The 47,561-nt window shown below is 38.7% G+C and carries 45 protein-coding genes (1 of these 45 only partly in view); 25 read left to right on the forward strand and 20 right to left on the reverse strand.

Features of this window, described 5'->3' with window-relative positions; genetic code table 11:
- Together BUF13_RS10160 and BUF13_RS10165 are read left to right on the forward strand one after the other, a co-directional pair.
- Window positions 1-1,676, forward strand: partial view of a SusC/RagA family TonB-linked outer membrane protein gene (locus tag BUF13_RS10160; protein ID WP_073571649.1) — the 3' portion only. The gene continues 1,462 nt to the left of window position 1, outside the view; only the last 1,676 of its 3,138 coding nucleotides appear in the window; its start codon lies off the left edge, out of view; it ends in the stop codon at window positions 1,674-1,676.
- Between the two features lie 12 nt (window positions 1,677-1,688).
- Complete coding sequence (locus tag BUF13_RS10165; protein WP_073571650.1) at window positions 1,689-3,182, forward strand: RagB/SusD family nutrient uptake outer membrane protein; 1,494 nt, start codon at window positions 1,689-1,691, stop codon at window positions 3,180-3,182.
- A 61-nt stretch (window positions 3,183-3,243) separates the two neighbouring features.
- Here BUF13_RS10165 and BUF13_RS10170 read toward each other — a convergent pair whose 3' ends face one another.
- Window positions 3,244-3,735 (reverse strand): DUF6702 family protein, encoded by a 492-nt coding sequence (locus tag BUF13_RS10170; RefSeq protein ID WP_073571651.1) that lies wholly within the window; start codon window positions 3,733-3,735, stop codon window positions 3,244-3,246.
- Window positions 3,736-3,818: 83 nt separating this feature from the next.
- Here BUF13_RS10170 and BUF13_RS10175 point away from each other — a divergent pair, with 83 nt between their 5' ends.
- From BUF13_RS10175 to BUF13_RS10185, 3 genes are all read left to right on the forward strand, one after another.
- Window positions 3,819-4,400 carry a HupE/UreJ family protein gene (locus BUF13_RS10175; RefSeq protein ID WP_073571652.1) on the forward strand — a complete coding sequence of 194 codons (582 nt, stop codon included), beginning with the start codon at window positions 3,819-3,821 and terminating at the stop codon, window positions 4,398-4,400.
- Between the two features lie 14 nt (window positions 4,401-4,414).
- Window positions 4,415-6,748: a M1 family metallopeptidase gene (locus BUF13_RS10180; RefSeq protein ID WP_073571653.1), complete on the forward strand. Its 2,334-nt coding sequence runs from the start codon at window positions 4,415-4,417 to the stop codon at window positions 6,746-6,748.
- Between the two features lie 165 nt (window positions 6,749-6,913).
- Window positions 6,914-7,693, forward strand: a complete 780-nt coding sequence (locus BUF13_RS10185; protein WP_073571654.1) for an NIPSNAP family protein — start codon at window positions 6,914-6,916, stop codon at window positions 7,691-7,693.
- Window positions 7,694-7,793: 100 nt separating this feature from the next.
- On the opposite strand, the gene BUF13_RS10190 is transcribed toward BUF13_RS10185, so the two are convergent.
- Window positions 7,794-8,921 carry an amidohydrolase gene (locus tag BUF13_RS10190; RefSeq protein ID WP_073571655.1) on the reverse strand — a complete coding sequence of 376 codons (1,128 nt, stop codon included), beginning with the start codon at window positions 8,919-8,921 and terminating at the stop codon, window positions 7,794-7,796.
- A gap of 174 nt (window positions 8,922-9,095) precedes the next feature.
- Here BUF13_RS10190 and BUF13_RS20615 point away from each other — a divergent pair, with 174 nt between their 5' ends.
- The 7 genes from BUF13_RS20615 to BUF13_RS10220 all read left to right on the forward strand — a co-directional run bounded on the left by BUF13_RS20615 (window position 9,096) and on the right by BUF13_RS10220 (window position 17,466).
- Complete coding sequence (locus tag BUF13_RS20615) at window positions 9,096-9,272, forward strand: hypothetical protein (RefSeq protein ID WP_166669819.1); 177 nt, start codon at window positions 9,096-9,098, stop codon at window positions 9,270-9,272.
- Between the two features lie 9 nt (window positions 9,273-9,281).
- Window positions 9,282-9,884 carry a pseudouridine synthase gene (locus tag BUF13_RS10195; protein WP_073571656.1) on the forward strand — a complete coding sequence of 201 codons (603 nt, stop codon included), beginning with the start codon at window positions 9,282-9,284 and terminating at the stop codon, window positions 9,882-9,884.
- 78 nt (window positions 9,885-9,962) lie between these two features.
- Entirely contained in the window at window positions 9,963-10,340 is a 378-nt protein-coding gene (locus tag BUF13_RS10200) for a GxxExxY protein (RefSeq protein WP_073571657.1), read from the forward strand.
- A gap of 166 nt (window positions 10,341-10,506) precedes the next feature.
- Entirely contained in the window at window positions 10,507-11,478 is a 972-nt protein-coding gene (locus tag BUF13_RS10205; RefSeq protein WP_073571658.1) for an AAA family ATPase, read from the forward strand.
- A 185-nt stretch (window positions 11,479-11,663) separates the two neighbouring features.
- On the forward strand, window positions 11,664-12,896 hold the full coding sequence (locus BUF13_RS10210; RefSeq protein WP_073571743.1) for a hypothetical protein: 1,233 nt from the start codon (window positions 11,664-11,666) through the stop codon (window positions 12,894-12,896).
- Window positions 12,897-12,976: 80 nt separating this feature from the next.
- Window positions 12,977-15,880: a TonB-dependent receptor gene (locus tag BUF13_RS10215; protein WP_073571659.1), complete on the forward strand. Its 2,904-nt coding sequence runs from the start codon at window positions 12,977-12,979 to the stop codon at window positions 15,878-15,880.
- Between the two features lie 152 nt (window positions 15,881-16,032).
- Complete coding sequence (locus BUF13_RS10220) at window positions 16,033-17,466, forward strand: ATP-binding response regulator (protein WP_073571660.1); 1,434 nt, start codon at window positions 16,033-16,035, stop codon at window positions 17,464-17,466.
- A 6-nt stretch (window positions 17,467-17,472) separates the two neighbouring features.
- Here the strand turns inward: BUF13_RS10220 and BUF13_RS10225 are convergent, their stop codons facing one another.
- From BUF13_RS10225 to wecB, 5 genes are all read right to left on the reverse strand, one after another.
- A complete protein-coding gene (locus BUF13_RS10225) occupies window positions 17,473-18,297 on the reverse strand; it encodes a mechanosensitive ion channel domain-containing protein (protein WP_073571661.1) in 825 nt (274 codons plus the stop codon).
- On the reverse strand, window positions 18,290-18,529 hold the full coding sequence (locus BUF13_RS10230; protein ID WP_243839712.1) for a hypothetical protein: 240 nt from the start codon (window positions 18,527-18,529) through the stop codon (window positions 18,290-18,292). Before BUF13_RS10230 ends, BUF13_RS10225 begins: the two co-directional genes overlap by 8 nt.
- A complete protein-coding gene (locus tag BUF13_RS10235) occupies window positions 18,519-19,106 on the reverse strand; it encodes an RNA polymerase sigma factor (protein WP_073571662.1) in 588 nt (195 codons plus the stop codon). The genes BUF13_RS10230 and BUF13_RS10235 overlap by 11 nt, the downstream gene beginning before the upstream one ends.
- Before the next feature lie 181 nt (window positions 19,107-19,287).
- Entirely contained in the window at window positions 19,288-19,773 is a 486-nt protein-coding gene (locus BUF13_RS10240) for a cupin domain-containing protein (protein WP_073571663.1), read from the reverse strand.
- Complete coding sequence (gene wecB, locus BUF13_RS10245; RefSeq protein ID WP_073571664.1) at window positions 19,770-20,867, reverse strand: non-hydrolyzing UDP-N-acetylglucosamine 2-epimerase; 1,098 nt, start codon at window positions 20,865-20,867, stop codon at window positions 19,770-19,772. The genes BUF13_RS10240 and wecB overlap by 4 nt, the downstream gene beginning before the upstream one ends.
- 128 nt (window positions 20,868-20,995) lie before the next feature.
- Here wecB and BUF13_RS10250 point away from each other — a divergent pair, with 128 nt between their 5' ends.
- A complete protein-coding gene (locus tag BUF13_RS10250; protein ID WP_073571665.1) occupies window positions 20,996-21,661 on the forward strand; it encodes a hypothetical protein in 666 nt (221 codons plus the stop codon).
- Between the two features lie 2 nt (window positions 21,662-21,663).
- Complete coding sequence (locus tag BUF13_RS10255) at window positions 21,664-23,364, forward strand: capsule assembly Wzi family protein (RefSeq protein ID WP_073571745.1); 1,701 nt, start codon at window positions 21,664-21,666, stop codon at window positions 23,362-23,364.
- On the opposite strand, the gene BUF13_RS10260 is transcribed toward BUF13_RS10255, so the two are convergent.
- The gene (locus BUF13_RS10260; protein ID WP_166669818.1) at window positions 23,358-24,194 is read right to left on the reverse strand and encodes a glycosyltransferase family 2 protein; all 837 of its coding nucleotides are present in this window, start codon (window positions 24,192-24,194) and stop codon (window positions 23,358-23,360) included. The two genes, BUF13_RS10255 and BUF13_RS10260, sit on opposite strands and share 7 nt — an antisense overlap.
- A gap of 172 nt (window positions 24,195-24,366) precedes the next feature.
- Between BUF13_RS10260 and BUF13_RS10265 the strand changes: the two genes are divergently transcribed.
- Window positions 24,367-24,879 (forward strand): FKBP-type peptidyl-prolyl cis-trans isomerase, encoded by a 513-nt coding sequence (locus BUF13_RS10265; RefSeq protein ID WP_073571667.1) that lies wholly within the window; start codon window positions 24,367-24,369, stop codon window positions 24,877-24,879.
- 254 nt (window positions 24,880-25,133) lie between these two features.
- On the opposite strand, the gene BUF13_RS10270 is transcribed toward BUF13_RS10265, so the two are convergent.
- Complete coding sequence (locus tag BUF13_RS10270) at window positions 25,134-25,970, reverse strand: hypothetical protein (RefSeq protein WP_073571668.1); 837 nt, start codon at window positions 25,968-25,970, stop codon at window positions 25,134-25,136.
- Window positions 25,971-26,072: 102 nt separating this feature from the next.
- Entirely contained in the window at window positions 26,073-26,546 is a 474-nt protein-coding gene (gene rlmH / locus BUF13_RS10275; RefSeq protein ID WP_073571669.1) for a 23S rRNA (pseudouridine(1915)-N(3))-methyltransferase RlmH, read from the reverse strand.
- 93 nt (window positions 26,547-26,639) lie between these two features.
- Here rlmH and BUF13_RS10280 point away from each other — a divergent pair, with 93 nt between their 5' ends.
- Entirely contained in the window at window positions 26,640-29,765 is a 3,126-nt protein-coding gene (locus tag BUF13_RS10280; protein WP_073571670.1) for a S41 family peptidase, read from the forward strand.
- A 73-nt stretch (window positions 29,766-29,838) separates the two neighbouring features.
- Here the strand turns inward: BUF13_RS10280 and BUF13_RS10285 are convergent, their stop codons facing one another.
- Window positions 29,839-30,312 carry a YcxB family protein gene (locus tag BUF13_RS10285; protein WP_073571671.1) on the reverse strand — a complete coding sequence of 158 codons (474 nt, stop codon included), beginning with the start codon at window positions 30,310-30,312 and terminating at the stop codon, window positions 29,839-29,841.
- Window positions 30,313-30,462: 150 nt separating this feature from the next.
- Between BUF13_RS10285 and BUF13_RS10290 the strand changes: the two genes are divergently transcribed.
- The gene (locus tag BUF13_RS10290; RefSeq protein WP_073571672.1) at window positions 30,463-30,690 is read left to right on the forward strand and encodes a hypothetical protein; all 228 of its coding nucleotides are present in this window, start codon (window positions 30,463-30,465) and stop codon (window positions 30,688-30,690) included.
- On the opposite strand, the gene BUF13_RS10295 is transcribed toward BUF13_RS10290, so the two are convergent.
- Both BUF13_RS10295 and BUF13_RS10300 read right to left on the reverse strand, forming a co-directional pair.
- The gene (locus tag BUF13_RS10295; protein WP_073571673.1) at window positions 30,687-31,097 is read right to left on the reverse strand and encodes a Fur family transcriptional regulator; all 411 of its coding nucleotides are present in this window, start codon (window positions 31,095-31,097) and stop codon (window positions 30,687-30,689) included. The two genes, BUF13_RS10290 and BUF13_RS10295, sit on opposite strands and share 4 nt — an antisense overlap.
- 92 nt (window positions 31,098-31,189) lie before the next feature.
- Window positions 31,190-33,718 carry a zinc-dependent metalloprotease gene (locus BUF13_RS10300; RefSeq protein WP_073571674.1) on the reverse strand — a complete coding sequence of 843 codons (2,529 nt, stop codon included), beginning with the start codon at window positions 33,716-33,718 and terminating at the stop codon, window positions 31,190-31,192.
- Window positions 33,719-34,189: 471 nt separating this feature from the next.
- Here BUF13_RS10300 and BUF13_RS10305 point away from each other — a divergent pair, with 471 nt between their 5' ends.
- The gene (locus BUF13_RS10305; protein ID WP_243839711.1) at window positions 34,190-35,005 is read left to right on the forward strand and encodes a mechanosensitive ion channel family protein; all 816 of its coding nucleotides are present in this window, start codon (window positions 34,190-34,192) and stop codon (window positions 35,003-35,005) included.
- Window positions 35,006-35,043: 38 nt separating this feature from the next.
- On the opposite strand, the gene BUF13_RS10310 is transcribed toward BUF13_RS10305, so the two are convergent.
- The 3 genes from BUF13_RS10310 to BUF13_RS20620 are packed head-to-tail and all read right to left on the reverse strand — an operon-like array spanning window position 35,044 to window position 36,796.
- Window positions 35,044-35,724 carry a nitroreductase family protein gene (locus tag BUF13_RS10310; protein ID WP_073571676.1) on the reverse strand — a complete coding sequence of 227 codons (681 nt, stop codon included), beginning with the start codon at window positions 35,722-35,724 and terminating at the stop codon, window positions 35,044-35,046.
- A gap of 51 nt (window positions 35,725-35,775) precedes the next feature.
- The gene (locus tag BUF13_RS10315; RefSeq protein ID WP_073571677.1) at window positions 35,776-36,597 is read right to left on the reverse strand and encodes a hypothetical protein; all 822 of its coding nucleotides are present in this window, start codon (window positions 36,595-36,597) and stop codon (window positions 35,776-35,778) included.
- 25 nt (window positions 36,598-36,622) lie between these two features.
- On the reverse strand, window positions 36,623-36,796 hold the full coding sequence (locus BUF13_RS20620) for a hypothetical protein (RefSeq protein WP_166669817.1): 174 nt from the start codon (window positions 36,794-36,796) through the stop codon (window positions 36,623-36,625).
- A gap of 89 nt (window positions 36,797-36,885) precedes the next feature.
- Between BUF13_RS20620 and BUF13_RS10320 the strand changes: the two genes are divergently transcribed.
- The 4 genes from BUF13_RS10320 (at window position 36,886) to BUF13_RS20625 (ending at window position 40,579) form a co-directional block, all read left to right on the forward strand.
- A complete protein-coding gene (locus tag BUF13_RS10320; protein ID WP_073571678.1) occupies window positions 36,886-38,655 on the forward strand; it encodes a MutS-related protein in 1,770 nt (589 codons plus the stop codon).
- 80 nt (window positions 38,656-38,735) lie between these two features.
- Window positions 38,736-39,878, forward strand: a complete 1,143-nt coding sequence (locus BUF13_RS10325) for a 5-(carboxyamino)imidazole ribonucleotide synthase (RefSeq protein WP_073571679.1) — start codon at window positions 38,736-38,738, stop codon at window positions 39,876-39,878.
- Window positions 39,875-40,390, forward strand: coding sequence for a 5-(carboxyamino)imidazole ribonucleotide mutase (purE, locus tag BUF13_RS10330; RefSeq protein ID WP_073571680.1), 516 nt, complete (start codon window positions 39,875-39,877; stop codon window positions 40,388-40,390). Before BUF13_RS10325 ends, purE begins: the two co-directional genes overlap by 4 nt.
- A gap of 33 nt (window positions 40,391-40,423) precedes the next feature.
- The gene (locus tag BUF13_RS20625; RefSeq protein WP_166669816.1) at window positions 40,424-40,579 is read left to right on the forward strand and encodes a hypothetical protein; all 156 of its coding nucleotides are present in this window, start codon (window positions 40,424-40,426) and stop codon (window positions 40,577-40,579) included.
- Here BUF13_RS20625 and BUF13_RS10335 read toward each other — a convergent pair.
- On the reverse strand, window positions 40,569-41,030 hold the full coding sequence (locus tag BUF13_RS10335) for a hypothetical protein (RefSeq protein ID WP_073571681.1): 462 nt from the start codon (window positions 41,028-41,030) through the stop codon (window positions 40,569-40,571). The genes BUF13_RS20625 and BUF13_RS10335 overlap by 11 nt on opposite strands.
- A gap of 24 nt (window positions 41,031-41,054) precedes the next feature.
- Entirely contained in the window at window positions 41,055-41,402 is a 348-nt protein-coding gene (locus tag BUF13_RS10340) for a DUF3127 domain-containing protein (protein ID WP_073571682.1), read from the reverse strand.
- A gap of 339 nt (window positions 41,403-41,741) precedes the next feature.
- Between BUF13_RS10340 and BUF13_RS10345 the strand changes: the two genes are divergently transcribed.
- Both BUF13_RS10345 and BUF13_RS10350 read left to right on the forward strand, forming a co-directional pair.
- Window positions 41,742-42,344, forward strand: a complete 603-nt coding sequence (locus tag BUF13_RS10345; protein ID WP_073571683.1) for an RNA polymerase sigma factor — start codon at window positions 41,742-41,744, stop codon at window positions 42,342-42,344.
- On the forward strand, window positions 42,319-42,552 hold the full coding sequence (locus BUF13_RS10350) for a hypothetical protein (protein WP_073571684.1): 234 nt from the start codon (window positions 42,319-42,321) through the stop codon (window positions 42,550-42,552). The genes BUF13_RS10345 and BUF13_RS10350 overlap by 26 nt, the downstream gene beginning before the upstream one ends.
- A gap of 33 nt (window positions 42,553-42,585) precedes the next feature.
- Here the strand turns inward: BUF13_RS10350 and BUF13_RS10355 are convergent, their stop codons facing one another.
- Together BUF13_RS10355 and BUF13_RS10360 are read right to left on the reverse strand one after the other, a co-directional pair.
- On the reverse strand, window positions 42,586-43,437 hold the full coding sequence (locus tag BUF13_RS10355; protein WP_073571685.1) for an alpha/beta hydrolase: 852 nt from the start codon (window positions 43,435-43,437) through the stop codon (window positions 42,586-42,588).
- A gap of 26 nt (window positions 43,438-43,463) precedes the next feature.
- The gene (locus tag BUF13_RS10360; protein ID WP_243839710.1) at window positions 43,464-44,894 is read right to left on the reverse strand and encodes an aldehyde dehydrogenase family protein; all 1,431 of its coding nucleotides are present in this window, start codon (window positions 44,892-44,894) and stop codon (window positions 43,464-43,466) included.
- 515 nt (window positions 44,895-45,409) lie between these two features.
- Here BUF13_RS10360 and BUF13_RS10365 point away from each other — a divergent pair.
- The coding region (locus BUF13_RS10365; RefSeq protein ID WP_170865143.1) for a DUF7507 domain-containing protein at window positions 45,410-47,561 on the forward strand (2,152 nt) is incomplete at its 3' end.

Below are 47,561 nucleotides of genomic sequence, written 5' to 3' on the forward strand. Positions count from 1 at the left end.
TTTCAGCAAGAGCTTATGCAGAGGTTACTTTCTTGCAGCATTTTGCATTAAGAACAAATATCTCAACTGACGTTACTTCTCTTTTGGATATCGGATATGATAACCCAATCGTAGGTGATGGTGCTCCAGCAGGACGTACGAATCGTACCAACGCTAGAACAAACTCCATGACCTTCAACCAATTGTTGACTTATACCAACACTTTCAAGGACAAGCATTTCTTAGAAGTATTGGTAGGTCATGAGAACTATGACTACAAATACAACTATCAGTACTTGGCAAAACAAGATCAGATTTTGGATGGAAACATCGAGCCTGACAACTTTGTGACTATTAGCTCCGCAAATGGTCGAGTTGACAGACATAGAATCGAATCTTACTTGAGCCGTGTAAACTATGTATTTGATGACAAATACTCAGTTTCTGGTTCATTCAGAACTGATGGTTCTTCTAAATTTTATGAAGATGTAAGATGGGGTTATTTCTACTCTATCGGTGGTGCTTGGAATATTGACAAAGAAAACTTCTTTGATTCTCAGTTCTTCGATATGTTGAAATTAAGAGCATCTTATGGTGAAGTTGGTAATGACGCAATCGGTGGATATTATCCTTGGCAGGCATTATATGACTTAGGTTATAACAACGCCTCTGAACCAGGTATCCTTCAGGCTTCACTTGCTGCTCCAGATCTTCTTTGGGAATCAAATAATACGTTTGACCTAGGATTGGATTTTGCTTTTGCTAGAAGATTCACAGGTAGTGTTGAGTATTTCCAGAGACAATCTGAAAACTTGTTGTTCGAAGTTCCATTGTCATTGACTACTGGTCTTTCTAACAAACTTCAGAACATTGGTACTCTTGCAAACTCTGGTATTGAATTCACAATTCAAGGTGATTTGATCAGATCTGAAGACTTCAAATGGTCTGCAAGTTTCAACGTTTCTACATTCAAAAATGAATTCAAATCTCTTCCATTTGATGAGCAAATCGATGGAACCAAAAAATTGGTAGTAGGTAGATCTATCTATGATTACTGGTTGAGAGATTGGTATGGTGTAGATCCTGAAACTGGTGAAGGTCTTTATAGAGCAGAGTCTTATGATGAAGATGATGCTAACACAAGAATTATCGGACAAGACACTGTGACTACTCAGCAGAACAATGCGAAGTATCATTTCGCAGGTAGCGCAATCCCTGATTTCTTTGGTGGTTTGTCTAACACTTTCTCTTACAAAGGATTGACTTTGAATGTTTTGCTTTCTTACTCAGTAGGTGGTAAAGTATATGATGGAGTATATGCTAGCTTGATGTCTGCAGATCCTGACGGAAATGCACTTCACGTAGATGCGATGAACAGATGGACTACTCCTGGTCAAATCACTGACGTTCCTAAAATGGATGTGACTGGATCAGCTCAAACCAATGCTGCTTCTGACAGATGGTTGATCGATGGTTCTTATCTAAACTTTAGATCTGTGAACTTGAGCTATACCTTGCCTAAGACTCTTCTTGAAAGAATTAATGTGGCAGGTGCTACAGTATATGTAGCTGGTGAAAACCTAGGCTGGATTTCAGCTAGAAAAGGAATGTATGTTTCTGGAACCTTCAATGGTACCACTTCAAACACTTACACTCCAGCTAGAACCTTTACGGTTGGTCTAAATGTCAACCTTTAATCTTTGACTAACATGAAGAAAATATTTAAACCAATAGCTGCTCTAGCACTTGCCCTTGTGACATTTGGCTGTGCAGATGATTATTTGGACACTGTTCCAACGGATGCGGTTTCTTCTGAATCTGTATTTACAACTACCAAAAATGCGATGACCGCATTGAATGGTATTCACAGATCCCTTTTGCTTCGTTACGATAGCCAAGGCCAAGCTGGTGAAGGCGCAGTAATGATCATGCGTGAAGTCCTTGCTGATGATGTGGTAATGACCACAACTGGTAACGGATGGTATGTATCTATGTGTCGTTGGATCAACCATACTGTAGAAACAGGTAGTGACTCTAGATTCGTTTGGAGATTCTACTATAAAGTTATCGGTAATGCCAACCTGATCATTGCGAACATTGATAATGCTGATGGCCCTCAGGCTGAAAAGGATGAAATCAAAGGACAAGCTTTAGCTTATAGAGCTTGGGCTCATTTCAACTTGGTTCAATTGTTTGCTGACAGATATGACTTTGCAGGTGGAAATACTCAATTGGGTGTTCCTATCGTGACTGAGCCTATCACAGAAGGTGGTCCAAGAAATACTGTTGAAGAGGTATACACTCAAATCAATTCAGATTTGAATCAAGCAATCTCTCTTTTAGGTGAAAGCAGAAATGCTAAATCTCACTTGAACATTAATGTAGTGAATGGTATCAAAGCGAGAGTTTTGGCTACTCAAGGTAACTACTCTGAAGCTGCCACTTATGCAAATGCTGCAAGAACCGGATACGATTTGATGTCTGAGACTGATTTATATGGTGGATTCAACAACATTGATAATGCTGAGTGGATATGGGGTTCTCACCAGGTAGATGATCAGCAGACATACTTTGCATCTTTCTTTGCATACATGTCTCTGAACTTCTCTTCAACTAACATCAGAAACAATCCTAAAGCGATCAATAGCTTGCTATTTGATATGATTCCTGATTCTGATTACAGAAAAGGTCTTTGGGATCCAAATGCATCTGATGCAGACTTAAGAGATCCGTACATCGATGAAATGACGCTTTCCACTTTTGCGAAAATCGATTACATGAACCGTAAATTTATTGCTCAAGGTAATGCATCATCAGTAGGTGACGTACCTTATATGAGAGCTGCGGAAATGTATTTGTTGGAAGCTGAATCTTTGGCTAGATCTGGTAATGATGATGCTGCTGCCACTCTTTTGACTTCATTCATGGAAGCTAGAGATCCTGAGTATACTCCATCTGGAAACACCGGAGATGCTTTGATCGAAGAAATCATGATCCAAAGAAGAATCGAATTGTGGGGTGAAGGTTTCAGATTCTATGATTTGAAGCGTTTGAACTTGCCTTTGGACAGAACTGGTGCTAATCACGTAGAGTCTGTTATCAACGGTAAATTCACTGAGCCTGCAGGTACTAACAACTGGACTTGGCAGATTCCTATCGATGAATTGAACGCTAACGAAAATATGGTTCAAAATCCTTCTTAAGGTTTTGAATTGATCATAAATGAAAAGTCCGGCTCATTTGAGTCGGACTTTTTTATGTTTTTTAGAATTCTAGAGAATCTGTTTCCTTTCCTTTTCCTAATAATAAGCTTCGAGGACTTTTACTGTTTTTGTAGATATGGATGATGTTTTGCTGAGTTGCGAACTGATCTACCAAGATGCTATTTCGAACCTTTATTTTACTTTTCCATTCGACTGGCTCTGATTCTATATAAAACCAGGCAGCGTCATCTTCTATCTCAAATCCCAATAATTTCAAAGTAGTTGGCTTTCCATCCAAATCAACCTTGAAGTGGCTTAGAATATATTCTCCGACTTGTTTGTTGAGTTTTTCCGGATCTTCAGGGTTCATGAAATCCACCTTTTGTTGATGGTATTCCCGAAGCCCTTCCTCCAGATCATCCCAAAATATCTTCTGGGCGATCTCTAATCTTTGATTATCAGGATTCTGTCTGATTTCTGTCAGGGATATGAAAAAGGGGTGATATAAAACCATCCATCCCAAGGAAATCAAGGAGATGTAAAACTGTTGCATTTGGTGGGTATTGCTTGTCTTTTGTGGGAATAAACCAGTATTATTGCCGCTAATTTACTTCAATAGAAGTATTTTCTCAGTATATGAACCCTTTTGAACTTTATTTTAAACTTGGCCTCCAGCATATCCTAGATATTCAAGGCTATGACCATATCCTTTTTGTACTGGCACTTTGTGCTGTGTATATCCCACGGGATTGGAGAAAAATAGTTATCCTCATCACTGCATTCACGATTGGTCATTCTTTGACTTTGGCATTAGCCACTTTCAAAGTGATAGAAATACGATCTGATATTATTGAGTTTTTGATTCCAGTGACGATTGCAATTACAGCATTGGTGACTATTCTAAAGCCTAAACCTTCATCCGGTCGAAATATCCAATTGAATTACATATTGGCTCTTTTCTTCGGGTTGATCCATGGCCTGGGTTTTTCCAATTATTTAAGAGAATTATTGGGAAAAGAAGCGATCATTTGGAAACCTTTATTAGCTTTCAATTTGGGATTGGAAGCAGGTCAGCTCGTAATTGTTGCAGCTTATCTCTTAATCACCTCAGTTTTGGTAGGAATTGCTGGAGTCAATAGAAAAGAATGGACCTTGGTGGTTGCTTCCATGGTACTGGGAGTTTCCCTGATGTTAATGTTAGAAACGAAATTTTGGTAAAAATAAATCACCCTATGAAAAAGACAGGATTAGCCTTTTTGCTTTTGGCTTTGGTGTCTACCCAATCATTTGGGCAGGCCAAACGCTCTGAGCAAAACCATGCTGAGCGATTCGAGCAACTTGGAACGATGCTTCGCACTCCAAACGTCTATCGAACCGCTTCTGGTGCTCCGGGACATATGTACTGGCAGCAGCAAGCAAACTATAAAATTGAAGTTGAGCTGAATGATGACAACCAATCCATCAAAGGAAAGGAAACGGTCACCTATATCAACAATTCCCCTGATCAATTGACCTATCTATGGGTTCAGCTGGAGGAAAACCAAAGAGGAGCAGAGTCCATGTCTCCGAAAGTGGCAGCAAGCTCTGTAGATTCTAAAATGAGCCTGAGATCTTTGGAAGGTATTCTTTGGGAGAATGAGGAGTTCGGATACAAAGTTTTGAATGTAAAGGATGCTCAAGGCAATGCGCTTGCAGTTGCAGTGAATAATACCATGATGAGAATTGATTTGCCTCAGCCTCTAAAAGCGGGTGAGACTTTTTCTTTCTCAGTAGACTGGTCTTTCAACATCACCAACCGCGTAGGATACATTGCTGGTAGACCTGGATATGAGTTTTTCCCTGAAGATGGAAACTATCTATATACGATGGCTGAGTGGTTCCCAAGAATGGCTGTTTATTCCGATTTCGAAGGATGGCAAAACAAGCAGTTTTTGGGAAGAGGAGAGTTTGCCTTGACTTTCGGAAACTATGAAGTTCACATCACAGTACCTGCTGACCACATGGTAGGAGCGACTGGTGTATTGCAAAACCCAGAAGAGGTTCTTTCTTCGACTGAAATGGATCGATGGAATCAAGCAAAGCAAACCTATGACAATCCAGTTGTAATCCGTACTCAGGATGAAGCTGAGAAATTGGAAAAAGGAAAGTCGAAAGACAAAAAAACTTGGGTTTACAAAGCTGAAAACGTAAGAGACTTTGCTTGGACATCTTCTAGAAAATTCATCTGGGATGCCATGGCTGTCAAGCAAGCTGGTAAAGATGTAATGGCTATGTCTTATTATGGCAAAGAAGCCAATCCACTTTGGGGTCAGTATTCTACAAGAGTCGTTGCTCATACCATTAAGTCTTACTCTGGGCATACATTTGATTACCCGTATCCAACAGCAATCTCTGTAGAGGCTAGCAATGGAATGGAATACCCGATGATCTGTTTCAACTATGGTCGTCCTGACAAGGATGGAACCTATTCTGAAGCGATCAAAAACGGAATGATTTCCGTGATCATTCATGAGGTGGGTCACAACTTCTTTCCGATGATTGTCAACTCGGATGAAAGACAGTGGACTTGGATGGATGAAGGCTTGAATACTTTCATGCAGTTTATGGCAGAGCAAGAATGGGATAAAAATTATCCTTCACGTCGTGGGCCTGCTCATAAGATTGTTCCTTACATGAAGAGTGATATCAGCACCTTGGAGCCTATCATGACCAATTCTGAAAACATTATTCAGTTTGGGCCAAATGCCTATGCGAAGCCAGCGACGGCTTTGAATATCCTTCGTGAGACAGTGATGGGACGTGAATTGTTTGATTTCGCTTTCAAAGAATACGCAAGAAGATGGATGTTTAAACACCCAACTCCGGATGATTTGTTCAGAACTTTGGAAGATGCTTCTGCGGTTGATTTGGATTGGTTCTGGAGAGGATGGTTCTATGGAGTTGAGCCTGTTGATATCGCTATCCAGGATGTGAAATGGTTCAAGTTGGATAATAGAACTCCTGCGGATAAAAAAGCTGCTGCGAAGGCAGAGCATGATTTAGAAGAAGATTATATCAGCCGAAAATTCAACGCAGATCAAGTTACCGTATTAGAGACTGATCCTGCTACGCGTGATTTCTATACTTCTTACAATCCATTTACAGTGACTCCTGAGGATGAAGAAGAATACAAGAAATACATGGCTAGCCTTTCAGACAAGGAGAAATCTTTGTTGAATTCTAATATGAATTTCTATGAAATCACCTTCGAAAATGTAGGAGGTCTGGTTATGCCTTTGATCATTGAGTTCCAGTATGCAGATGGTACTTCTGAAATTGATAGAATTCCTGCTGAGATTTGGAGACACAATGAAACTCAGGTGACCAAGATTTTCCCTAAGAAGAAAGAGGTGGTTAGCTTTGTTTTGGATCCATTGAGAGAAACTGCAGATATTGATGAGTCTAGCAACTACTGGCCTAGACAATATCAGCCAACTCGATTTGAGCTTTATAAGAGTAATATGGGTGCGAGGGGAGCTTCGTCCGGAACAAACCCAATGAAAAAAGCTCAGAACAAAAAGAAATAATCATTTCAAAGAATTGATTTTAAAAGCCGGCGAAAGTCGGTTTTTTTTGTTTTTGACTTTTTCTAACCTTAAAATCTCCTTAGGATTCTATAGATCAGGATACTTAGTAAATAAGATTCTATTAGATTAGGAATAAATACCCTATCGTAACCTAATACCAATCTTATGAAACTGATTAAAACCTTACCTATTGGTTTATTTTCTCTCTGCCTGCTTCTGAGTATTTCTGTTTTTGCTCAAAAGCGGGATATCTACGAACTGAAAACCTATCATATTTCTTCCCCTGAACAGGAAGCTATGTTGGATAGCTATTTGGAAAAAGCATTTATCCCGGCTGCCCATCGAAATGGTGTCGAAAAAGTAGGAGTTTTCAAGCCCATCAGTAGTCAGGAAGATGCTGGCACCAAAGTTTATGTTTTTTTACCTTTCAAATCTATAGGAGACTGGGAGGGTTTTGAAGACAAGCTATTGAAAGACAAAACCTATTTATCAGATGGAGATGCCTATATCAATGCAGCTTTTGACCATCCACCTTTTGATAGAATTGAAACAGCTGTTATGCGCGGGATGAGTGAACATCCTCATTTTGCTGAGTCTAAATTGACCAATGCCAAGAAGGATCGAGTTTATGAATTGAGAAGTTATGAAGGTCCTACAGAAAGACTTTATAGACAAAAAGTAAAGATGTTCAACTCCGGCGAAATGGACATTTTTGAAAATCTGAATTGCAGTCCTGTATTTTATGCAGAGACCATCGCGGGGCCACGTATGCCGAATCTGATGTATATGACTACCCATGAAAATATGGATATCAGAAATGAGCATTGGGACCAATTTAGAGTCGATCCAGCATGGTTGGGGATGCGGGATTTGGAGGAGTATAAAAATACAGTGTCTAGAAATGATACTCGATTGCTTTATCCTGCTGAATATTCTGATTTTTAACGTCATTGCAAGAAGGCCAGAAATCGACGAAGCAATCTCTTAAAAACTGCCTCGTCCATACAACCTCGAAGTAAATCATTTTTAAGACCCTCCAAGGACCTCAAAGCCCTTGGAGGGTTTTTATTTGTGTTATTTTTTCAAAAACCTGGACCCCAGTTTCAATCAATTCATCGGGAAAGTCATAGGTGGGCTCATGAAGTTGGGGACAATTTTCACCCGATCCCAAACCAAATAAATAGGAAGGGCAGGATTGACTGAAAAGCCCAAAGTCTTCTGACCATCGAAAAGGTTCTGGATTTTCTACAGAATCGAGATTCAAGCTTTCAAATGCTTCCTCTGCTATCGCTGATGCTTTGAGATCGTTAGTAGATACTGCAAAGCTTTCTTGGTAGGAAATGGAAAGTCGAAGCTTATTGTCCTTTGCTAGAGATTTTGCTTTGTCCTCCATCTTATCAATTAGCTGCTCGAGTATTTTCTGATCAAAGGCTCGGAGTGTAAGACTAAGCCTTCCGGATCCTGCGCTGGTTCCGTATGCTAGACTACCAACAGAAACCTGAATAACTGTTGCCAAGGCAAATCTATCTAGTTCTTTTAGGATAGAAGGAATGTCTAATATCATTTGAGAAATAGCAGGAGCAGGATTAATCCCATCACTGGGATGAGCTGCATGTGAAGTTTTTCCTTCAAAAAGATAGGTCACTCCAGTGCTTCCAGCCGCGAAAGTCCCTTTGCGCGTAATGATTTGATGTAAAGGGAATCCTGGAAGATTATGTAGTGCAAAAGCATAATCGGGTCTGATTGATTCAAACCTAGGGTCTCCTAACACTCTTTTGGCTCCTTCACCTGTTTCTTCAGCAGGTTGAAAAAGCAGAACTACTTCTCCTGAATCAGGTCTTTTTTGAGACAATTTTTGAGCTAAGCCACAAAGGATAGCCATATGTCCATCATGTCCACAAAGATGGGCTTTCCTCTTTATCAGGCTTTTATATAAAGGTGTCCCATGTTCTTCGATAGGCAAGGCATCCAATTCACATCGGAATAGAAGTCTTTTTCCAGATCTTTTTCCTTTAAAAACAAATGCCAACCCAGTACCTCCCAAGCCTTCCAAAATAATGTCAGGACTTAAGGGTTTGATGAATTCCAGAATTTTATGTGAGGTTTCTCTTTCCTCTCCCGCGATTTCTGGGTTTTGATGAAGTTTGTGCCTCAGCTGAATCAAATCATTCATACTTTGATATTAGGAATTATTCGGAAAAGGAAGAAAATCTAGGTTGTTGAAATTTTTATTGTCCCTGATTTTCAATTGGAACCATTTTTGTCAAAAAAAATTGAAGGGCATTGGGAACTTCCCGTCCCTTCTTGTTATTTTCATCCAATCACACATCCTTAACCCATTACTTTTATGAGCGAAGTACAACTTAAAGAACTAGAAGCACAGATTGCTGAATTGAAAGGTCAATTGACTGGTGACATGTTTGCTGACATGGAGGTGCGCGATCAAATTCACAACTTGGAGATGAAGTTGAAAGGCGTTAAGCCAATGGATTCAAGTATTGATTGCGTAGGTTGCGGTAGTTAATTAGACGATTTGGCACGTTACTTTATCATTTACAAACCCTTTGGGGTTTTAAGTCAATTTAGTGGAGAGGGGCAAACATTGGCCTCTCTTTTTCATTTCCCCAAAACTGTCTATCCTGTAGGTCGGCTGGATAAGGACAGTGAGGGATTGTTGCTAATCACCGACGATAAGCAACTCAATCACCATTTATTAAATCCAAGGTTCGGTCACCAGCGGACCTATTTGGCCCAAGTCGAAGGCGAACCCGATCAAGAAGCATTGAAGAAACTCGGTAATGGAGTCACGATCAATGTGGAGGGAAAAATGTACCAAACAAAGCCTGCCATTGCCAAGATTCCTGAAAGTGTCCCAGAATTGCCGGATAGAGATCCCCCAATCCGCTATCGAAAAAATGTACCTGATACCTGGATTTCATTGACATTGATAGAAGGGAAAAACCGTCAAGTAAGAAAGATGACAGCGGCAGTTGGCTTTCCCACTTTACGATTGGTGAGATGGTCTATGGAGAAAATTACAATTGAAGGGTTTCAGGTAGGGGAGGTCAGAGAATTGGAACAACAAGAAGTTTATAGAGCCTTAGGGCTAACTGGCTTCGGAAAAACAAGGAAGTAATTTTTACCGCAAAGTCGCTGAGATCGCTAAGGATTTGGCGGATTTTTTTAACTTGAATCAACTAAATAATTATTTTTTATGACTGAAAATGAGATTTCTTCTAAAATTATTGGAGCTGCAATAGAAGTTCATAAACAACTTGGGCCAGGATTGCTAGAAAGCACCTATGAAACTTGTTTGACCCATGAGTTAACTGAGGAAGGTTTAAATGTAAGACGACAAGTCCTTTTACCTATAGAATATAAGAGTTTAAGATTGGATGCAGGATATAGAATTGACCTAATTGTAGAGGAAAAGGTAATAATTGAGCTGAAGGTTGTAGATGAATTTAACTCTATTCACATAGCTCAATTGCTTACTTATCTGAAGTTATCAAAAAATAAATTGGGTATTCTTCTAAACTTCAATGTTTCCAGATTGAAGGATGGAGTTAGGCGAGTAGTTAATAATCTCTGAACCTTTTTCTTTGCGAGCATTGCGCCTTAGCGGTAAGATTTAAGTATTCTTAAAAAATCCTAAAAATCCGTTTGACCCAATGCAATACCGCTTCTAAGAATTAAGATTGTGTTGGGTTTAAAATGTTCTATTTTAGTGTCCCTTTGAATTAAACCAATTTAATTCCATGCATCAGGAAAAAATCGCAGCAGTAATACAGGAAGTAGGTAAGGTAGTAGTGGGTCAAGATAAAATGGTCAATAGGTTATTGATTGGTCTATTTACTAATGGTCACATTTTATTGGAAGGTGTTCCAGGTCTTGCCAAAACCTTAACTGTAAATACACTTGCCAAAGTACTTCATTTAGACTTCAACAGAATTCAGTTTACACCGGATTTGTTACCAGCTGATTTGATTGGTACGATGATTTACAATCAGCAGACGGCGAATTTTGAGGTGAAGAAAGGACCGATTTTCTCCAATTTAATCTTAGCGGATGAGGTAAACCGATCTCCTGCAAAAGTACAATCAGCACTTTTGGAAGCGATGCAAGAAAAGCAAGTGACTATCGGTGAGACTACTTTTCAGTTGGATCGCCCATTCTTAGTACTAGCTACCCAAAACCCAGTTGATCAAGAAGGGACCTATCCACTTCCTGAAGCACAAGTCGATCGTTTCATGATGAAGGTTCATATTGACTATCCAAGTAAGTCAGATGAAATGGAAGTAATGAGACGTATGGCCAACATGTCTTTTGTATCAGAAGTCAATGCTGTGCTCTCTAAGCAGGATATTTTTGATATCAGAAATGGAATTAATGCAGTAAATATTGCAGAGCCTTTGGAGCAATATATTATTGAATTGGTATTCGCTACTAGATTCCCTGAGCAATATGGATTAAAGAATGAATCAAAGTATATCCAGTTTGGAGTATCGCCTCGAGCAAGTATCAATTTGAACCTAGCGGCGAAGGCAGTAGCCTACATGGACGGTAGAGATTATGTACTTCCTGAGGATATTAAGGAGATCGCAGAGGATGTACTAAATCATCGAATAATCCTAAACTATGAGGCCGAAGCAGACAATATCAATACAAGAGACCTTGTGAAAATACTATTGGAGAAAGTACCGATAAATAAGTCGGTAACATTAAAGTAACATTGAAATACGGCTATCTGGGCTTTCTGAGAGGAAAGCCTTTTTTTTTGTCAAATCTGTTAATCCAATATTAAATTCTGAAATCATTTTTAAAAAAACCATAATTCAAAAAATTCTCTTGGCCTGATTAATTGAACCAGTTTTGCATCATCGAAAGAGACAAAACCACAATTCAATTAATACAAATGAAAAAGTTTAACTCCCTGTTGTTGATTTTCGCAGCAACTCTAATCGGGTTCACAAGCTGTATCGAAGGCAATGATAAGCCTGTTGTAGATCCAGATCCAGAACCAGACAGTGAAGTGTTGATTACTTCAAACATCACTTCTAATACTACTTGGGAAACTGGTAACACATATGTTCTAGGAGGAAGAATTTCTGTGACTTCTGGAAACACTCTAACCATCGAGCCAGGTGTAGTGGTAAAAGGTGAAGTTGGTACAGGTTCCAATGCTACTGCTTTGATCATCGCAAGAGGAGCAAAGATTATGGCTGAAGGTACTGCTACTTCTCCAATCATCTTCACAACAGTAGCTGATGAAATTACTCCGGGAGAAATCGTTTCTCCTAACCTTGAGCCAAATCTTTCTGGTCTTTGGGGAGGTTTGATCATCCTTGGAAATGCAAAAGGGTCTTTTGCTGGTGATGTTAATGAAATCCAAATCGAAGGTATTCCACCATCAGATACTAATGGTCTTTACGGTGGCGACAATGACGCTGACAACTCTGGTGTCTTGAAATATATTTCTATCCGTCACGGTGGAGCTAACATCGGTGAAGGTAACGAAATCAACGGTTTGACACTTGGAGCAGTAGGTTCTGGAACAGTGATCGAAAACGTTGAAGTAATCGGTAACCAAGATGATGGTATCGAATGGTTCGGTGGAACTGTAAACGTTACAAACGCTCTAGTATGGAATCCAGGTGATGATGGAATGGATACTGACCAAGCTTGGGCTGGTACTTTGGATAACTTCATCGTAATCGCTGGTAGCGAAACTGATCATTGTCTTGAAATTGACGGTCCAGAAGGATCTTACAACGCTGGTCATACTTTGAAAAACGGATCTATCAAAGGAAATGATGTTGCCGAGCTTGGTGACTTCAGAGATGGTGCAAGAGGTACATTTGAAAGCATTTACTTCTTCGGATTTGCTAACCCTGCAGATACTGACGGAAGAGGAGATCTTTCTCTAAGCGGTGATGCTTCTGTAGCAAACTTCGCTGACGGAGTATTGAACTTCGCAAGCCTTGAAATTACTCTAGCTGATGGTGTTGAACTATCTACAGTATTCAAAGCAGGAACTGACGCTTACGCAAGTTCAGTAGCTGCTGGTGCTAACACTGTAGGTGCTACTAAATCAGCATTCACTGGTTGGACTTGGGCTGATGCTGCAGGTCAACTAGCTGACTTCTAATCATAAAAATTGAAAGGGAGGAAGTACTTGCAAGGTAGCTTCCTCCCTTTTACCCATAAGATTTCAATATCAATTGCTGTATGAAAAATAAATCTACCAAGTTGTTCACAAAAGGAACGCTTATCTTATTGATTGTGGTGATCTCTCAAATCATCGCAGGTTTTGCGTTTGCGCAAAAAGGTACTATTCGTGGTGCCATCTTCGAGGAATCGACTGGAGAGCCATTATTCGGTGTCTCTGTCCTTGTAAAAGAAACTGCTACTGGAGCAGTAACTGATTTCGATGGAAAATTCGAGATTCAAGTAGATCCAGGAACTTACACTCTCCAAATTTCTTACATCTCTTATGCGACAGTTGAATTGACTGAAGTAGAAGTGACTTCTGGAGAAGTAAAAGTTATCAACGACATTCTTATGGCTGATGAAGCCTCAGATTTGGAAACTGTTACAGTTTCTGCATCTGCAATCAGAACCACTGAATCAGCTTTGATGTCAGTGAAAAGAAATGCCGCCAACCTAATGGATGGTATTTCTGCAAGTACTTTCCGTCAAATTGGTGATGGTGACGCTGCTGCTGCAGTAAAAAGAGTAACCGGTGTATCTATCGAAGGAGGTAAATACATCTACGTTCGTGGTTTGGGTGACAGATACACCAAAACTGTATTGAATGGTGTGGATATCCCTGGTTTGGATCCAGATAGAAACTCTATCCAAATGGATATCTTCCCAACAAACGTGATTGACAACATCATCGTTTCTAAATCATTTACTGCGGATCTTCCTGCAGACTTTACTGGTGGTGTAGTTGATATCGAGACCAAAGATTTTCCTGAAGAAAAGACAATGCGTCTTAGCCTAAGTGGTGGATTGAATCCATCTATGCACTTCAACTCCAACTATTTGAAATATGATGGTGGAAAGACTGATTGGTTAGGTTTTGATGATGGAACAAGAGCAATCCCTACAGATGGAAGAACTGATATTCCTCAATATGGTGATGCAGTAGGAAATCCAAATGGACCAAAAGGACTTGAATACCAAGAGATCCTAAGAAGCTTCAACAAAAACTTGGGAGGTTACAGAACCAACAGTTTGATGGATATGGGATTGAGTTTCTCTTTGGGAAATCAAATCGCAAGAACAAAAGCAACTTGGGGATATAACTTCGCCTTGACTTACAAAAACGAGACTGAATTCTATCAAGATGCAGAATTCAACTTGTACGCTAAACCAAGAGAATCTACTGACATCGAATTGGAAGCCTTGGAAAGACAAAAAGGGGATTACGGTGTAAACAACGTATTGCTAGGTGGATTGGCAGGGATCGCTTTGAAGACTGACAATTCAAAATATAAATTGAACATCATGCACTTGCAAAATGGCGAGTCCAAAGCGGGTGAGTTTGATTTCGTGAACACTAACTTGGGTGCAAACTTTGAAGCAAAGCAGTACAACTTGGAATACAGCCAAAGAGCATTGACTAGTGTATTGTTGGGTGGTACTCATTACTTCAACGCCAGAGACTGGGAAGTAAACTGGAAATTGGCTCCTACGAGATCTACAATCGATGATCCAGATGTAAGATTTACAAGATTCAGAGTTCCTAACAACACTGTTTCTACAGAAGTTGGTTTGCCAGCAAGAATCTGGAGAAGTCTAGAAGAATACAGTGTGGCTGGTAAAGTAGATGTAGCAAAGCAACTTTCTTTGTTCCAAAGAGAATCTAAATTGAAAGTAGGTACTAACTACGTATTCAAATACAGAGATTTCAACATCCAAAGCTTCCAGTTTGCTACTGGTGATTCTGAATTCACTGGTGATCCAAATGAGATCATGCTTGAAGAGAACTTGTTCTCAGCTGACAATAGAAATGGTGTTAGATACAATGCTGACTTTATTCCAATCAACCCGAATGAGTATCAGTCTATCGCTACTAACGTAGGTGGATATGCATCTTTGGAAGCTAAGCCTTCCGACAAATTGAAAGCTATCGTTGGTTTAAGAGTTGAAAAATTCAACCAGTACTACACTGGTACCAACCAGACGGGTACAATCAACTTTGATTTGGTTACCATGTTGGATGATATCGATTTCTTCCCAACTGTTAACTTCATCTACAATTTGAAAGAAAACCAAAACTTGAGAGTTTCTGCTTCTAGAACTATTGCGAGACCTTCTTTCAAGGAACTTTCTTACGCAGAGATTTTGGACCCAATCACTGGTAGAACTTTCATCGGTGGTTTGTATCCAGAAACTACTAACGGTGGTTCAGAAGTTCTTTGGGACGGTAACTTGGTTTCTACTCGAATCAACAACTTTGATGTAAGATGGGAAGCGTTCCAGGATAGAGGTCAAATGTTCTCTGTTAGTGCATTCTATAAGACTTTTGATAAGCCTATCGAAATGGTTCAGTTCCTTTCTGATCCAGGTGCTTTCCAGCCAAGAAACGTAGGTAATGGTTCGGTTGCTGGTTTGGAGTTTGAATTCAGAAAATCTTTGAAATTCATCGCTCCATCATTGGAGAACTTCAACTGGAATACTAACGTGACGATCACTCAGTCTCAAATCAAAATGTCTGAATCTGAATACAGATCAAGAACTTTGACTGCTCGTGAAGGTCAAGAAATCAAGGATACCAGAGACATGGCTGGGCAGGCTCCATTCATTATCAATACTGGATTCGGTTATCAGGATTATAACACTGGTTGGGAAGCTGGTTTGTTCTACAACGTTCAAGGACCAACTTTGAACTATGTAGGTTTTGGTAACAGAACGGATACTTATACTGTACCTTTCCATAGCTTAAACTTGAATGTAAATAAATCATTCGGTGCTGACGAAAGAATCCAAGCTGGATTTGGTGTTCAAAATATCTTGAATGACAAAAAAGAATTAGTGTTTAGTTCATACCAGGCTCAAGATCAAATCTTTACAAGGCTTGCTCCAGGTACAAAAATGACATTTAGAGTGGCTTTCTCATTCTAACTTAGTTGATATTTATCTTAAAAAGCTCCAATTTATTGGGGCTTTTTTTATGCCTAAAATCCTGTAGCTCAGGAATTTTTTCAAAAAAAATCTTGGATAATAAGTGACTTTTATCAGATTTTCTAATCTAATAGTTGTATACCCTAGGATTTATGAAGAGGTTAACCAACTATCTGTTTTTTTTAGACTCTGATTTTAAGTTAGATAAGATTATTCCAATTAAGAATATTGCTGGTATTTATCAGGAAGAGGAATTTGTTGAAAAACTATTTAAAGATCTTTTAGAGTCAAACCAAATAATAAAATCTACTTTCAAAAAGAGCTTAGGTAGGAAATCCCAAACGATCGAATTAGGATCTACGATGGCGGATTTGACTTTAGAAATCTATCCTTTGGAATTTGTTACAGAAAGTGATTCCGATTGGCTAATTACTTTTTATGAAGGAATAGGTTCTAAGAATTCAGAATTTTTAGATACTCTTTCGAAGAGCAAAAGTTCTATGGAATACGTGGATGAATTCAGTCATGAGATCAAAAATTCTGTAAACATTATTCATGGGATTTCCGATTTGATGAATTCAAGTGATAAAGATGAATTACCAGAATTGATTCCGACTTTAAGTGCTTCCGTACAGCATTTAAAAGGATTAGTTACCAATTATTTGCTCAATCGAAAGCATGAAAACATGAAGTGGGAGAGATCTGAGTTTGAACTTCAGGCTGAGATGGATTCTATTATCAAGCAGTTTAAATTCCTGACCAAATCAGAGTCAAAAGAGATCAGACTACAAGTGGATCCTCTAGTTCCTTTCAAATTGATTGGATTCCCAGCGGCCTTAAGACAAGTTCTAATCAATTTGGTATCAAACGCCATTGAGCATACAGAAAAGGGAGAAATAAACCTAGAAGTGAAGTTGGTTAGAGAAGAATTTGATGAGATCGTCTTGAAGTTTGTAGTGTCTGACTCAGGAGAAGGTATTCAAGAGGAGGTTCTAAAAAAGCTTTTTAAGAAGCTTCAATATTCAAGTGTAGAAAAGAATGGTTTTGGCCTTGGGTTGAATATATGTAAGGGAATTCTTAGCTCACTTCAAAGTGATTTGATGGTCTCTACTGAGATTGGTAAGGGAAGTAGCTTTTATTTTGAATTGCCTTTTCATAAGCCTGTATTAGGCTCAGATTTGGCGGTAAATTCAAACGATTGCACTTCCAATGGAATTCAAACCTATGAGAAAAGGGCCTTAATTGTTGATGATGATCATCTCAATAGATTAGTAGCAACCAAAAAGCTAACCAAGTTTGGCCTACATTGTGAATCGGCTTCCAATGGTGTATTGGCAATTCAGAAGTTGTATGACTCTTATTATGATCTCCTTATTTTGGATATCCATCTTCCCTTGGTAGATGGGTATACACTTTATAGTTTGATACAAAATCGGTTTCCTGAATTGAAAATAGTTTTTTCCACAGGGAGCTCGAATTCCACAGTTTTGGATACTTTGAAAGAAGAGCATTCCCAATCAATCCTTAGGAAGCCGTATTCTCAAGAAGATTTATCCCAAGTTTTAAAAAAAGAATTCGGGTCTTAAAAACTATTAGTCCTCCAGAATAGAAACACGATTATCTACAAGCTCTTTGATAGGGATTATAAAGGTTTCTTTTGTTCCTTTTACCACTACCGAAATCCCATCAATGGCGACAATTCTTCCCTTGATATCGTCCATTTGGATAACTTGACCGATTTTGTAATTCTTTTTGAAGTAGAATCCGAATAAGATTCTTCTTACAATCTCCACTGATCCTAGGCCCAAAGCTATAGCCACTGAAATCATCATCGCTCCAAGTATTATCGAAATGTTGGTAGTGATAATACTTGTGTCAATTCCTACCAATTCAATAGCAATGATCACAATTACAAAAAGGAGTATTGAGCTAATAATCCTGGCAATCAGCTTAGCACCAGAAATATTGAGAGATTGGAATAGATTAACCAAAAACTTAGAAACTGAAGCGGATAGGCCTAAAGCTACAATGATCAATGCAATGGAAACTAAGCCTCTTGGAAGATATCCAATTAGGATACTTATTTGAGTTGAGATGATTTCTAGACCAAACAACTCTGAACCAAAAACAACGAGTAATAGCAGAATTGTAATTTTTAAAAATGCGAGGATGATCGAGGAAAAATTTATTTTGAGGTCATCAAGTTCAAGAGAAGGCAGCCATTTTTTAAGAGCATCTTCAGGTTTTATTTTATCAAGAAGCTTTGAAAAAAGCATGATAATCAGCTTGAATACCAAATAGGCTACAATGACGTAAACTATTAATCCTATAAGATAGGGAGTCCAAGAAACTAGCTTAGAAATCAATTCCTCAAACAAACTATAATCTGTGCTAAAACTTAATTCAGGACTATTCATCGTCTTGGGGGTTTGGGTCGTCGGTTGGGTGAGAATCTGAATCAGGGTTTTCCAATGGAAAATCCATTATGGTGAAAATGGCTTCAGGTGCCTTGACCATAAATAGGTCAGCCATGTCCAATGAGAGATTGATCAAGTCAATGTCATCAATGACTTTCTTCCTGATGATTTCAGGCAATTGCTCGTTTTCCAATATGTCGGTAAATGGATTGTTCACGGCATTATAAGTCATTATAAACGTCTAAAATCCGACGTTTGGCTCGGTTAATTCTCATTTTCACGGCAGATTCGCTCAGCTGTAAAACTGTAGCGATATCTTTAATCGAGCTATCATCCAAATACTTCATCAAGAGAATCATTCGATCCTTAGAGTCTACCCTTTCCATCGCGATTTTTAACTTTTCGGCTTTTAGGGCAAAAATTTCAGAATCTTCAATTTCCTCAATTGAACTATCTGGAGTGCTATCTAATAGTCTCTCTTCATTTTCAAGAGGGAGTTTGTTCTTTTTATTAAGATAATCTAAACAATGATTATAGGTTACAGCATAAAGCCAGGTCGAGAAGGAAGATTTGTTTTGGAATTTACTCAGGTTGTAAAACACCTTAATGAAGAGATCATGCGTTAAATCCTGAGCCTCCTCCACTTGGGAAACAAACTTTAAACACCTTGAGTAAACCTTTTGAGAATACCGATCATACAGTATCCCGTAGATTTTGGTGTTTCTGCTTTCAATTATCAATTTAACTAACTCTTCATCTGAAAGAGATATGGCAGAATCATGTTTACCTGAATTTCCGTTATCTGCCATTTACGTTCAAAGTCACTATTAGTCTTTTGCTTCCTTCTTCCTTCTCTAATTACCTGGCTGTCTTATTTAGACTGAGGTTTGTAGAAAAGGTCACTTTATTTTTTAAAGTTTTTTTCAAAAAGGAATAAAAAAGAGGATAAGACCTTATCCTCTCTATAATTTAAAGAAAATTGTGTCAGAACTAAGTGAGTTGTTCTATAATTCTTTGAGATGATGGAAAGTTTTTCAGGAGTTCTTCTGAAGAAAAAAGTTTAAAGTCTTCAAAATCAAATCCTGGAGCAACTACACAGGAGACTAATGCATAGGAGTTCTTCTCATCGACTGTACTTCCAAAAATGGTATGGGCAGGGACAACATGTTGAGGAAAAGTATTTTCATTTCCTATAGCTCCTAATTTGAGAACTCGGTGTTCATTTTTCTCTAACAAATGGATAGATAAAGTACTTCCTTCATGCCAAAACCAATGCTCATCACTTTTGATTTGGTGGAATTTGGATACATTTTCAGAGGTCAGGAGAAAGTATATGACTGTGCAGAGGCTTCTTTCTCCAGCAGGAGTGTTTGCCTTTTCTACACTTCGGTAGGTTTCTTTGTAAAAACCTCCTTCCGGGTGTGGATTCAATTCTAAAGATTTGACCAGATATTCTATTCTATCCTCTCTTGTCATTTTGAATAGGTGGAGATTAATATATCAATGATTCTTTCCGAAGTTTTTCCATCCCAAAGTGGTATTCCTTGATATTGCTTCCAATCATTTTTCATGATCTTATCTAGGTATGGTTTCAATTTTTCTGGATTGGTTCCTACCAATTCATTAGTCCCCAAATCGATGGTTTCTGGCCTTTCGGTATTGTCTCGTAGAGTAATGCAGGGAATATTCATCACAGATGCTTCTTCGGTAATCCCTCCAGAATCTGTGATCACACCTTTGGCATTTTTCACGAGGTAGTTAAACTCCAAATATCCCAATGGCTCACACATCAAAAGATTGTCAGCAGCTATACCTATTGCCTGTAGATTTTTTGCTGTCCTAGGATGAACAGGGAAAATAATAGGAAGACCTTGAGTTCCTTCAAGAATAGCATCGATCATCGCTTTCAGTTTTTGTTCCTGATCCACGTTGGCAGGACGATGCATTGTCATTACGAAGTATTTTTTTGGCTCTAGACTATCAAAAATTTCTCCTTCTGGCTTTTGGAATCGAGGCATCTGAGCCATCAACGTGTCGATCATGGTATTTCCGACGAAGTGAATTTTGTCTTCCGAAAAACCACTTTTTCTTAGGTTCTCATTTGCAATTTCTGATGTCGTAAAAAAATGATCAGTTATCGAGTCTGTTACCATTCGATTGATTTCTTCAGGCATGGTCAAATCTCCAGACCGGATGCCTCCCTCTACGTGTGCTACATCAATACAAAGTTTTTTAGCTGTAATAGAGCAAGCCAAAGTACTAGTTACGTCGCCCACTACTAAAACTAAATCGGTGGGGTTTTCCATCAATTCTTTTTCAAAAGAAACCATAATGGAAGCAGTTTGCTCGGCTTGTGTACCTCCGCCTCCTCCTAAATTAGCATGGGGCTCTGGAATATCCAATTGCTCAAAAAAGTCACCGGACATCTTTTTGTCGTAATGCTGTCCAGTATGAATCAGTCTAAACTTAATGGCTGTATCTTCAGCTTGTCGCTTTTGTAATTGATGAATGATAGGAGCGATTTTCATGAAATTGGGTCTCGCACCAGCAACAATTGTAAAAGTAGGCATAGTTCTTTCTAGACTTTGATTCAAAAATAAGGAAACAAGTTGAGGAGAAAGAGATTTTACGAAGAAATGCTGTCAGCTAATTGGTTCCTTTTTTGTTTCTTTGTACATACTCAAAACTAATCGACTACATGAATCAAAGTACCTGGAAACAGGGAGGCATATTTATTTGGTTAATAGTATCAATTTTTGGAATCAGCGCCTGTACTGATACTTTAGAATCCTCCGAGATAGTTTATGACAACGATTTTTCTGATTTGAATTTAGCTGGATTTGAAAACGGAAAACTTTTTGTTTTTCAAAATGATACCGTGGCGGGTTATTATCATAATGATGAAGTTTCTCTCAAATTGGAGAATCTACCCTCACATAATATGTTGAAGATCACAACAGAGATATTAATTCATGATTCATGGGATGGTAATCCTGATGATGATCAATCTGGACCTGATTATTGGTTTTTTGGGGTTGATAATACGGAAGTTTTTAGGACAACATTTTCCAACTCTCCCTGCGAATCTACCTATTGCCTAATGCAATCTTACCCGAATTCTTATTTCAGACAGAATAATCCAAAATCAGGAGCTGTCCAGACAAACCTACCTGGATTATGTATTTTTGGGGCATTTTCAAACTATACAACGCGATATAGTATATCCAAAATCGTTGAAAATAGAAGTTCCAATGTGAAGGTTTATTGGAATTCTGATTTGAGACAAGAAGGCCTTGCAGACCCCGTTTGCGATGAATCTTGGTCATTGGCTAGAGTTACAGTTGAAGTTTTGAATGTGAAATGATGATGAAAAAATATATTTCTACAATTCAGCTTTTTTTCTTCTTGTTGATTCTTGGGTTTTCAAGTATTGCCTATTCCCAGACTGTTCCAGTTGGGATGCCTGTCCTGGATCAATACCTTAGAAGAGCCCAGCTTTTGGGTAAAGTGGATTCATTATCTAGCTGGATGGTTAGGCCTGTTTATCCTACTGAGGCGTTCGGAATAGAGGATGGCTTTGATGTCGATGGAACTATGGTGGATTTTGATTTAACAAAGGTCCATACAAGGTTTGGTAGTGAAGGAAAAGGTAAATTTCTACTGCTTCCAGCGACTTATAAAATGCAATACAACTCTACCTATGCTTTTGGAGCCAATGATGGAGCATTTATACCAAATAGAGGAGTTCAAAATATTATCAGCTTTGGGGGTTATGCAGAATTTGGGAATTTCTCGTTGCAACTTCAGCCAGAAATTCTTCTAGCTCAGAATAAAGATTATGACGGCTTTCCAATCGAGCATCAAGCGACGATTTTGTATTACTATGAATACATGAATCGGATCGATATGCCCGAAAGATTTGGAACAGGGGGCTACAATAAATTTTATTTAGGCCAATCATCTTTCCGATACAATTACAAAGAATATTCGATAGGGATTTCTACAGAAAATCTCTGGTGGGGACCTGGAAGAAGGAATTCTCTAATATTAGGAAACAATGCTCCGGGATTCCTACATTTTACAATCAACACCAGAAAGCCGGTTCAATCAAGCATTGGATCTTTTGAAGGTCAATTGATTTCTGGGTTTTTGAAATCATCTGATTTTCTTCCACCGCACGCGGATTATTCAATTCAGGAGAACCCAGTTTACATTCCAAAAAGGGAAAATGGAAACAGATACCTTGGAGGATTAGTACTAACCTATCAGCCAAAATGGGTTCCGGGTTTATTCTTGGGTTATTCTTCCGTCAATCACCTTTATCGTGAGGATATTACAGACTTTGCAGATGTATTACCAATCTTCAATGGCAGAAAAGGATCAGAAAATATTGAGGATCCAATCCGAGATAAAAGACAGCAATTTAGTTCTGGATATTTCAGATGGTTGAGTCAGGAAGGCAATTTCGAATTCTATGGAGAATTCGGGACTCGAGGAAATAGCCAAAGTCTTGGAGATTTTATGATTACCCCAGAAAAGGGCAGGGCATTTACATTTGGGTTTTCCCATTTGATCCAGCTAAAGAAACCAGGGAGATATTTCCAGGTTAGTTCGGAAATGACCCAGACTGGCCAGCCTGTTCGTGAAGAGATTCGACAACTTCGTACTTGGTACATTCATGATTATGTGAGACATGGCTATACTCATAATGGTCAAGTATTAGGAGTAGGGAACGGACCAGCAAGCAATCAAATTTTTGTTGAGTTTGCTTGGGTGGAAAAGATGAACAGAATTGGTTTACAGCTTGAGCGAATAGTTTACAATAATGATTTCTACTATTACCGATATGAGGCTTCCAAAGACTGGAGAAATAAGTATGTTGATATCGTTCCTTCTGTAGTAGCTGATTATAGATTTGGGAACCTATTGGTGAGTGGAAGATTCCAGTATGTCAGTACTTTGAATTATAAATGGTATCTAGAAAATAATCCAGATAAATACTTTGTACCAGGATACGACAGGAAGAATTTCGTGGCGAATATTGGTCTAGCTTATATTTTTCAATAAGCTTTAAGTCTTGATAATCCTTTCTTGAAAAACTCTTTCTGGATTCCTAAAAGAACCTTTGCTTTAATGTGATTTGGTAGCTCGGATGCGAGAATTTCTTGGATAATTATTTTCCAAAGTTTCCTTCTTTGAGCAAAATTGTGTTTCCATTGGTTGGATACTGAGGCTTTGGAGTATTTTTTTACCAATAGAGTTTCTGGTATAGTTATGAAAGGACCGTAAAATGCCATTTTCATCAGCCAGACAAGATCCATAGAGAACTCATTTTTTTGTCCTATTTCACTTTTGAAGGGGATGATTTTTTGGACAAATTCACTTCGATGAATGCCATGATAAGCAGCCCACCAGAACATGGTTTTTCTACTTATGATCTCCAAGACCCTTTCAGGAATTTTATCAGATGATGCGAATTCTTGTATTCTTGAGTTTACAATCTTTCCATCCCAATAATGATTGTCCATCTGAATGCAACAAACAGATGCTTTAGGATTAGCTTCCAAAGCCGAAACTTGTCTTTTGATGAAATCCTCAGTTGGAATATCATCGTGAGGATTAATAAAACAATAGTCTGAATCAGCGGCGCTTTGAATCCATAGTTTTTCAGAATTCTTTAACCATCCAAGGTTCGACTCATTTTGTACCACAGAAAATCGCTCATCCTTTGCTGCAAATTCCTTGGCAATTCTTAAAGTTTGGTCTGTGGAACAATCATCGCCAATGATGATCTTGAAATTGGGATAATCGATTTTGGCTAATGCAATTAGAGTTTCAGTTAAAAAGTTTTCTGCATTGTAAGTTGGTACAAACCCTACCACTTTGGAATGTTTCATTTGATTAAAAACTGTTTTAGCCATTTGGTTTATTCGAAGATAGCGATCAAAATCTCAAGAATTAATAATTTTGGCCTAGTCTGAGGTTGAGATTTTATCGAGGTAAGTTTTTTATCGAAATTAATATCTGGCGATAAGCCAAAATCTCAGTGTTTTTTATCAAAATTGAGTCATGAAAGCAGAAAAAGACAAGGTGGTAGCGATTAGCTATCAATTAAAAGTAGATGACGGTGAGTCTGGTCAGGAATTGTTTGAGCAGGTAGGTGAGGAACAGGCATTCCATTTTCTTTTCGGTCATCAGAATATCCTTCCCATGTTGGAAGAAGCCATCAATGGCAAAGAAGTAGGAGAGGAGTTTTCCGTTTTTATAGATTTTGAGAATGGATATGGGGATTATGATGAAAACAGAAAAGCAATTATTCCAAAATCCAACTTCAAAGAAGACGGAAAGAAGAATAAGTCAATCCTTAAGGTCGGAAATGTAATCCCTATGCAGGATGATAAAGGAAACCAGATGAGAGGTGAGATTACCAAGGTTGACTATAAGGGAGTTCATATGGATTTCAATCCTCCTTTGGCAGGCTATGATTTATATTTCGAAGGAAAAATCGTCAGTATCCGAGAGGCAGAAAAAGAAGAAATAGAACATGGACATGTCCACGGCCCGGGAGGCCATCATCATTAGTAAAAAGAAAATGCCCTATTGAAAAATAGGGCATTTGTCGTATTGAGAGGATAAGTAAACTAGACTAGATTTGATCTATGATCTCAGCCAATGATATCCCTACTCAAGCAATCAAAAAGTGGTGGCCAAAACTGGCCTTGATCGCATTCATCCTTGCATTTATGATTTGAATGGATACTTTTTAGAAAGATTTGGATGGTTAGGGGTGACCAATCCAAATTCTGGATCGGTCTCTTCTTTCAAGAGACCATTTTTTATTTCTTTAAATCAACTCCCAAGTTTTTATAAGCCTGATCAATGGCAAGATCTTTCAACCCTTCAATTCTATCTGAATCGTAAAGATTATGGGCTTTTTCCAATTGAGATGCAGCAACCCTGTAGGCTTGTTCGTTGAAATGCATAATGGCATCATTGTAATACTGAAGCCCAGCTAATTGAGACAGGGAGACTTTTCTAAAGATGGTCTTTTCACTGTCCAAAATGTCTGGGGAACCGATTCGCTGGTTCAGATTTAGATAATTTCCTTTCTCTTCTGGTAAATATGCCTGAATGTACTTTTCAACCTCACTTGGACTTGTAATCATACCACCTACTCTTAATGTACTCTCTAAAAGAATTGGTTTTTCTTCATGATTTACGACCAAGAAAACATGGTAGTCAGTTTCGATAATATCATACTCGAAGCCATATCGGTCAAGTAGCATTCCCAAAGTCGCAGTTCCACTCACACAATCAAACCTGCCATCATTAAGCATCTGATTGAAAGTGGCGTGCTTTTCATAGGATTTGAATAGATTTTGATGACTCTTTTCGAAAATGGTTCGAATGAAGTTTTCTGACTTACCTTTCTTTTCAAATTTCTTGTCAAGCACACTAATTAACTCATCCCATTTCTTAGAATCCTGCGACTCACTGGCATGAACTGCTCTAAAAAGTGATAAATGATCTTGAGAAACAGTATGATGCTCCCAATAGGCTTGTTCTGTTGGCGAATCAAATTTTAAATCATCCAGATTAACAGGCATAGTCTGACCTGAGGCTAATAGCCCTAGAATCATAAAAATGCCTACCAATGTGAATGTTTTGAACATGAACTTGTAAACTCAATGTTATCGAATATAGCATAAAGTTAACAATTTGGTAACATTGGAAAAAATATTCCTGAAAACTTAACATTGGAAATGTCTCCTAAGTCATTGGTGGTGATAGGGTTCTCCCCTTAAAATGGTGAATGCGCGGTAGATTTGTTCTATGAAAAAAGGACGTATCATTTGATGAGAAAAGGTCATTTTGGATAAAGAGACCTTTCCATTAGCTCTAAAATAAACTTGATCCGAAAAACCATAAGGGCCTCCAATTACAAAAATCAATTGCTTCAAACCCGAATTCATTTTCTTCTGAATGTATTGAGAAAAATCAACCGAGGTAAAGCTTTTACCCTGCTCATCCAAAAGGATCAACTCATCCGAAGGAATCAATTTCTTAAGGATCAATTCTCCTTCTTTTTCCTTTTGAAGGGCCTCGGATAGTGATTTAGTGTTTTTTAAGTCAGGAATGATTTCCAACTCAAACTTGATGTAAAAATTCAATCTCTTGGAATATTCCTCGATCAGATCAATAATGGCCTTATTATCAGTTTTGCCGATAGCTATGAGTTTGATAGTCATCTTCAAAATTAACAATTCCCCACTAGTTTCATTTGGCTTTCTAATTTGATCGAATAGCAGTATTTTCCTTTTTGCTATTCGAATAACCAATCCATGATGAAAAAACTAACCTTACTATTTTCCTCTCTTTTGGCAGTTTCTACTGCTTTTGGACAAGGAAGTTCACCGTATTTTACTTTTGATCCTACTTTGACTCCTGATGGGGAGACCATCATTTTCAGCTACGAAGGAGATCTTTGGAAAGTACCTACTTCAGGAGGCCAAGCAGTGCGAATGACAGGTTTGGAGGGCGATGAAACTGATCCGGCTGTTTCACCTGATGGGAAATGGTTGGCCTTTACAGCTCAGCAGTTTGGTAATAAAGATGTATTTATTATGCCACTGGAAGGAGGGGAAATCCAGCAAATGACCTTTCATGAAGCTACTGATGAGGTAGAATCATGGAGCTGGGATAGCAAGACTATCTTTTTCAATTCGGATCGATACAATCGCTATTCGGCTTATTCAGTAGATCTTTCAGGTGCCACTCCCCAAAGGCTTTTCCCACATTATTTTAACACCATACACAATGTCGCAGTAAGTCCTACGACAGGTGAGATTTATTTTAATGAGTCGTGGGAAAGCAAGAATTTTGCTCATCGAAAGCGGTATAAAGGTGATTATAACCCAGACATCAAATCTTATAATCCCAAAACCAAAGCCTATCAAGAATACACAGATTATGATGGGAAGGACTTTGGAGTGACTATTGACGAAAGTGGGAATGTTTACTTTATGTCGGATGAGGCCAATGGAGAATATAACCTATACACCTTCAAGAATGGAGTGAAAACCCAGTTGACCAAGTTCCCAACTTCCATCAAATGGCCTAAGGTGAGTGCCAATGGTGAGAAGATTGTTTTCCAGAAAGATTATCAAATCCATGTTTATGATGTAGCCTCAGGTAAGACTACTCAGCCTGCTTTTACACTTTTTCAAAATCAAACGCTGGGCAAGGATATTTCAAGGCAGGTTGGAGGAAATGTGAGCAATTTTGATGTGTCACCTGATGGTAAAAAGATGGCTTTCGTATCAAGAGGGGTACTTTTTGTCTCTGATATCGAAGGAAAATTTATCAAACGAATCCCGACCAATTCCAAAGAAGCCGTAGCCGAAGTAAAATGGCTAGATGACAATAAATCCTTGATCTATTCCCGAACAGTAAAGGGCTATCACAATTGGTTCACAATTTCTGCTCAAGATCCTGGAGAGGAAAAACAATTGACCAAAGATATGGATCGAAACAGGAACCTAAATTTGAATAAGGATAGAACCTTGGGCGTCTATATCAGTGGGAGAAATGAAATCAGGGAAATTGACCTGAAGACTTTTGAAAGTAAAACATTGGTAGAGGATGAAATGTGGGGACTCTATACACCAGATCCTTATTTTTCACCGGATGATCAATACATCGTCTTTTCACCGATTCGAAACTTCGAAAGAGAGGTGGTGATCTACCATAGACCGACCAAGAAAACGATAAATCTTACCCAGACTTTGGTGACAGAAACCAGCCCGGTTTGGTCACCAGATGGCAAATACATCTATTTCGTCACGGACCGAACTCAGCCAAGTTATCCTTATGGAACGACGGATTCTCATGTTTATCGAATGAAACTAGAGAAGTTCGGAGATTTGTTCAAGTCTGATCAAGTAGCCAAGCTTTTTGAAGAAAAGAAAGAAGAGGATAAGGACAAAAAAGAGGAAAAAGTCGAAGTAAAGATCACTCTTGGTGATTTCATGGACAGACTGGAAAGAATCGGTCCTGGGTTTGGTCAGCAGAGTTCTCCATATGTGTATCAAAAGAATGGGAAAACGACTGTTTTCTACATTTCCAATCATGATGAGGGTACTCCTAAAATGTGGAAAACCACTTTGGAAGATTTTGAAAATCCTAAAACAGAAAAAGTGGGCGATCAGAGGATGGGAGGCTATTCCATCGTGGAGGCGAAGGATAAATTATACCTTTTGGCCAGCAGGAAAGTGAATACTTTTGATCCAAACAGTGGGAAAACTGAAGAGATCAAACTTTCTGAAACTTTCTCGAAAAACCTTAGAGATGAATTTGAGCAGATGTACTATGAGGCTTGGGCCGGGATGGAACAAAACTTTTACGATGGAGATTTCCATGGGGAAAACTGGCAGGAGCTAAGAGATCGATATGCTAAATTTTTGCCTTTTGTGAGAAGCAGAGAAAACCTGACCACCATTTTTAATGAGATGTTGGGAGAGTTGAATACATCGCATTTTGGGTTCAGTTCCTTTGGCGATGAAAATGATATTTACCTGGGTTCCAGATCCATGGAAACAGGTATTGTCTTCAAAAATGATTCGCCATATATCGTGGATAGAATAGTCAAAGATGGGCCTTTGGATTTAGATCCAGTTTCTGTGAATCCTGGGGATGAATTGATTGCTGTGAATGGCCAAAAAGTAGATCCATCCAAAAACCGGAATACCTATTTCGTAGGTTCATCTATGCCAAATGAGATCGAATTAACTTTCAAAAGAGGTGGTGAAGAAGTCAAAGTGAAGGTGCATCCTACATCCTTTTATTCAATGAAAAATGAGCTCTATGATGAATGGATGGATGCTAATGAAGCCTATGTTGATCAGAAAACAGGAGACCGGATCTCTTATGTCCATATGAAAAATATGGGTGGTGGAGAACTAGAGCACTTCTTAGAGTACATGGTTTCCAACAAAGGAAATAGAGAAGGTTTAATTCTGGATTTGCGATATAATACCGGTGGAAATGTCCATGATAGAGTACTTCAGTTTTTAAGTCAGAGAAGTTATTTGCAATGGAAATACCGTGATGGTGAGTTGACCAATCAACCGAATTTTGCTCCATCCGATAAGCCAATTGTCCTTTTGGTAAATGAGCAATCTCTTTCTGATGCGGAGATGACAGCACAAGGGTTTAAGCAGCTTGGGTTAGGAACTATCATCGGAACGGAGACATACAGATGGATTATTTTCACCTCTGGTCAAGGATTGGTAGATGGCTCTTTCTACAGACTTCCGTCTTGGGGATGTTATACCTTGGATGGTAGAAACTTGGAAAAGGATGGGGTGACGCCAGATATCCGAGTAGATGAAAACTTTGTGGACAGATTAGAAGGTCATCAAAATCAATTAGACAAAGCGATTGAGGTGATTATGGAGAAGTTGAAGTAATTACCTAGAAAAGCTGAAATAAAAAATGCCTCTCGAATTTTCGGGAGGCATTTTTTTTGATTTGAATGATCGATTATTTAATCAATTCTTTTCTCTTCAAGATGGTTTCTAAGAATTTCTTTTCATTCTCAGAGTTGAAGATTTTGTAAGGCAAATGAATGAATTGTGCTTTGGACATATAAAGAATGAAAGCGTCTTTGCCCATTTCAGCCTTTTTGATCATGTTCCATTGTACTGGCATACCTTGTTTGGTATTGATTTTCATCAGAATTTGACGGGAATCAATCTCGTAAGCCATTTTATCAAAAATGACCTTGTTTTGCTCCATTTGAGTCACTCCAGTGAATTGGATCGCCCAAAACAAAACATAAAGACCATATGCGATGATGGCTCCTATGATCCACCAGATAGATGGAATCCAGAAATAGCCACAGCAAATGGCCAAAGCGATTAGGATTACCCACCATTGCTCTTTCAAGACACTGGTCAATCCCATTTTGATATAAGTACTAGTTGGAAGTTGGTATTTTTTGGTTTTTATAATCATCACTTTTCAATTTCAGACCGCAAATATCCAAGTATCCGAGGGATAAAACAAGCTAAACAAAATGATAGACACCCCAGAATTATGAAAACAATTCTACTAAGACATTGATTTAAAAGGTCTATTGATTTATCTTAAGTAAAATTTCCATCTATGAGTAGCCTGATGATCAATCTTTTCCTTGCTGGTTTCGCCTACATCATCCTGATTTATTTTGTGGCGGCCATGACCAAAAACTCACTCAGAAAAGGAAAGGGAAATAGTGACGACGGTGATGGGGGGGTAGAAAATTTAAGTCCTCCAAAAATTGATTTACCACCTGGAGTGATTTGGCCAAGCGATTCACCTCGAGAACGAAAACCAGAACCGGTAGATTTTTAAATGCACTTATCGCAAGTTCCCTGAACCAATAAGCTCATTTCTCTTTTTTTGAAGCCCTGAGGAAGTTTGATTTCAGGTAAGCTGATTTTTTCGAGACAAGTAGTTTCACCACACTTTTCACATTTGAAATGAACATGCTCGTGATCATGGTCATGCAAGTCCTCATGGTAGCAAAGTGCATATTTTGTAGCTCCGCTATCATCTAGGACTTTGTGAATAATATCTTTTTCCAAAAAAGTATTGAGTGTCCTATAAATAGTCACTCGGTCGAATTGATTGTCGAGTTTATCCTCCAAGTCACTATGAGCCAAGGCAACTTGTCTATCAAGAAATTCTCTTACAATCTCTAGCCTGCAGTCTGTAATTCGCAGTTTGTGGGTTTTTAATATGGACAGTGGTGTGTTCATTTCTCTTAATCAATACTGCAAATTAAGGTAATTGGTTCATTACAAAAAAAGGGCGCCAATCTGACGCCCCTTATTTAGAGTATTTTATGAAATTATGGTTCTAGAATTTTCTCGATTCTATCAGCCAAATCTTCTAAGTGAAGTTTTGAAACTCGGTCAGCTGTTCTTGGGATAGCAGCTCTAATTTGTCTTTGCAATGTTTTCAATTCACCTCTGGCCATCGGACGAATGTCAGATTGAGATGCGTTGATCTGAGGGCCATAATATCTTCTAAATTGAGCTGGGATATTTGGACCATCTGAAGTCATTAAGTATTCCAATCTTTCGATATGCGCTCTTTGAAGAGCTCTACGATGAACATCGATTGTTTTTCCAGATGGAAGTTCTGTCCAGATACCTTTTCTCAAATCATCAAAAAGCTCGGTGATTTTGTAGGCTTCATTTCCATTCAAAGCTTCGTTTTCAATCACACGACCTAATCGACCCCATTCAAGTACATTGTTCAAAGTACCTACCTGAAGTCCTCTGATTCTTTCCAAAGCACCGAAGTCACCAGTTCTAGCAATGATTTCATCTTCCATCATCCATTCCGGAGTTTGGAACAAGTGCTTATTCAAGAATGCAACAGCAGATTTCTGTAGTTCCTTTGGATTATGAGTATATACTGGCTCATCCTGACCGATGGCTTTGTAAACCTCCATTACACCACCTACGTGAGTCTTTACGTGACCCATATATCGGTTGAACTGAGTCAAAACTTGTCCGTACATTTCTTCCAAATCACTGAAGTCCTTGTATGGCTTGTCCATTTCGGAAGTCCATTCCATCAAGTTTGGCATGATACGCTTCAAGTTTTTGATACCATATTCAGAAGCTAGCATGGAGTTGTCTCCCAAATCTTCACTTTGACCTGTTGGATCATAGGAGTTCCCTTGTCTACCATATCTGTAAACAGGGTCACCTTTTTTATCCAAAATCCACTGATTCAAAGTACCTTGTTCCTCCTCAGGAGTAGTTGCATCTAAGATTGGCTTGTATCCCCAAGCAACTGCATACTTATCGTAAGGACCAACATTTGGCATCAAGCTTACTCCTTCATCCTCAGGCTGAGCGATGTAGTTGAATCGAGCATAGTCCATGATAGATGGAGCCGTGCCCATTTCTTTTGTAAATGCTGCGTCTCTTAGTTTTTCAACTGGGTATGCGTGAGAAGAAGCAAAGTTGTGAGGAAGACCTAAAGTATGTCCTACTTCGTGAGAGGAAACGAATCTTACCAATCTACCCATTACTTCATCATCAAACTTCATCGAACGTGCATCAGGATTGATTGCTGCAGTTTGGATAAAGAACCAGTTTCTCAATAGGTTCATTACGTTGTGGTACCATCCGATATCGGACTCGATGATCTCACCAGATCTAGGATCGGACACGTGCGGTCCGTATGCATTTTGAATATCAGATGCGAAATATCTGATAACAGAATATCGAGCATCTTCTGGACTCCAATCTGGATCTTCTTCAGGAGTAGGAGCTTCTTTTGCAATGATTGCGTTTTTGAAACCGGCTTCTTCAAAAGCTGCTTGCCAATCTTCCACACCAGCAATTAGGTGTGGTACCCATTGCTTTGGAGTCGCTGGATCAATGTAATAGACGATTGGCTTCTTAGGTTCTACCAATTCTCCTCTATTGAATTTCTCGATGTCCTCATCCTTCACTTCCAATCTCCATCTGTCAAGGAATCTTCTGGAAGCTGCCTTTTGAGCATCAGAGCCATAATCCACATAAGATCTGCTAAACCAACCTACTCTCTGATCAGCCAGTCGCTGCATCATTGGAGTCTCAGGAAGCAAAACCATAGAAGAGTTCATTTCCAAAGTGATTGATCCAGTAGAGCTGTTAGATGGAGGGTTTTGAGCCAGATAAGTCATAATATACCTTGCCTCAATATTGATTGGGAAGGTCTTAATGCTAGAAATATAGGACCTGTCGCCATCTAAACGCTGAACTCTGTATTGGGTTCTTCTACCTTGAGGAAGACCAAGTGCAGGAACATCTTTTGCAAAAAGATCTGTTGCCTCGATAACAGTTCCTGTAGAATCAGTAGCTCTTGATTTTACTTCGAATCTTTGAAGCAATGGCTCCAGATTGGAATTTTGAACCGCTTTGGCAATAGGTAAAGAGTCTGCTGCATAGTTGTCAACAGAAACGACTTTCAGCAAGATAGCGTCGTTGTCTTTTTCCCATCTTAGCATCAGGGTGTTGGTTCGCTCACCTCCGTAACCGATTCCGTCAGCTGTTCTTGCGATGGTAGTTACCATCAACATATCCCTGCCTAAAAGGGAGTCTGGAATTTCATAGAAAAATTTGTCGTCAATCTGATGAACTTTGAAAAGGCCATCTTTTGACTTGGCTTCTTTCGTAATTACATCTTTGTAAGGCTTTGGACCTTTGTTGTTTCCTCCATTTTGGGGTTTTGGAGGAGTAGCTGGTGCCTCAGTATCATTTTTGGAGTTTTTCTTCTTTTTCTTCTGGGCAAAGCTGTCTTGAGAATAGAAGAAGACCCCAACAATACCTAAAAGCATGGTAAATCTCTTTAGGAATTTGGGTAGTCTGTGTTTCATATAGGTATGATGTTATTTGGAGATAAAATAACTTTCAAAAAACGGTATTTGTAGTACTCGAAAGTTTATTTTTGATAGACGGTTGTGTATTAGCGATAAAGGGATTGAGCTATTCGTAATCTGGTAAGAGGTGAAAATTGTTTTTTGTAAAAACCTCTTAAAAATGATCAAAATCGGACATTTTAGACTTTTGACTCTATATTCTTTAGTATTTTTGAAATCTATATTAAAAGTGAAGAACAATATTTAAATCTTATTAGTTACCTATTCTAATCATCCAAAAACAATCTTGGGTTTCTCTCAAAATTTTGTCTAATCCTTTCTTTTTTGTTTAAGCAGATTGGTTCATTGAATACACCAAATATTAAAAGAGTTACTAGGGTTTATTGACCTTTTTTCAGAGAGAAGAATTTCAAGAAATTAATTTCTAAAACTTAACCATCACAATTTATTATGGAAATTTCACCAGAAATGACAGATACCCTTATTCAGAAAGCTATTGAATTAGCTTATGAAGTGGTCCCTAGGATTATCTATGCACTGGTCTTTTATTTTGTAGGAAAATTCATTGTCAAAAGAGTTCTCAAAAGCTTCAATAAAATTTTGGCAAAAAGGGATTCCAATCCTTCCCTGAATATTTTCTTATCTGGATTGGCTAAAGTCTTATTGATCGCCTGTCTATTCCTAGGAGTGTTAGCTATCCTTGGGATTCCCGTGTCATCATTTATGGCTGTTTTAGGTGCAGCAGGTTTAGCCATTGGTCTTGCTCTTCAAGGTTCCCTTTCAAACTTTGCGGGAGGAGTCCTGATTTTGCTTTTCAAACCATTCAAAGTGAATGATGTGGTTACAGCACAAGGGCATACTGGGACTGTAAAAAGAATTGATATTCTTTATACACACATAAACACATTTGATAACAAGGAAATAATTATTCCAAATGGAAACTTAGCCAATTCTGATGTTGTCAATATGAGTACCCAACCGACCAGAAGAGCTGACCTTACTGTAGGTGTTGCTTATGGTACCAATATCAAAAAGGCGAGGGAAATCATCTTGGGTATTTTTGAAAAAGACGAGCGAGTACACAAAGACCCTCAGCCGGTTGTATTCTTAAACAATTTTGGGGATAGCTCATTGGATTTGGTAATCCGGGCCTGGACAAATGCAGAAACTTTGTGGCCTGTTTATTTTGATACTATGGAAGCTATCAATACTGAGTTCGAAAATAATAACATTGAAATTCCATTCCCTCAACGAGTGGTTCATCAAGTGAAAGAAGAAGCATAATAAAAGAAAGGCGGTCAAATTTGATCGCCTTTCTTTTTTTAATATTCCTTCATAATATCCGAAAGATCTTTCCGTTTGATCTTTGGTACAAAAGTTTCATCTTGTGGATAGCCTACTGGTAACAGAAGAAAAGGTTTTTCGTTTTCTGGTCTATTGAGGATTTTGGAAAGAAAATTCATAGGGCTAGGAGTGTGGGTGACCGTGACTAACCCAGCATTGTGAATCGCTGAAATCAAAAAACCACATGCAATTCCTACTGATTCGTTGACATAATAATGCTGAGTTTTCTCACCATTTTCCAAACCATATGATTGCTTAAAAACCACTATCAAATAGGGTGCGGTCTCCAAGAATGGTTTTTCCCAATCAGTACCAAGAGGCTTTAGGTCTTCCTTCCAAGTATCTGACATTCGACTTCGGTAGCTGATTTTTTCTTCCATTTCTGCCCCGATTCGAATTTGCTTTTTAATGGTAGGGTCGGAGATTAGACAGAAAGTCCAGGGCTGTTTGTTTGCTCCAGATGGTGCCGATCCTGCGGTACGAATTATGTTCTCCATCACCTCTTTTGGAATAGGTCGAGAATCAAAATCCCTAACAGTTCTTCTTTTGCTCAGGAACTGGAATAATTCTTCAGATTTAGACATACTCTGATCATCAGAGTATGACTCTCGAGAATATTTGACATGAGGAAATCCCTTGATTATTTTTTCATTCATCATAAAAAAACGGCTACCTCGGAAAGATAGCCGTTTGAACTATTTAAGTGAAAATTATTCGACAGTTATTTCTTTGACACCTCCAGCATAGGTGACAGTTAGTACCTTGTCGCAAGCTCCTGTTCCATAATCTACAGAGGCAGGTATTCCTCCAATCACAAAGTCGATTACACCTGAGCTTGGTAAAAATACTCCTGAATCCACGCAATCTTGTTTGATTTCCAATGCAGATGTAGTTGCAGCAGTGTAGGAAACACCAGATCTACTTACTCCACTCGCAGTTCCCGTGATAGAAAGTTCATATCCTTGATCATCTAGCTTCAAAGATCTGACCTGATCTGAAGAATAGCTAACAGATGTTCCGTCAGGCCAAGTGACTTTTCCACCGTCTACTTTTACAGCCAATGTGACTTCACTGTTGATTAGATCTATGCCGGTGTTTGTAAGAGTTCTAGTTCCTTCTACTTTAAGGCCATTTACTTCATACCCATCCAAGATTGTAGTGACTTTTGATCCGGGAATCAGGAAATTTCCTGAGTATTCAAGGATTACTTTTCCTTTTCTGACTACACCTGTTGAACTTGTACAACCTGTTCCAAAATCAATTTCAATTCTTTGAGATTCGGAATCAAATTCAACCATGACTCCTTCGCAGATGGAGTTTGTAAAGGTAGATTGAGTACGGAAAGCTATTCCGCTTGATTGAAGAACCTGAATCGTATAATTATCCATGTCTTCAAATACAGCATTGACGGCAATATCATCATTGACTACTGTAAAATCGGGATCCGTGTTAGTAGGCTCATCGTCAGAGCCGCAAGATGCAAGTCCAAAGATGATCAGACTTAATACAGCAAGAATTGAATATTTTTTCATAACTGGGGTTTTGTTTAAAAATGAATTATTGATCGGTTTTGGGATTCTTGGGTTTACTGTTACTGGCACATCCCAAATTCCGAGTGAAAGGAATCTCTTCAGGAAAAAGTCCCATCCCTTGGATAGGTGTTCCCTCAGTTTCTTCTGGAAGAATAATACTTTTCGATTTTTTTGATTTCTTAGCTTTCTTGTCTCCCATTTATCTAAAATTAACAATAATGGCGGCCTAAATCAATTGGAGAAGCTTTTCTTTTACTTCCATTTTTGCCTTTCTCTCTATATTTGGAGATGAAGGATTTTGATTTTAATAACGATAGGTTACTTGATAAAATTGCTAAGATCAAAAGTGGTACCATAAGTCTAGGACTTTTAAGGTTGATTGCTTTTTTTGCTACTGGTGGGTTTTTGATTCTTTTTTTATCTGATTCTGCATGGTGGCTAATTCCTTCTTTTATAGCGGGTTCACTCTTTATTATACTGATCAAAAGATTCAATCACCTGAAAGACCAAGAGAAAATCTTTCAGTCCATAATTAAAATTGATGAAAATGAGGTCTGGAGGAAAAAACGTGATCTTTCCTCTTTGGATTCTGGTGAGGAGTATTTGGACAAGCTTCACCCATTTGCCAACGATTTGGATTTATTCGGAGCTCATTCCCTTTTTCAATTAATCAATCACACTTCAAGTGAAACGGCAAAGGAAAAGCTATCTTCTCAATTAAAGTCCAGTTTTCAATTCCTAACAGCTGATCAAAAAAGAGAGGCTGTAGACGAATTGTCAAATAAAATAGAATTTCTTAGGGCATTTGAGGTTGTTGGGATGTCTTTTTTCGACAAGAATATCCCCCAAAATCAATGGGAGAAATGGTTGGAAAAAGAAGAAAAAGGTCATTCTTGGATGCTTTTTGCAGGTATAATGGGAATCCTCGGAGGAACAATCCTTTTCTTTCTTTCTTATTCAGGACTGATCCCATTTGGATACCTGGGGCTTTGGGTGCTGATGGGAATAGGCATGTTGTCTTTTGTTTTTCAACCTTTGAAAGAAGCTGCCGATAAACTACCCTCCAAGCAAACTCTTAAAGCATTTCGAAACTGGTTGGTCTTATTGGAAAAGGAAAATTTTAATTCCTCCGAATTAGTTGAATCAATCCAAAAATTGAAAGACCAAAATTTAAAAGCTTCTGAAAAACTTCAAGGATTGGATCGATTGGGATATTGGATCGAAAACAGACTCAATATCCTTTACATTCCTGTCAATTTGATTTTGTGGACAGATTTGATTCTGTATTATAGATTGACTCGCTGGAAAAAGAAATTCGGTAGTAGCGTTTCTCATATCCCCGATGTGTTGTCAGATTGGGAAGTTTGGACTTCTTTGGGTGCCTTTCAAAAAGAAGTTGGAATGAAAGGAGAAGTGGAATTATCTGAGGAACTCTGTTTGGAAGTTAAAAATTTGAACCATCCACTTTTGAAGCCTGAAAAGGCTATTTCCAATAGTTTCTCAATAGACAAGGATTCAAAGCTTACTCTTTTGACAGGTGCAAATATGTCTGGGAAGACTACTTTCCTGAGGACATTAGGAACGAATCTGGTCTTAATCAATCTTGGGTTAAGGCCGTTTGGGGATTCGGTCAAGTTGGGGCAGTTTCAATTGTTTACAAGTATGAGGAATTCTGACAATTTGGGTGAAAGCGTCAGCTCATTCTATGCGGAATTGAGCCGAATCAAATCATTGATAGACCGACTGGACAATGGAGAAAGGATATTTTTCCTTTTGGATGAAATACTCAAAGGAACCAATACAGAAGATAGAGTTTCTGGAAGTGAGGCTTTAATTCGCCAATTGTCAGATTCACCGTCTTTGGGAATAATTAGCACTCATGATATAGAATTATCTCAGTTGGAAGAGAAGATTCCTTATGTAAGAAACTATAGTTTTCACTCTGAGATTCATGAGAAGACCATTGATTTCGACTATAAAATCAAGCGAGGGCCTTGTCCAAATTTCAATGCACATAAGTTGATGGAACTGATGGGGATCCGTTTTCAAGTCAATTAAATCACATAATTCTTACTTGAGGAAATGGACTTATCCACAATCTGAAGGATAATCTTCCAGATTGTCTTATTTTTGCGGCGATGAAAACTGCTCAGTCTACCATTTTGGGAGTGCTAGGTGGAGGACAACTCGGCCGAATGCTCATCCAATCCGCAATCAATTACAATCAAGATATCCACATTTTGGACCCTGATCCCAATGCACCTTGTAAGGATTTGGCTCAAAAATTTTCAGTGGGTTCCCTCAAGGATTTTGACACAGTTTATGCTTTTGGACAAAATTGTGATGTAATCACCGTTGAAATCGAAAGCGTCAACACAGATGCTTTGGCAAAATTGGAATCCGAAGGAAAGCAAGTTTATCCACAGCCTCATATTTTGAAGTTGATCCAGGATAAGCGCGAGCAGAAGCAATTTTATCAACAACATGATATCCCGACAGCGGATTTTATCTTGACTGATACCAAACAGGATGTTGTGGCCAATCAGGGATTTCTTCCAGCGGTAAATAAACTAGGAAAAGAAGGATATGATGGACGTGGAGTACAGATTCTTCGTGGTACCGATGATTTGGAAAAAGCTTTTGAAGCACCAAGTTTATTAGAGAAACTGATAGATTTTGATAAAGAAATCGCAGTTACTGTTGCCAGAAATAAAGAAGGGGAATTGATTGCCTATCCTGCTGTGGAATGCGCTTTTCACCCAACCGCCAATTTGGTAGAATTCCTTTTTGCGCCAGCTGAAATTACTCCAGAAGTGGAGGCAAAAGCTCAAGAAATCGCCAAAGATGTGATCCTGAAATTAGATATGGTTGGGATTTTGGCAGTGGAAATGTTCGTGACCAAAGATGGAAATGTCTTAGTTAATGAAATCGCCCCTCGTCCACACAATAGCGGTCACCATACGATCGAAGCAAATTTCACTTCTCAATTTGAGCAGCACCTAAGATCTGTTATGAATTGGCCATTGGGTAATCCAGATCTTCGTTGTCCAGCTGCAATGATCAATCTGCTTGGAGAGGATGGTTATACTGGAGAAGCGTATGTGGAAGGGAAAGAAGAAGCCATGCAGGAAAAAGGAGTCTATATTCACCTGTATGGTAAAAAGTTGACGAAGCCTTTTAGAAAAATGGGGCACGTGACTCTATTGGATGAGAACGTTGATCAATTGAAAGAAAGAGCAAACAGAATCAAGGATCTAATTAAAATCAAATCATATTCATGAATCCACAGGTAGGAATTATCATGGGAAGTCAATCAGATCTTCCTGTAATGGCAGAAGCAGCTGAGATTTTAGAGGAATTGGGAGTCAGTTTCGAAGTGACCATAGTGTCAGCTCACCGAACTCCAGATAGAATGGTTGATTATGCAAGATCAGCTAGAGAACGAGGATTGAAAGTGATCATCGCCGGCGCAGGAGGGGCAGCTCATTTGCCAGGGATGGTAGCTTCTATGACCAGTCTGCCAGTGGTGGGTGTTCCTGTCAAAAGTTCTAACTCAATCGATGGCTGGGATAGTATTTTGTCCATTTTGCAAATGCCTGGAGGAATTCCAGTAGCAACAGTTGCTTTAAATGGGGCTAAAAATGCTGGAATCTTAGCCGCATCAATGGTGGGGGCATATGATGAACAAGTCGGTAAGAACCTAGATGTTTATAAATCTTCATTGAAGGAAAAAGTGGAAAAAACTGCTGAAGATTTAGAGAAGAAAGGTTGGAAAGAGATTTTGAAAAAATAAAAAAGGGCTGTCATTTTTGACAGCCTTTCTCATATGAATTGGAAACGAATTATCCGCTTTAAGATTGGAGACGTTCCTTGGGAAATCCCATTGAATGTATTGATTTTACTCATTGCTATTACTTTACTTTTGATGGCTGGAGGAGCTTATATGGGAGTTCAATTTGCCCAAAGTCAGGCTAATCCGTAAAGATTCCCCAGCCGTCATCGTATTTTTCATTGGGATCTAGTCCTTTGACCCAGTCCAAGAATAACTTTCTAAATTCCTCGATAGCCTCTCGGAGGAGTTGAAGGTGTTCCTCAGCATGAGTTTCCTCCATAGCGAGTTGATAAGTCATAGAATTGAGGCTTTTTGCATGAACTTTCATCAATACAGCATTTTCCATTTTAGACACATAGTCTGGAATTGCTTCAGCCCCAGCAAATTTAGAACTCATGATTGTGGCATCTTCCATCATGATACCACCATATAGCTCTCTTCGCGCTTCATCTAAACTTCCCACCAAAGCTTTTGTCAAACCGACAATCTCTTTGGCTTTTTTCATCAAAGGGTGTTTATAAATCCGCTCTTGCTCTTTTCTGAAATCAAACTCGCCGTCCTCCTCAAAATCGGACTCCTCGTCATCAAAATCGTCCCACATAGTATTAAAAAATAGGGTTTGTTATTAGAAAGGTAATTTGTCCTCTTCGCTATCAGAATAGAAAGTGTCTACTTCTGGCATATTAGTAGAAGGTGCTGGGCTTCCACCACTTTTCTCAACTCTAAAAGCTTTCACTTCAGTATACCATCTACCATTATATTCGCGGCTTTCTACATCGATACTTAGATTCACCTGATCTCCTATAGCCATTGGCATTTGGTCAATTTTATCTCCCCAAATAGCCACACATACTTTTTTAGGATATTGACCAGGAGTTTCGACAATGTATTCTTGCTTTCTCCAGTTATTTCCGCTTTTAGAATTTCCACTTACCTCAGCAAGTTTTTGGATTACTTTTCCAGACAGTTCCATTTTTACTTTTTTAAATTTTCTCGAACGACGAAGGTAAGAAATGTGCTTTGAAAGTCCTGATTTGACTTGTCTAAAACTATTTTATCTTCTTCTCAATTTTAACATTTTTTGGCATTATGATTGGATAGAATAGCTTCCCATTAGTTTTGCAAGAAATTTAATTTAGGATTATACTTTATTTTCAAAATATAATTTTGTGGAAATGTTAAAGTTTAAAAACCTAAGCTAATTCTTTGTGCTAAATGGGACAAAAACATATTTTTAAAATTGTTTCAAAATCTTTCACTCTAAAAAAATACTATGGCCTAGACTTTTACGTTGATCATAAACCAGCTTAAAATGAGTAAACGAATAGGTCCAAGAGACAGCGAGTTGATAGCTCAGTATAGGAATGGCAGTGAAGCTGCCTTCGATCTTTTAGTAGATCGCTATAAGAACAAAGTATTTACCACAATCTTCCTGATCGTGAAGGATCAGGATTTGGCGGAAGACCTTTTACAAGATGTCTTTGTAAAAGTGGTCAAAACCCTCAGCTCGGATAGGTATAACGAAGAGGGAAAATTTCAGCCTTGGATTATGAGAATTGCTCATAATCTGGCAATCGACCATTTTAGAAAGGCAAAGAGGTATCCGACTATCATGATGGAGGACGGTTCTAGCCTGTTTAATTCCTTAAGGTTTGCAGATGAAAATGCAGAGGACAAGCAAGTTAGGGAAGAGGATATTGATTTGGTCAAAAGATTGATTGAGGAATTGCCGGAAGCTCAAAAAGAAGTGCTGATCATGAGGCACTATATGGAAATGAGCTTTCAGGAGATTGCCGATCAGACTGGAGTCAGTATCAATACTGCCTTGGGTAGAATGCGATATGCGCTGATCCATCTGAGGAAAAAGATGAAACAATTAAATTTTGCCTATGATAAAACCATTTACCCCAAATGACCTGGTACGATATATCTACCAGGAAATGCCGGAGGTAGAACAAGAGCTCTTAATGCAGGCCTTGCACAATGATGAAAACCTGATGCAAGAATACATGGAATTGCTGAGCGCGATAGAGCAACTGGATCAAATCCAGCTTCAACCTTCGGAAAAAGTAGTAAAAGCAATCAAAGCGAAAGCTAAATCTACGGGACTACAAAAAGTCTGACCTATGGTAACCCCTGACATTGTCAGGGGTTTTTTATTGATTTTCTAGAATGAATTGAGAAGCTGCTGTCAATACAGAGGGGTAGACCTCAGGAGTAAAACCATGGCCCTGTCCAGGAATTTTTTGGAATTCATAAATAACTCCATTTTCCTGAAGTGTTTTTGCTAACAGCTCAGACTGTGAAATGGGCACCACTAAATCCTGATCACCATGAAAAAAGATGGAGGGCACAGAGCTCGGACTTATATAATTTACAGGGCTTGACTCATTATAAAGTGTGGGATTGGTTTCAGGTGTGCCTTCTAAAAGCCCAGAAAGTAAAAAGGCTGCTGTTTCATCAGAATCATATAATTCGGATAATTCAGTTGGAGGGAATAAAGCAACAACCGATTGGATATTTCCGATCGCTTGATGTTTATAGGCATGCAGCAGTGCCAAATGTCCCCCTGCACTAGCTCCCACCAAAATCAATCCCCCTTCTATATCCCATTCCGCTTTCATGCTTTCAATGTATTCGATAGCCTCAATGACATCATTCTCCTGAGTTGGAAAAGGGTTTTCGAAAGTTGAAACATTAAAAAGGCTATAATTGATAGAGGCAAAAGCAAATCCCGAAAGAAGTGTATTCATACTAGATTTAAAAGGTAGAAATTCCTCTTTGCTTCCCTGTATCCAGCCTCCTCCATGTATATATAATATAAGAGGTGTGTTTGCGAGATTTCTTCCCTCAGGTAAAAAGACATCAATTTGCTGCTGAGAGCCTGACCCATAAGCCAAATTGGTTAATTCTAATGCAGCAACAGGTGTATCTGGTTGAGGATCATCTTTGGGATCACATCCAAATATGAAAATGAGTAGATAAAGTGGTAAAAGTCTTTTGATCATTTCTAAAAATGTTTGGATCCTTTAAGTTAAAGCCATTTGATCAAAGATTTGATAATCTGACGGGTTTTAACTCCATACGGAGGCCGAAGGAGGGTAGCATTATTTAAGCCTACTCGTTGATGGAGAACTCCTTTTTCATTACTGAAAGCTAAAAAGCCAAAATAACCATGCGATTTTCCGATTCCACTATGATTGACTCCACCAAATGGTAAGTTTGGATGAAGAAAGTGTAGGACACAATCATTGACAACAGCATTTCCGGAACTGGTCTCCTCTAGTACTTGATTTACTTCTCCTTTATTTTGAGAAAATACATATAATGCTAATGGTTTTGGTTTCTTATTGATATAATAAATGGCTTTTTCCAGATCAGAATAAACAATAATGGGAAAGATTGGGCCAAATATTTCTTCTTGAGAAATATTCATTTCTTCGGAAATCCCACTGATTAGGGTAGGTTCTACATATCTATGGTGTGGGTTGCATTCTCCACCAAATTCCAATTTGGCTCCTTTAGAGATGGCATCTTTTAATAAACCTTCAAGCCTTTCAAAGTGACGATCATTTACTATTCTTGCTAGATCAGGACTTTCTATGATGCCTTTATAATTAGGATCATACATTTCCCGTATAGCAATAATCAGTTCATCCAAAAATCTTTCATAGATTGATTCATGGACTAGCGCATAATCTGGTGCCACACAAGTCTGTCCGCTATTTAAGAGTTTGCCATAGATCAATTTTTTTGCTGTATCGGTGATGTCCGCGTTTTCAGTAACGATTGCAGGGGATTTTCCTCCTAGCTCCAAGGTTACGGAGATGAGGTTTTTGGCAGCATTTCCCATGACTATTTTTCCTACTTGAGTGCTTCCTGTGAAAAAAATATGATCAAAAGGAAGTTTCAATAATTCCTGTGATGTTTCCACCCCTCCTAGAATAGTTGCCACTTCATGGTTTGGGAAAATTTCTGAAATCATCCTTTCAATCAATGAGGATGTATGAGGTGTAAGCTCAGATGGTTTCAAAATTACCGGACATCCGGCAGCCAAAGCGGAAACCAATGGACCAACTGCCAAATTGAATGGATAATTCCATGGAGAAATAATCAAAGCCCTTCCTTTGGGTTCAAATTTGATTTTGGAATTTGTGCCTAACATGGACAAAGGAGTGCTGATAGATTTGGCTTTCATCCATGATTTCAAGTTTTTGATGGTATGGTTTATTTCCGAGGTAACGGGGAAAATTTCACTGAGATCGGTTTCTACCTCCGGCTTTCGAAAGTCATTCCATAGAGCTTCTCGGATTTCTTTTTGATTCTTATTGATCCAGGATCGAATTCTTTTCAGACGATCTATTCGATCTTCTGCAGTGGATTTTCTCCATTCTATTGACGTTTGGAGTTGCGATTCAAATAATCCCACATATGGGTTGCCACCTATCAATTCTAATTCCATCATAATAGTTAAGGTAAGTATTTGAATCCAACAATTAGAAGTGGGATTTCAAGAGAAAGGTTTAGAACCACTTTTTTGATGAAAATCAATAGATGGATGCATAAGAGATAGAAAATGATTTTGAATTCTATTTTGTGTAATCAATTGCTGCTTTTTGTTAAACAAACTAAATTTTTATAGACCAAATAAGTTATTTCATACCAAAAAAATTGCATTACGTAATATTTTTTTGCTCAAATGTTTTGATATGAAAAACATAAAAGTGTATTTTTATGGCAAAATAATAGTAACGAGTGTCAAATTCTTGGGTTGGAGTTGTTGATTCAAGAAGAGTATTAAGGTTTTTAGTCAGGCAAACGAAAGATTTTTAATGGCTAAAGCCCTGAAAAAGAGAAAAGTATAGAGAAAACGTTTACGAACTCGCAATTTTAAATTCTAACGATATGGACAACTTATCCAATTGTCAATTGAAGCCTCGGCCACGATCAAGTGGATTTTTAGATAGGGCTTACAAAAGAATGTCAACCATAGACTATTTGAAGCCTATTCTAAGTCTATTGTTATTTCTTCAGATAGCGACTGTTGGTTTTGGTCAAACGACCATTATTACTCCGGTAACGCCATTTCCGATTGATCCAAATAACCCTCCTGGTTGTAATCAAAACAATGTTACAATTATCCAAATTCAGTTTAGGGATACTAATGGAGATATTATCGATCCCAATGATTTGGATGGTACCCCGATTGGAACTCCAATTGATGGAGAGATTTGGGCCGATTTTACGGTAAGTGGGCAGTCAAATGCCTATAACGTTCATATACAATATGATTTGTTTTTTAATGGGGTACAGCAAGGTTCTGAGCCAGTAGCCAATTGCGTAGTTTTTAAAAATGCCCAAAACCAGACAGTTAGAGTTGAGAATGGATATTATAAACTGAGTGACTTTTCATGGAATTATGGTGATGAGGTGCAAATCCAGAACCTTTATTATACGTGGAAAACAGGGAATCCAAATCCCAATGACGAGAGCTGTCCAACTGGAGGAGGTAATTCCCAGTGTTTCTTTAGTGGTGAAGGGCTAACTGTGTACACTCCTTTAGTATCAAATTTTTCATTTGAGACCAATTGTGATGATCTATCAGTTCAATTTACACAATTAGTGACTGGTGGTGATCCAGAGTTTGTTCCTACATATTCTTGGGATTTTGATACTAGTAATGGTATCGGTACAGATTCTTCTGATCCCAACCCTTCTCATACCTACCCAACAGCTGGTACATACACTGTTAGATTAACAGCTACCAAAGAAGGAATCACGAAATATTATGAGCAGCAGGTAACAGTTTACGGCCCTGTTAGTTTGGTTGTCAATAATCCTGCTGGAGTTTGTTCTCCTGCTACGGTTGATTTGACGGCAGCAGCAATTACCAACGGTTCTTCTTCAGACTTAACATTTACTTATTGGGAAGATGATCAAGCTAATGTTCCTCTGGCTAATCCAGGAGCTGTTGGAGTAGCCGGTACCTATTATATTAAAGCGACTCACGATTTTTCTGGTTGTGAAGTGATTCAACCAGTCGTTGTCACTATTGGACAGTGTAGTATTGCCTTAGTCAAAGAGGCAGTGAATGCTCCCGATCCAGGAGACTGTTTGGACCCAACAACTAATCCAACCATCAATTATACTTTTACAGTTACAAATAATGGTGGTTTTGACTTAAGCAATATTCAGATATCTGATCCTCTTTTTGAAGCTCCAAATCCAGTAGTTGCATTGACACTTTCTGATAATGGAAATGGAGATGCAGTTCTGGCTGTAAATGAAACTTGGATATATACAGCTTCTTATACAATCACCCCAACGGACATACAAAATGGTCAAGTCCAAAATCAAGCTACTGTAAGTGGCGAGGCCTTTGGAAATACGGTTCAGGATCTTTCTGGATCTGCCACAGACAATGACACACCTACAGTAGTACCTATTTGTCAGAATCCTGTAATAAACATTTTGAAGTCAGGTGTTTTCAATGATGAAAATAATGATACTTATGCCGATGAAGGAGAGACCATTTCATATACTTTCAGTGTGAGCAATGGAGGGGATGTAAGCTTAACAAATATTACTGTTACAGATCCACTACCAGGTCTTAGTACCCCAACTTATCAAAGTGGTGACGATGGCGATGGTATCTTAGAAGTTGGAGAAACATGGGTTTATACTGCTACCTATTCAGTTACCCAGGCAGATATTGATGCGGGTCAGGTAGACAACACCGCAACAGCAGACTCTGATGAGTCTGAAATCGATACGGATAGCGAGACCGTTAATTTGGCACAAAATGCGAGCATCACGATCGAGAAGGACGGTACCTATGAGGACACCAACCTGGACGGGGTTGCGAATGTGGGAGACAAGATCACGTATGTGTTTACAGTAGAGAACACAGGAAATGTGACCTTGACTGATGTGATGGTAACCGATCCATTGGTAACAGTGGTAGGGGGTCCGATTGCGAGCTTGGCCCCTGGAGAGACAGACAACACGACGTTTACTGCAGAGTATCTGTTGCAACAGTCAGATATCAACGCAGGAACGTTCACGAATACGGCAACGGTAACGGGTACACCTCCGGTAGGAGCAGATGTGACCGACGATGACAGCGATACAC

Source organism: Algoriphagus zhangzhouensis (genome assembly GCF_900148515.1).
GTDB lineage: Bacteria > Bacteroidota > Bacteroidia > Cytophagales > Cyclobacteriaceae > Algoriphagus > Algoriphagus zhangzhouensis.

Coding starts and splice junctions, on each gene's coding strand:
- BUF13_RS10180 (WP_073571653.1), top strand. CDS start 4,415: ATGAAAAAGACAGGATTAGCCTTTTTGCTTTTGGCTTTGGTGTCTACC.
- BUF13_RS10215 (WP_073571659.1), top strand. CDS start 12,977: ATGAAAAATAAATCTACCAAGTTGTTCACAAAAGGAACGCTTATCTTA.
- BUF13_RS10210 (WP_073571743.1), top strand. CDS start 11,664: ATGAAAAAGTTTAACTCCCTGTTGTTGATTTTCGCAGCAACTCTAATC.
- BUF13_RS10165 (WP_073571650.1), top strand. CDS start 1,689: ATGAAGAAAATATTTAAACCAATAGCTGCTCTAGCACTTGCCCTTGTG.
- BUF13_RS10335 (WP_073571681.1), bottom strand. CDS start 41,030: ATGTGGGACGATTTTGATGACGAGGAGTCCGATTTTGAGGAGGACGGC.
- BUF13_RS10260 (WP_166669818.1), bottom strand. CDS start 24,194: ATGAAACATTCCAAAGTGGTAGGGTTTGTACCAACTTACAATGCAGAA.
- BUF13_RS10270 (WP_073571668.1), bottom strand. CDS start 25,970: ATGTTCAAAACATTCACATTGGTAGGCATTTTTATGATTCTAGGGCTA.
- BUF13_RS10355 (WP_073571685.1), bottom strand. CDS start 43,437: ATGATCAAAAGACTTTTACCACTTTATCTACTCATTTTCATATTTGGA.
- BUF13_RS10350 (WP_073571684.1), top strand. CDS start 42,319: ATGATAAAACCATTTACCCCAAATGACCTGGTACGATATATCTACCAG.
- BUF13_RS20620 (WP_166669817.1), bottom strand. CDS start 36,796: ATGGGAGACAAGAAAGCTAAGAAATCAAAAAAATCGAAAAGTATTATT.
- BUF13_RS10325 (WP_073571679.1), top strand. CDS start 38,736: ATGAAAACTGCTCAGTCTACCATTTTGGGAGTGCTAGGTGGAGGACAA.
- BUF13_RS10280 (WP_073571670.1), top strand. CDS start 26,640: ATGATGAAAAAACTAACCTTACTATTTTCCTCTCTTTTGGCAGTTTCT.
- BUF13_RS10295 (WP_073571673.1), bottom strand. CDS start 31,097: ATGAACACACCACTGTCCATATTAAAAACCCACAAACTGCGAATTACA.
- BUF13_RS10290 (WP_073571672.1), top strand. CDS start 30,463: ATGAGTAGCCTGATGATCAATCTTTTCCTTGCTGGTTTCGCCTACATC.
- BUF13_RS10285 (WP_073571671.1), bottom strand. CDS start 30,312: ATGATTATAAAAACCAAAAAATACCAACTTCCAACTAGTACTTATATC.
- BUF13_RS10320 (WP_073571678.1), top strand. CDS start 36,886: ATGAAGGATTTTGATTTTAATAACGATAGGTTACTTGATAAAATTGCT.
- BUF13_RS10315 (WP_073571677.1), bottom strand. CDS start 36,597: ATGAAAAAATATTCAATTCTTGCTGTATTAAGTCTGATCATCTTTGGA.
- BUF13_RS10305 (WP_243839711.1), top strand. CDS start 34,190: ATGACAGATACCCTTATTCAGAAAGCTATTGAATTAGCTTATGAAGTG.
- BUF13_RS20615 (WP_166669819.1), top strand. CDS start 9,096: ATGAGCGAAGTACAACTTAAAGAACTAGAAGCACAGATTGCTGAATTG.
- BUF13_RS10200 (WP_073571657.1), top strand. CDS start 9,963: ATGACTGAAAATGAGATTTCTTCTAAAATTATTGGAGCTGCAATAGAA.
- BUF13_RS10190 (WP_073571655.1), bottom strand. CDS start 8,921: ATGAATGATTTGATTCAGCTGAGGCACAAACTTCATCAAAACCCAGAA.
- BUF13_RS10185 (WP_073571654.1), top strand. CDS start 6,914: ATGAAACTGATTAAAACCTTACCTATTGGTTTATTTTCTCTCTGCCTG.
- BUF13_RS10265 (WP_073571667.1), top strand. CDS start 24,367: ATGAAAGCAGAAAAAGACAAGGTGGTAGCGATTAGCTATCAATTAAAA.
- wecB (WP_073571664.1), bottom strand. CDS start 20,867: ATGCCTACTTTTACAATTGTTGCTGGTGCGAGACCCAATTTCATGAAA.
- BUF13_RS20625 (WP_166669816.1), top strand. CDS start 40,424: ATGAATTGGAAACGAATTATCCGCTTTAAGATTGGAGACGTTCCTTGG.
- BUF13_RS10310 (WP_073571676.1), bottom strand. CDS start 35,724: ATGATGAATGAAAAAATAATCAAGGGATTTCCTCATGTCAAATATTCT.
- BUF13_RS10175 (WP_073571652.1), top strand. CDS start 3,819: ATGAACCCTTTTGAACTTTATTTTAAACTTGGCCTCCAGCATATCCTA.
- purE (WP_073571680.1), top strand. CDS start 39,875: ATGAATCCACAGGTAGGAATTATCATGGGAAGTCAATCAGATCTTCCT.
- BUF13_RS10220 (WP_073571660.1), top strand. CDS start 16,033: ATGAAGAGGTTAACCAACTATCTGTTTTTTTTAGACTCTGATTTTAAG.
- BUF13_RS10300 (WP_073571674.1), bottom strand. CDS start 33,718: ATGAAACACAGACTACCCAAATTCCTAAAGAGATTTACCATGCTTTTA.
- BUF13_RS10255 (WP_073571745.1), top strand. CDS start 21,664: ATGAAAAAATATATTTCTACAATTCAGCTTTTTTTCTTCTTGTTGATT.
- BUF13_RS10225 (WP_073571661.1), bottom strand. CDS start 18,297: ATGAATAGTCCTGAATTAAGTTTTAGCACAGATTATAGTTTGTTTGAG.
- BUF13_RS10205 (WP_073571658.1), top strand. CDS start 10,507: ATGCATCAGGAAAAAATCGCAGCAGTAATACAGGAAGTAGGTAAGGTA.
- rlmH (WP_073571669.1), bottom strand. CDS start 26,546: ATGACTATCAAACTCATAGCTATCGGCAAAACTGATAATAAGGCCATT.
- BUF13_RS10345 (WP_073571683.1), top strand. CDS start 41,742: ATGAGTAAACGAATAGGTCCAAGAGACAGCGAGTTGATAGCTCAGTAT.
- BUF13_RS10340 (WP_073571682.1), bottom strand. CDS start 41,402: ATGGAACTGTCTGGAAAAGTAATCCAAAAACTTGCTGAGGTAAGTGGA.
- BUF13_RS10250 (WP_073571665.1), top strand. CDS start 20,996: ATGAATCAAAGTACCTGGAAACAGGGAGGCATATTTATTTGGTTAATA.
- BUF13_RS10230 (WP_243839712.1), bottom strand. CDS start 18,529: ATGACTTATAATGCCGTGAACAATCCATTTACCGACATATTGGAAAAC.
- BUF13_RS10170 (WP_073571651.1), bottom strand. CDS start 3,735: ATGCAACAGTTTTACATCTCCTTGATTTCCTTGGGATGGATGGTTTTA.
- BUF13_RS10360 (WP_243839710.1), bottom strand. CDS start 44,894: ATGATGGAATTAGAATTGATAGGTGGCAACCCATATGTGGGATTATTT.
- BUF13_RS10240 (WP_073571663.1), bottom strand. CDS start 19,773: ATGACAAGAGAGGATAGAATAGAATATCTGGTCAAATCTTTAGAATTG.
- BUF13_RS10235 (WP_073571662.1), bottom strand. CDS start 19,106: ATGGCAGATAACGGAAATTCAGGTAAACATGATTCTGCCATATCTCTT.